Consider the following 53,989-nt stretch of genomic DNA (forward strand, 5'->3'; position numbering starts at 1 on the left):
CAACCCGCTACGACAAACTCGCCGTACGCTACGAAGCCGTCATCGTCATCGCCGCGATCAACCAGTGGCTCAACGCCTTATGAAACAGGACCTAGTCCTTCTGTATCCGGCTCTTCGTAGTTTGTGCATGCCCGCTATCCGGGGATGTCGAAGTACAGTGGCTCATCGAGGAGGGGCCAAATGAAGCTGCGGCTTGCGCGACACGCCCTGGGTGACGCCGTGGTGGTGGCCGTTGAGGGAGAGCTCGATCTGTTCACCGCACCGTTCCTCCGCGACGAGGTCCGCGACGCCATCAAGCAGGACAGCGCCAGGCTCGTGCTCGACCTGCAGCAACTGTCGTTCATGGACTCCAGCGGTCTTTCGGTGCTGATCGAGGCCTGGCGGCTGGCCACGGGAGAAGGGGGCGGGGTGTCCCTCGCCGCGCCCCAGGCGCCCGTGGCGCGCATCCTGCGGACCACGGGGCTCGACCGGCGGATCAAGGTGTACTCCGACGTCGACAGCGCCGTGGGCGGAATTTAACCGGCCCCGAGTAGAACTTCATTCGGTTGGCGCGTTAAGGTCCGGGATATGGACGTCAACGGATCTGCAGCAATCATCTCCGGCGGTGCCAGCGGCCTCGGTGAGGCGACGGCCCGCGAGCTCGCCCGCGCGGGCGCCACCGTGGTCATCGCCGACCTCAACGAGGAGCGCGGCAAGGCCGTCGCCGACGAGCTCGGCGGCGTCTTCGTCAGGACGGACGTGTCGGACGACGATCAGGTGCAGGCGGCCGTCGACGCGGCCGTGGCCACGGGCAAGCCGCTGCGCGTCGTGGTCAACAGCGCGGGCATCGGCTGGGCCGAGCGCACGGTCAACCGCGAGGGCAAGCCGCACAACCCGGCCACGTACCGCAAGGTGATCGAGGTCAACCTGATCGGCACCTTCAACCTCATGCGCATCGCCGCGGCCGCCATCGCCGCCACCGAGCCGGTCGACGCCGACGGCCAGCGCGGCGTGGTCATCAACACGGCCTCCGTCGCCGCCCTGGAGGGCCAGACGGGCCAGCTCGCCTACTCGGCCTCCAAGGGCGGCATCGTGGGCATGACGGTCCCCGCCGCGCGCGACCTGGCGGCCATCGGCGTACGCGTGAACACGATCTGCCCCGGCATCATCGACACCCCCATCTACGGCTTCTCCGGCAACGCCGAGGAGTTCAAGGCCAAGCTCGTGGCCCCCGTGGTCTTCCCCAAGCGCATGGGCCGGGCCGACGAGTTCGCCCACCTGGTGCACTCGCTCGTCCAGAACGACTACATGAACGCCGAGGTCGTGCGCTTCGACGGCGGCATCCGCTTCCAGCCCAAGTGAGGTCCCGTGTCTGACGAAGTGCTCGTCGAGGAGTCCGGCAACGTCGCGGTCATCACCATCAACCGGCCGAAGGCGCGTAACGCGATCAACGGCGCGGTGGCCCGGGGGATCGCCGAGGCGCTGGACGCCTTCGACGCCCGCCCCGAGATCTCGGCGTACGTGCTGACCGGCGCCGGGGGCACGTTCTGCGCGGGCATGGACCTCAAGGGGTTCCTGTCCGGGGACGTCCCGGTGGTCGAGGGGCGCGGCTTCGGCGGCATCGCCGAGGCGCCGCCGAAGAAGCCGCTGGTGGCCGCGGTCGAGGGGTACGCCCTGGCGGGCGGCTTCGAGCTGGCCCTGTCCTGCGACGTCATCGTGGCCTCGTCGGAGTCCACGTTCGGGCTGCCCGAGCCGAAGCGCGGGCTGGTGGCGGGCGCGGGCGGGATCATGCGGCTGCCGCGGCGGATCCCGTACCACGTGGCCATGGAGATCGCCCTGACCGGCGACCACTACCCCGCCTCCCGCCTGTACGAGCTGGGCCTGGTCAACCGGATCACCGAGCCGGGGGCCGCCCTGGAGGGCGCGCTGGAGCTGGCCCGCAAGATCGCCGCCAACGCGCCCCTGGCGCTCGCGGCGACCAAGAAGGTGATCATCGAGTCCCAGGACTGGCCCCTGGAGGAGATGTTCAAGAGGCAGGGCGCGATCATCAACCCGGTGTTCGGCTCCAAGGACGCCATGGAGGGCGCGGCGGCCTTCGCCGAGAAGCGCGCCCCCCAGTGGAAGGGCGAGTAACCCTCACCCGTACGCCGGCCCCTTCCGCACGTCCGGAAGGGGCCGCGTCAACGCGCGTGCGTGACCTTTCCTGCGTACGGTAAAGGGAGGAGACCACCACCAGGAGAGCGCATGAGCGACCATTCGGGTTCCAGGTTCGAGTCGGCCAAGCGCGGCGCCGGCACCTTCCTGTCGAGCGCGATCAAGGCGATCGTCATCCTCGGGTCCATGCTCGCCGTGATGTGGGTCCTGGAAGGCGTCGACTACGTGATGGGCGGCGCGCTCGACTCCTACGGCATCGCTGGCTGGGACGCCGACGGCCTGGTGGGCATCCTGTTCGCGCCGTTCCTGCACGGCGGCTTCGGCCACCTCATGGCCAACTCGCTGCCGCTGCTGGTGCTGGGCTTCCTGGCGGCGGTGCGCGACATCCGCAAGTTCCTCTGGGCCACGCTGCTGATCGTGCTGATCGGCGGCCTCGGCACGTGGGTGTCCAGCCCCGGCGTGATCACCATCGGCGCGAGCGGCCTGGTCTTCGGCTACTTCGGCTTCGTGCTGGCCCGGGGCCTGTTCGACCGCCGCCTGGTGGACGTCCTGATCGGCATCGGCGTGGGCGTGGCCTACTACTCGATCCTGTGGGGCCTGCTCCCCAACCAGCAGGGCATCTCGTGGCAGGGCCACCTGTTCGGGCTCCTGGGCGGCGTGGTGGCCGCCTGGGTGCTGCGCCGCAGGAAAGAGCTGCCGGCCCGCGTCTGAGCCCTACAGGTGCGGCTTGGTGCGCTCGGCCGGTGAGCCGGCGAGCATGCGGTCGATGAGCGCCAGGCCGATCGCCGAGGCCACGAACGCCAGATGGATGATCGTCTGCCACATGATCTTGTCGTTGGGCACGTCACGGGCCCGGATGAACGTCTGCAGCAGGTGCACCGACGAGATGCCCACGATGGCCGTGGCCAGCTTGACCTTCAGCACGTTGGCGTTGACGTGGGAGAGCCATTCGGGCTCGTCGGGATGGTCGTTGAGGTTGATCCGCGAGACGAACGTCTCGTAGCCGCCGATGATCACCATGATCAGCAGGTTGGAGATCATCACGACGTCGATCAGCGCCAGGACCGTCAGCATGACGACGACCTCGGCCGAGGTGCCGTCGCCGGTCGCCGGGTGCAGGAAGACGCTGCTGATCAGGTGCCACAGCTCGGTCATGAACTGCCAGACGTACACCGCCTGCGCCACGATGAGGCCCAGGTAGAGCGGGACCTGCAGCCAGCGGCTGGCGAACATGAGGTAGCCGAGGCTGCGGGGCAGCGCTCGCCCCTGGCCGATCGGGGGCTGTTCGGGCAAGAATGTTTCCTACTGATCGAGCCGGAGGACTGGTTGAGTTGGCGAACCTGGGATCCCTGGAACGCGCGATCATGAACGTGCTGTGGGATGCCGGCAGGGCCATGCGCGTGCGGGAGCTCCTGGGCAGCCTCAACGAGGACCGCGACCTGGCGTACACGACCGTGCAGACCGTCGCCGAGCGGCTGGTGCGCAAGGGCCTGCTGGTGCGCACGCCCGCGCGCAACGCCTTCCGCTACGCGGCCGCCTGCTCAAGGGCCGAGCACGTCAGCCGCCTGATGCTGGAGGCCCTCGCCGTCAGCACCGACAGGCTGCCGGTGCTGACGAGGTTCGCGCAGAGCGTCGAGGAGGCGGACGCCCTGGCGCTCCTGGACGAGCTGACCCGCCGGACGGGCCGGCGGGCGACGGGCTAGAGACGCTCGACCACGTGGTCGACGCAGACCGTCAGCGCCTCGACGTCGGACGGCTCGATGGCCGGGAACATCGCGATGCGGAGCTGGTTGCGGCCCAGCTTGCGGTAGGGCTCGGTGTCGACGATGCCGTTGGCGCGCAGCACCTTGGCCACCTCGGCGGCGTCGACGTCGTCGTTGAAGTCGATCGTGCCGACCACCTGCGAGCGGAACTGCGGGGCGGCGAACGGCGTGGCGTAGGACGACTTCTCGGCCCAGGTGTAGAGGCGCTGGCTGGACTCGGCGGTGCGGGCGGTGGTCCAGGCCAGGCCGCCGTTGCCGTTCATCCAGTCGAGCTGGTCGGCCAGCAGGAACAGCGTGGCCACGGCGGGCGTGTTGTAGGTCTGGTCCTTGCCGGAGTTGTCGATCGCGATCGGCAGGCTGAAGAACTCGGGGACGTACCGGCCGGAGGCGGCGATCTCCTCGACCCGGGCCAGGGCGCGCGGCGACATGATCGCGATCCACAGGCCGCCATCGGAGGCGAAGCTCTTCTGCGGGGCGAAGTAGTAGACGTCGGTCTCGGCGATGTCGACCGGCAGGCCGCCCGCGCCGGAGGTGGCGTCGACCAGCACCAGCGAGTCGTCGCCGCCCACGCGGGAGATCGGCATGGCGACGCCGGTCGAGGTCTCGTTGTGGGTGAGGGCGTAGACGTCGACGCCGTCCTCGGCCACCGCGGTGGGGTGGGTGCCGACGTCGGACTTGATCACGCTCGGGTCGGCCAGCCAGGGCGCCTTCTTGGCGACGGCGGCGAACTTCGAGGAGAACTCGCCGAACGACAGGTGCTGGGACTTCTCCCTGATCAGCCCGAAGGCCGCGATGTCCCAGAACGCGGTGGTGCCGCCGTTGCCCAGCACGACCTGGTAGCCCTCGGGCAGCGAGAACAGGTCGGCGAGGCCGGAGCGCACGCGGCCGACCAGGTTCTTGACCGGCTTCTGGCGGTGGGAGGTGCCCATGAGGCTCGCGCCGGAGGCGGCGAGCGCGGCCAGTTGCTCGGTGCGAACCTTCGAGGGCCCGCAGCCGAAGCGGCCGTCGGCGGGCTTGATGTCAGCGGGAATCACGATGTCAGCCACGTGCCAAGCGTACTGAGGCCGTCCGGGTGACGTCGCACGGGTCCGCCGAATGAGACGCGGAACGGCCCGCCCTTGAGCGGGCGGGCCGTTCATGACACGGGTGAGAACGTGTCAGATCGTGCCGACAACCTCGGAGGCGCCGGGGACGTCGCTCAGCGGGCGCGAGGCCGGGCCGATGTAGTTGGCGCTCGGACGCACCAGGCGGCCGGTGAGCTTCTGCTCCAGGATGTGCGCGGCCCAGCCGGCCGTGCGGGCGCAGGTGAACATCGAGGTGAACATGTGCGAGGGCACCTCGGCGAAGTCCAGCACCACGGCCGCCCAGTACTCGACGTTGGTGGCGAGCACCCGGTCGGGCTTGCGGGCGTGCAGCTCCTCCAGGGCGGCCTGCTCCAGCGCCGCCGCGACCTCGTAGCGGGGCGCGTCGAGCTCCTTGGCGGTGCGGCGCAGCACGCGGGCGCGCGGGTCCTCCGCGCGGTAGACGCGGTGGCCGAAGCCCATGAGCCGGTTGCCCTTGTCGAGCTCGCTCTGGACGTACTTCTTGGCGTCGCCCAGCTGCTCCACGCCTTCGATCATGTGGAGCACGCGGGCGGGGGCGCCGCCGTGCAGCGGTCCCGACATCGCGCCCACGGCGCCGGAGAGCGCCGCGGCCACGTCGGCGCCGGTGGAGGCGATGACGCGGGCGGTGAACGTGGACGCGTTCATGCCGTGCTCGGCGGCCGAGGTCCAGTAGGCGTCGATGGCCTTGACGTGCTTGGGATCAGGCTCACCGCGCCAGCGGATCATGAAGCGTTCGACGATGGTCTTCGCCTCGTCGACCCGGCTCTGCGGCACCATCGGCAGGCCGAGGCCGCGCGCGGACTGCGCGACGAAGGAGAGCGCCATCACGGAGGCGCGCGCGAGCTGGTCGCGGGCCTCCTCGTCACTGATGTCGAGCAGGGGCTTGAAGCCATAGGCCGGAGCCAGCATGGCCAGCGCGCTCTGCACGTCTACGCGGATGTCACCGGAGTGGACAGGGATGGGGTACGGCTCCGCCGGGGGCAGGCCCGGCTGGAACTTGTTGTCGACCAGCAGGCCCCAAACGTGCCCGAACGGGACACGGCCGACCAGCTCCTCGATGTCGACGCCCCGGTATCGAAGGGCGCCCCCTTCTTTGTCCGGTTCCGCGATCTCGGTCTCGAAAGCTACGACGCCTTCGAGGCCGGGTTTGAAGTCGGACATGCTCGGCCGCCTCCCTTTCTTGCCATGTAACGGCAATGCCTTGATGTCGAGATACCGGCGGGTCAATTTAACCCCCTCCCAGGTCATGGTCGGTCTCGGGACCCGCCGAAACGTCAAACCCGCTGGTAGGGAGCCTGCTGTGGGCACGTGTCCCGCGACCTGCGTCAGGCCGCCGAACGCGCCCTAGCGTGGGATCTGCCACATGAGCGCGCAAGAATACCGTCTCGTGGATGCCACCCCGCGCCCGCCCCTGCTGGCGGCGCTACGCCGAACGTACGAGGGCGAGCCGTTGCTCGAGACCGACCTCGCGTCCGACCCCGTCGCGCAGTTCACCGTCTGGTTCCAGGACGCGCTCGACGCCGGCCTGCCCGAACCCAACGCCATGGTCCTCGCCACCGCCTCCGCGGGCGGCCGGCCGAGCGCCAGGACGGTCCTGCTCAAGGGCTACGACGAGAACGGCTTCGTCTTCTACACCAACTACGAGTCCCGCAAAGGCCGCGACCTGGCCGAGAACGGACGCGCCTCGCTGCTGTTCCCCTGGCACGCCATCCGCCGCCAGATCCGCATCGAGGGCACCGTCGCCCGCATCTCCCACCAGGAGTCGGCCGACTACTACAACTCCCGCCCGTACGGCTCCCGCATCGGGGCCTGGGCCTCGCGGCAGTCGGCGGTCGTGCGCTCGCGCGAGGAGCTCGACGAGCGCTACGAGGAGCTGTCCGCCCGCTGGCCGGAGGATCCGCCGGTGCCCGACTTCTGGGGCGGCTTCCGGGTGACGCCGACCGAGGTGGAGTTCTGGCAGGGACAGCTCGACCGGATGCACGACAGGCTGCGCTACCGGCGCACCCGACCCGGTTGGGCTTTGGAGAGACTTGCACCTTAAATTGCCTTAGGTGGCATTCGGGGAACTGGTCAAACGTCATCTTGTGGACACAAGGCCGCTGGCCGTGCCCGCGTACCGGCGGATCTGGTCCGGCCAGGCCGTCTCGAACGTGGGCGTCGCCGTCACCGTCGTGGCGGTCGGCCAGCAGGTCTACGACCTGACCCACTCCTCGCTCTGGGTGGGCCTGCTCGGCATGGCCAACCTCGTCCCGCTGCTGGTCTTCGGGCTGTGGGGCGGGGCCGTCGCCGACGCCTTCGACCGGCGCAGGCTGCTCGTCATCGGCTCGCTCATCACCTGGGCGGCCACCCTGGTCATCCTGGCGCAGGCCCTGCTCGGGCTGGGCAACGTGTATCTGATCTTCGCGGCGACGGCGGTCAACGCCACCGGGTTCGCGATCACCGGCCCGACCAGGGGCTCGGTGATCCCGCGCATCCTCGACCCCGACCTGGTGCCGGCCGCCAACGCGCTCAACTCGCTGGTCTACAGCCTCGGCGCGGTCGTCGGCCCGATGCTCGGCGGCGTGCTGCTGGCCACCGGCGGCGACCACCCGAACTACGCCGCCGCCTACGCGGTGGACGCCCTGCTGTTCAGCGGTGGCCTCTACGCGGCCCTCAGGCTGCCCGCCCTGCCCCCGCTGGGCGAGGTGACACGTCCGGGGGCCCGGGCGGTCTGGGAGGGCCTCAGCTTCATCGCCAGGAGCCCGGTGCTGCTGATGTCGTTCGTCGTGGACATCATCGCGATGGTGTTCGCCATGCCGCGCGCCCTCTACCCCGAGCTGGCCGCCGATCGGTTCGGCGGCTCGATGACCGCGCTCGGCTGGGTGACCTCCGCCATGGCGTTCGGCTCGGTCGCCGGCGCGCTGTTCTCCGGCTGGGTGGGCCGGATCTCGCGGCAGGGCGTCGCGCTCGTGCTGGCCATCGCCATGTGGGGGCTCGCCGTCGCGGCCGCGGGGCTGGTGCGCGAGCTGTGGCTGGTCGTGGCGTTCATGGCGGTCGGCGGCGTGGCCGACGTGATCTCGTCGGTGTGGCGGCAGTCGATCCTGCAGCTCTACGCCCCCGACGAGATGCGCGGGCGGATGCAGGGCGTGTTCATGGTGGTCGTGGCGGGCGGCCCGCGCCTCGGCGACCTGCGCGCCGGCGCGACCGCGACCGCCTTCGGGCTCACCGGCGCCTGGGTGGGCGGGGGACTGGCGTGCACGGTCACCGTGCTCGTCGTCGGCCTGTCGGTGGCCGGGTTCCGCAATTACCGCTCCGACACCCGCGCCGCGGCCCTGAGGTCGGAGACGAAGCCCGCGTAGGCCGCGTCCCGGTCGGGAGCGCGCAGCACCGCCGAGGGGTGGATCGTGGCCACCGCGAGCGCGTCGCCCAGCGGCACCGGCTCGCCTCTGTGCTCGGTCAGCCGGAACGCCCTGCCCAGCAGCGATCTGGCCGCCGTCGCGCCGAGCACCACGACCACGTCGGGACGCACCAGCTCCAGTTCCGCGCCGAGCCACGGCCGGCACGCCTCGATCTCGGCGACCGTCGGCTTGTGATGAATCCTTCTCTTCCCCCTGGGAGTGAAGGAGAAATGTTTGACAGCGTTCGTCAGATAAACCGCGTCCCGTTCGATTCCCGCTTCCTCCAGACCCCGATCCAGCACGCGTCCGGAGGGCCCCACGAACGGATGCCCCTCGCGGTCCTCGCGATCTCCCGGCTGCTCGCCCACCAGCATGAAACGGGCCTGCTCGGGACCCTCGCCGAACACCGTCCGGGTGGCGTTGGCGTACAGGTCGCAGCCCTTGCAGCGGGCGGCCGCCGTCCGCAGGGAGCCGAGGTCGCGCCGGGCGGGAAGGAACTCGGCCGCTCCGTTGTTGCCGTCCTTAACCATCGTCGGTCGTTCTCCCAATAGGGTTCCTGATGACTTCTGTGCCCGTAGCGGACGGGCTCAGTCCCCGCCACGACCGGCGTAGCATTTCAGTTGGGAGGAGCCTTGACCGCACACGGCCTGATCGACACGACGGAGATGTATCTCCGTACGATTTATGAGCTCGAAGAGGAGGGCATCGTCCCCCTTCGCGCCCGCATCGCGGAGCGCCTCCAGCAGAGCGGCCCCACCGTGAGCCAGACCGTCGCCCGCATGGAGCGCGACGGCCTCGTCCGCGTCGAGGGCGACCGGCACCTGTCGATGACCGACCTGGGCCGCACGCTGGCCACCCGCGTGATGCGCAAGCACCGCCTGGCCGAATGCCTGCTCACCCAGGTCATCGGCCTTCCCTGGGAAGAGGTGCACATCGAGGCGTGCCGGTGGGAGCACGTCATGTCCGAGTCGGTCGAGGCGCGGCTGGTGACGCTGCTCGACAACCCCACGGTCTGCCCGCACGGAAACCCCATCCCGGGGCTGGCCGAGCTGGGGGCGCAGGAGGTGCCCGAGGGCGCGGCCAACGTCCTGACCTCGATGTCCGAGGCCGCCGGGCCGCGTGACATCCCGGTCGTGGTGCGCCGGATCAGCGAACAAGTGCAAAGCGATCCTGCTGTGATGCTTAAACTCAAGCAAGTTGGGATACAACCCGGACGCGAGGTGACGCTCGCGGCGAGCGACGACGGTGTGCGGGTGACAGGTGACGGTGACGCGAACGACACTCCCGCGGAGCTTCCGCGTGACGTTGCCGCGCACGTTTTTGTCTCCAAGCGCTGACGCGCGCGCAGCCACTTGGTTGAATCCCTCTTGGGAGGCCCTCCACTCTCCCCTGGCCAAGACAGTTGCAGGAGCACCCGTGGTCCGCTGTGCGCACAAGCCACCCCAAGGAGTGGTCTCCGGATGAAGCGATGGGGGGATCTGTCACAAGAAACGGCTGATCACCTTGGTGCCGGGTCCGTTCTGGACCATGCCGAAATGGCAGTGGTCGTGACAGACCGCTTCAGCAATCTCCTCTACTGGAATCCCTTCGCCGAGCAGCTGTTCGGCCGTCCCGGCAACGCGCCGGGGCGTGACGCGTCCGTCCTGTCCCTCGGGATCATGGAGAAGGACCACCCGCTGGCGATCGAGCTGGCCAAGCACGTGCTCAAGGGCGGCGTGTGGGAGGGCACGTTCGACGTCAGGCGCGGCGACGGCACGATCGTCTACGTCCGCGCCCAGGCCGTGCCGCTGCGCCACCCGTCCGGGTCGGTCACCGGCATCGTCATCCTGGCCCGCGAGGCCCTGCGCAGCAACGAACGCGAGAAAGACCGTTTCGGGCTCCTCGAACGCATCGGCGAGCGGCTGGCCGGCTCCCTCTACGTCGAGGAGACGCTCAAGCGGGTGGCCGAGATGCTCGTGCCGCAGTTCGCCGACCACTGCTTCATCGAGCTCATGGAGGGCGACCGGCTGGTCCGCCGGGTCTCGGAGCACGTCCAGGGCTGGACCCCGCCCGCGGGCACGTGGAAGCCGGTGGGCGCGGAGATCCGCTACCCCTCCGGCCACTACGCCGACACCGCGCTGCGCCGCCAGGAGACCATCCTCGTCGAGGACTTCTCCACCACCAGCTACCCGTCGCCGCACGAGGGCAGCGCGCGCCTGGCCAGTGAGATCGGCATGACCTCGGCCATCGTCGCCCCCCTGCTGGTGCGCGGCGAGACGCTGGGCCTGATGTACCTCGGCCTGTCCAACCTGACCGACCGGCGCAGCCCCCACTACGACGCCTTCGACCGCGACTTCGTGGGCGCCATCGCCACCCGCGTGGCCCTCGCGATCGACAACGCGCTGCTGTTCGAGGAGGAGCGCCACACCGCCGAGTCGTTCCAGAAGCACCTGCTGCCCAGGGCGCTGCCCCAGCTCGACGGCCTCGACATCGCGGTGCGCTACTACCCGGCGGCCCCGCTCGCCTCCCACGGCCAGGGCATCCAGACCCAGGTCGGCGGCGACTGGTACGACGTGATCCCGCTCTCGGCCGGCCGGGTCGGCATCGTGATCGGCGACGTCGAGGGCAGGGGCGCCAAGGCCGCGGCCATCATGGGCCAGCTCAGGGCGGCGCTGCGGGCCTTCGCACAAGACGACAAGTCGCCCGCAGACATCCTGGCCAGACTCGACGAGTGGACCCGCATCATCGCCACCCCCGAGCAGGACGACAACGGCGCCGACGTCAGCATCCCGCCCATCGTCACCTGCCAGTACCTCGTCTACGACGCCTGGTCCCGGCAGCTCTCCTTCGCCAACGCCGGGCACGCGCCGCCGCTGCTGGTGGTCGACGGCCAGTGCCTGGAGATGGACATCGAGGAGGTCGGCCAGCCGCTCGGCGTCCGGGCCAAGGGCCTGCACGCCGACCTGGTCTACAAGGAGGAGACCCGCACCCTCCCGCCGGGCGCGGCGCTGCTGCTCTACACCGACGGCCTGGTCGACCGGCGTCCGGGCCGCGACGGCAGGATGCCGAGCGAGGAGGAGACGCTCGGCGTGCTGTGCGAGAAGCTCGCCAAGATGGCCGACGCCGACGTCGAGCGCATCGCCGACGCCGCCACGATCGCGGTGCCCGGCGAGATCGACGACGACATGGCGATCCTGGTCGTCCGCTCCAGCGACGTCGACCTCGACGTCGAGGAGCGCACCTTCCCGGCCCAGCCGATCATGGTCGGCGAGGCGCGCCGCATGGCCTCCGAGGCGTTCTCCGGCTGGAACGTGCCCGAGGAACGCGCCGAGCTGGCCTGCCTGCTGGTCTCCGAGGTCGTCACCAACGTGGTGCTGCACGCCTCCACCGCCAACTCCCCGCGCCGGGAGCTGGTCGTCGAGGGGCCGCCGCTGCCGTTCGAGGAGTCCTGGGACATGCCGGGCTTCGAGGAGGAGCCGGTCGGCGACAAGGAGTTCACGCTGAGGCTGCGCAGGGGCGAGGAGTCGGTCTGGGTCGAGGTGTTCGACCAGGACCTCCGCCTGCCCCGCATCCGCAGCGCCGGGGAGAACGACGAGGGCGGCCGCGGCCTCTACCTCGTCGACCAGCTGGCCAAGCGCTGGGGATCCCGTCCCACCAGGGAAGGCAAAGCGGTCTGGTTCGAGATTCCCACCCGGAGCAGGTGAGTGGTTCACTGAGCCGCATGGAGCTGGCCTTCGAACGCCGGGGCAGCGGCGAGCCGCTGATCCTCGTCCACGGCATCGGGCACCACTGGCAGGCGTGGTTGCCGGTGATGGACCGGCTGGCCGCCGACCACATGGTGATCGCGATCGACCTGCCCGGTTTCGGGGTGTCGCCGCGGCTGCCCGCGGGCATCCCGTACACCGCGGAGTCGCTGGCGGACGCGGTCGAGTCGTTCTGCGCGCTGCTCGGCATCCGGGAGCCGCACGTGGTGGGCAACTCGCTCGGCGGCTACATCGCGCTCGAACTGGCCTCGCGCGGCGTCGTGCGCGCGGCGACCGCGCTGTCGCCGGCCGGCTTCTGGTCGCGCTCCGAGCTGCTCTACTGCCAGACGACGCTGAAGGCCCTGCGGAACTCGGCGCGCGCGATGTCGCCGGAGCAGGCGGTCAGGGCGGCCGGGAACCCGGTCATGCGGGCGGCGTCCAGCGGGGTGCTGGTGGCCCGTCCGAGCCGGCTCGACCCCGCCGGGCTGGTCGCGGCCACGCAGGCGCTGGCGGGGGCGGCGGGCTTCGACGAGACGCTGGAGTCGTTCGGCGGGCTGATGCCGCCCGCCCCGCCGAAGTCGCCCATCACGATCGCCTGGGGCGAGCGCGACCGGTTGCTGCCGCGCCGCCAGGCCGTGCGCGCGGCGCGCTGGTCGGGGCAGCGGGTCAAGCTGCTCAAGGGCTGCGGACACGTGCCGATGAGCGACGATCCGGAGCTGGTGGCCCGGGTCGTGCTGGAGGCCGACCGGGCGGCCTCCTAGCGTTCGGCGTTGGCCGCCATGCGGCGCAACACCTCGACGGCGGTCCGGTACTCCTGCGCGCTCACGCCCTGTGTGACCTGCTGCCGGAAGCGGGTGACCCGCTCGGAGACGGCCGTGTGCACGGCCCGGCCCTCGTCGGTCAGCCGCCCGTCCGCGAGCCATCCCCTCGACGTCAGGCTCTGTACGGCCTCCTCCACCCCCTCGAACGGCGCCAGCGCGGCGGCGCTCTCCCCTTGGGCGGTGGCGTGGAGAAGCTGCCACTCCCTGCGTGAGGCGCCGTGGGTGGCCAGGGCTTGGCCCAACGCGTTCTCCAGCAGGTTGTCGAGGTGCTTCACCCAATATCCGATAGGTCTGTCCATGCATGTACAATAGCAACTATATGTATGAAGACAAGGAAATCGCCGCGATCGAGCGGGCGATGGTCGCGATCAGGCGCAGGCAGAGCAGGCGGGCGCTGGCCCGGCAGCACGGCGCGGCGGGCCCCGAGTTCGAGGTGCTCGACGTGATCGAGGCCGCCGGTGGACGGCTCACCGTGTCGGCGGTCGCCGAGGCGCTCAACGTCGACCAGCCGCGGGCGAGCCGGCTCGTGACGGCCGCCGTGACGGCGGGGCTGGTGCGGCGGGAGGCCGACCAGGCCGACGGGCGGCGGGCGTGGCTGGTGCTGACCGACGCGGGCGCCGCCGCGCTCACGCAGGCCCGGCAGGCCCGGCAGGCGGCCTTCGCGTCGGCCACCGCCGGCTGGTCGGCGGCCGAGCGGGCCGAGTTCGCCCGGCTGCTGACCCGGTTCGTGCAGGGGATGCCGGGGTGAGCCTTCCCGGCCTCAGCGCATCGTCTGGCCCCAGACGAGCAGCATGGCGATGATGAACACGATCATCACGCCCGCGTAGCCGACGGGGCCGAGCCGGAAGGCCCTGCGCACGCGGTTGAGCCCCCAGGCGAACAGTAACGCCAGGAAAACGAGGAGGATCAGGCCGCCGTCCATGGTGACAGTATGCGGCGCGGCCCGGCCGGGCGCGCGCCCGCCGTCAGAATCCGAAGGACCGGCCGATGATCTCCTTCATGATCTCGGTGGTGCCGCCGTAGATGGTCTGGACGCGGCTGTCCAGCCACGCCTTGGCGACCGGGTACTCCATCATGTAGCCGTAGCCGCCGTGGAGCTGGAGGCAGCGGTCGATGACCTTGTTCTGCAGTTCGGTCGTCCACCACTTGGCCTTGGCGGCGTCCACGACGGTGAGCTGCCGGGCGTTGAGCGCCAGGATGCATTTGTCCACGTAGTGGCGGGCGATCTCCGTCTCGGTCGCCAGCTCGGCCAGGACGAACCGGGTGTTCTGGAACGAGCCGATGTTGCGGCCGAACGCCTGGCGGGTCTTGCAGTACTCGATCGTCTGCTCCAGCACCGTCTCCGCCGCGGCCACCGCCGCCACGGCGATCGACAGGCGCTCCTGGGGCAGGTTGTTCATCAGGTGGAAGAAGCCCTCGCCCTCGTTAGGGCCGAGGCGGTTGGCGACGGGCACGCGCACGTTCTCGAAGAACAGCTCGGCGGTGTCCTGGGCCTTCATGCCCACCTTGTCCAGGTTCCGGCCGCGGTTGAAGCCCTCCATGCCGCGCTCGACCACGATCAGCGTCGTTCCCCTGGCCCCGGCCTCGGGGTCGGTCTTGGCGACCACGACCACGAGGTCGGCGTTGACGCCGTTCGTGATGAACGTCTTCTGGCCGTTGACCACGTAGTGGTCGCCCTCGCGGACGGCGGTGGTCCTGATGCCCTGCAGGTCGCTGCCGGCGCCCGGCTCGGTCATCGCGATCGCGGTGATGAGCTCCCCGGAGGCGAAGCCGGGCAGCCAGCGCTGCTTCTGCTCGTCGTCGGTGAGCTCGACGACGTACGGGGCCATGACGTCGTTGTGCAGGGAGAAGCCCAGGCCGGAGGCGCCGGTCCTGATGATCTCCTCGACGATCACCGCGTTGTAGCGGAAGTCGGTGATGCCGGATCCGCCGTACTCCTCGGGGACGCCGAAGCCGAACATGCCGATCTCGCCGGCCTTCTTCCAGACGTCGCGGGGCACGATGCCGTCCTTCTCCCACTGGCCGTGGTGCGGCACGACCTCGCGGGCCATGAACTCGCGCACGGTTTCCCTGAAGAGCAGGTGCTCCTCGTCGAAGAGGTCTCGCTGCATCGATTCGCCTCCCAGCAGGTGTCGTGCACGACAGAATACGATTCTGTTACCCGGAGGTATACCCGCTTTCGCGGCAGGGGAGGCGGCGGGGGACACGGCAGGGGACACGGCAGGGGACACGGCAGGGGACACGGCTTCATCACAAGTGCTGGAACTTGGGGGAAACCGCCTGCGTTGCGGGTGTTTTCGACTCTAAGATCTACCCTCGGTCTATTTGTGATGATCGGAGTGTCCCGTGAGTCGGTGGCGCAAGTCGTTGCTCGCCGCGTCGATCGCATCGGTGGCGGCCGTCGGGGTCGTCGCGTTGCCCGGCGTCCCGGCCTCGGCCGCACCGGCCGACCTGGACGTGCAGTACGAATGCGTTCCCTCCGGGGCCGACAGCATCGTGCGGCACGCACCGGTACGCCTGAACACCCATCTCACCTTCGCCACCGACCTGGTGGTCGGCGACCCGCTCAACTTCACCTGGAAGCTCGACTACGCCGACCACGGACGGCTCCAGTCGCCCGGCTACTTCGCTCCGGGCGCCAACGTGCACGCCACCGGCAACGTCGAGCTGAGCAGCAGCTGGCAGGGCATCCTGCAGCCGAAGGGCTCGGTCGAGCAGAAGGGCAAGCTGCGCCCCGACGGCGAACTGTCGCTGCCCGAGTCTCTGAACGACCCCGGCCTGATCGACAAGGTCGGGAACATCAGAGTCACGCCGAAGGACATCGAGCTCGACTTCACCCCGCCGGACGGCACGGTCGTCGCCAACGACGGCAACGAGAGCGACAACCCGACCGACATGAAGGTCACCTACGGCCCCGGCTGGACCTCGATCGACGACCGTCCGGGCTCCGAGAACCACGTGCACAACGACCTGCACGAGACCAACGACCTCGGGGCCTGGGCCGAGCTGAGCTTCACCGGCACCGGCGTGGAGTACATCGGGCCGCACGACAAGGACGCCGGCCCCGTGGACATCTACATCGACGGCGGCAAGGTGGCCACGGAGGACCCCTCGCGCTCCGACGACGACCTGCCCGTCAACGACGACCTCGACGGCGGCTTCACGATCTGGAAGTCGCCGGAGCTGAAGTACGGCAAGCACACCATCAGGATCGTGAACGCCTCCAGCAAGCCTGCCTGGCTCGACGCGTTCAAGGTGTCCACCAACACCGCCAAGATCCCGACGGGCTACCACGGCGCGAAGTGCAAGCTCATCGGCGGGCCGGTCTCGGTGACGGTGACCGTACGGGAGAAGTCGGGACCGACGATCACGCAGACCCCCACCAACACGCCGACGAACACTCCCACCAACACGCCCACGAACACGCCGACGAACACTCCCACCAACACGGGCACGTCCACGGCGACCAGCACCCCCACGCGGAACCACTCGCGGCCCACGCCGAGCAGCGGGCTCGGGCACGTGGTCGTGGTGCCGGCGGTCACGGGGACGAGCACGGCCACGCCCACCGCGACCGGCCCGACGGCGACCACGTACGTCAGGGCGCAGGTGGCCAAGGTCCCCAAGGGCGGGGTGGACACCGGTGAGGCGCCCGACGAGCCGGACCGGCCGTACGGGCTGATGGCCAGTGGGGCGATGTTGCTCATGGGCAGCGCGGGCGGCGGGCTCGCCCTGCGCCGCCGCAGGGCCGCGCACGCGGGAGGAACGAAGTGATGGCCGAGCAGAAGACTCCGATGCAGCGGGCGATGCCCGGACTGTTGATCGCCGGTTCGCTGGCCGGCGTCGGCGCGATCATGGTGGGCCTGCTCTCCGTGGCGCCCAAGGTGGACGACGGCTCCGGCACGCTGGCCGCCGCCGACCGGCCGACCGCCGTGCAGATCGAGAACGCGGGCGCGTTCGTGCTGCCCGCGACCGTGGGACCGGGCGGCAAGGGCGCGACGCTGACCCCGGCCCGGCCGGACGCGCCGCCGCCGCTGGCCGCGGCCCCGACCGTGCCGCCGATCCCCAAGGCCAGGACGAAGGCCGCCAAGGCCAAGGCGAAGCCCAGCCGGATCAAGATCCCCAAGATCAAGGTGAACGCCCCCATCGGCGGCGTCACCGTGGACATCAAGGGCAACCTGGGCACTCCGCCGCTGACCCGGCCCAACCAGACCGGCTGGTACCGCTTCTCGCCGGTGCCCGGCGAGCTCGGGCCCGCGATCATCAACGGCCACGTCAGCACCCGCAAGGGCCCCGCCGTCTTCGACCGTCTGCGCGAGCTGGCCAAGGGCGACCAGATCTACGTGTACCGGTCGGACGGGAAGGTCACCCGGTTCACGGTGAGCGGGATCGAGCAGGTCAGCAAGTCGGCGTTCCCGACGTCCCGGGTGTACGGGAACACCAAGGACTCGCAGCTCCGGCTGATCACGTGTGGCGGCGTCTTCAACAAGGAGGCGCACAGCTACACGGACAACATCGTGGTGTACGCGACGTTGTCGAAGAAGAAGGGCTGATGGGGTTTTTGGGGCGAATTTTGGGTTTTACGGGAAGTTGACAGGGACAGTTCGTAGGATCTCAACCGAACCGTGACCATCGGCTGGAATTCTGGCACGACTGTTGACACTGCGCTGAAACGGAGATGGACCCGTGCTTACGTCCCAGGCGTGGCGCCGCCTCGCCCACAAGACCTCCGCCTTGGGATTGATGGGCACACTCGCCGCCTTCTCCGGCTCGCTGGTCGGTCTGTCCTCGCCGGCCCAGGCTTCGGTGGACAAGACGATGGAAGTCACCTACACCTGTCTGGCCGGTGGTGCCTTTTCTGCCACTGACGTGAAGGTGACGATCTCGGCTCCCGAGACCGTGGAGCCAGGCAAGACAGTCGACATCAAGTGGACCCTGCCGACATTCACCGCGACATCCCAGCTGGCGCTGAGCACTCAGGTCGCGATCGAGGGCAACCTCACCGTCGGAGGCGGGGGCACTCCCACGGCACTGCAGAAGGTGCACACCGGCTCGGTGATCACCGCGGGAACCAGCTACACCCCCTCACCGGCGACGATGACGGCCACGGTCACCGCGCCGAGTACCGGCGGCCCTGTGACGATCTCGCCGGGGGCTGTAGGGACCAAGGGCCTGAAGCTGACTGTCACGCCAACCGGTGGGCAGGCGAGTATCACGGAGTGCACCTACAAGTCTGCTACTCCCAGCGCCAGTCTTTCGATCGAGGTCAAGGCAGGCACGGGTGGTGGCACAGGCGGGGTTGTCACCTACAGGTGCGACTTGGTGGACACTTCGCAAAACGATCCCTCCTACCCGGCGGCGGTGGACGTCAAGTTCAAGTTCTCGCCTGTCATGCCTACCAACGCCAAGGCCAACGAAGAAGTCACCATCGCCTGGACCACCACCGTTGACACCACGGGTGACCCGTTGATGGCTCCCACTGGCTTTCCGGCGACGGGTGCCAAATACTTCCTCACGGTGAAGGCGAGCGGAGCGGGGGTCTCGACAGTTCCCACTGCGGAGGCGGTCTTGAACAATGTGGTGGCCGGTCAGGAGATCACGAGCCTTACCGCTCCTTCTGTTAAGGTCAAGCCCACCACCACGGGTACTGTGTCGCTTACGCCTGGCGACCTGGTCCTGGGCACCTCCGCCACTCAGACCACCGGCAGCGCCATCAAGTGCCTTGCCCCTACGGCGGGTCTCACCCCCTTCACCTTCAGCGTCGGGGCCGGCACGGGGACGACCCCGACGCCCACGCCGACCCCCACTCCCACGCCCACGCCGACCCCCACCCCCAAGCCGACCAAGACCAGCACCGCGACCGTGACCGTGACCCCGCCCGACAAGTCCAAGACGCCCAAGGCGGGGGCCGACACCGGGGCCGGGGGTATGGCGGGGCCTGACGGGCGGCTGTTCGTGCTGACCGGAGCCGTTCTGATCGCGGCCGCGGCGGCCGGTGGGCTGGTGCTGCGCCGGCGTACCGCCGGCAGGGGCTGAGCGGCGTGGCCGGGCAGTATCCGTACGGCGGCCCGCCACCGCGGGACCGGGGGAGCACCGCGCTCAGGACCGTGCTGATCGGCGCGGCCATCGCCGGGGTCGTCACGGTCGTGGCGGGCATGCTGATGGTGCTGCAGTCGCCCGAGGAGTACGGCATGGACAGGGACGCCCTGCCCGTGGCCGTGCAGACGCAGGCGTCCGGGCAGCCACAGCAGGCGTTGTTCCAGGCCCCGCCGGACCAGCCGCCGCCGCTGCCGGAGATCACGCCGGCGCCGCCGATGCTGCCCTCGACGCCGATCCGGATCGTGATCAAGCGGCTCGGCGTCAACGCGCCGATCAAGTCGGTGGGGCTGGCCAAGGACGGGACGATCGAGGTGCCGCCGTCCGACAATCCCAACCTGGTCGGGTGGTACCGGAACATGTCCACGCCGGGCCAGGAGGGCCCGGCGGTGCTGCTCGGGCACAAGGACACCCGGACGCGCAGCGCCGTGTTCAGCCGCCTCGGCGAGCTCAAGCACGGCGACACCATCGAGGTCAAGCGCCAGGACAAGACGACCGCCGTGTTCACGGTCGGCGGCGTGGAGCAGGCGAGCAAGAAGACGTTCCCGACCGAGCGCGTCTACGGGAGCCGGGAGAACGCCCAGCTCCACCTCATCACCTGTGGTGGTGCCTACGATCGCACCATCGGTCACTACAACGACAACATCATCGTCTACGCGACGATGACGAGCTCCTATCGAAGCTGATTGGCGGAGGCGGGCATGGGCTGGCTGGCGAAGCGGAAACTGCGTACTGGCCCGACGGCGGCCCTGCCCGCCAGACCGGACCCCGCCGAGTTGCTGCGGATCGTCCAGCTGGCCGACCCGGACGCCCGGCGCGAGGGCGACGACATCGTGGCGGCCGACGTGCGGGTGTGCGCGCCGGTCGAGGCCGACGCCGAGCTGACCGGCGGGGTGCTGGAGAAGGCGTGGGCCTGCCGGGTCACCGCCGAGGGGCCGCTGCCGTTCGACTTCTTCGACCGCTACCTGGCCGAGGGGCTGGCCTTCCGGCTCAAGGGGCTCGCGGTGTGCCGGGGCGAGGTGAGCGATCCGGCCGACGGCGAGGAGGGCGGGCCCGCCGTCATCCTGCCGGTACGCCCGTCCGCCGACGAGCTGGCGCCGCTGCTGGAGCAGGGTGAGGACGAGTTCACCTACACGTCGGGCGACATCCGGGCCGCGCTGGTGCCGCAGAAGGGGCAGCCGCCGGCGGTGCGGGAGCTGCTGCCGTTCGCCACCGAGCTGACCGCGATCGAGCTGCGCGGCGAGGAGCCCGTCAAGCTCGGAAGCCTGGCGCTGGAGCTGGCAGAATCGCTGAACGGCCTGGTGGTGGACCGGTGGCGGTTCAGGATCGACGCCGCGGAGGACCTTCTGGCCCCGGAGTGACGAGCCACAGAACGTCGTTCTGTTGTAGTCTCTCCTCAATAACCGAATAATGCTCGGTTTCCAGGAGGCACTGTGGCAGAGGCGTACATCGTCGGAGCGGTCCGTACCCCGGTCGGCAAGAAGAAGGGCGGGCTTTCCACCGTCCATCCCACCGACCTGGCCGCCCACACGCTGAAGGCGCTCATCGACCGCACCGGCGTCGATCCGGCGGCGGTCGAGGACGTCATCATGGGGTGCGTCATGCAGTTCGGCCCCCAGAGCATGGACATCGCGCGAAACGCCTGGCTGTCGGCGGGTCTGCCCGAGACGACGGCCGGCGTCACGATCGACCGGCAGTGCGGGTCGTCCCAGCAGTCGATCCACTTCGCCGCCCAGGGCGTCCTGTCGGGCACCCAGGACCTGGTGGTGGCCGCGGGCGTGGAGTCGATGAGCATCGTCCCGATGGGCGCGTCGATCACCGCCGCGCTGGAGAAGGGCATGCCGTTCCCGTTCGGCGACAAGTGGGTCGAGCGCTACGGCAAGCAGGAGATCTCGCAGTTCCGCGGCGCCGAGCTGATGTGCGAGAAGTGGGGCCTCCAGCGCGACGTGCTGGAGCAGTTCGCCTACGAGTCCCACCAGCGGGCCGCCAAGGCCGTCGCGAACGGCTACTTCAAGGACCAGATCGCCCCCGTCAACGGCGTCGAGGACGACGAGGGCCCGCGGCCCGACACGACGCTGGAGAAGATGGCCGGGCTCAAGACCCTCAAGGAGGGCGGCCAGATCACCGCGGCCACCTCCTCGCAGATCTCCGACGGCTCCGGCGCCGTGCTGATCGCCTCCGAGCAGGCCGTGCGCGAGCACAACCTGACCCCGCGGGCCCGCATCCACCAGCTCGCGCTCATGGGCGACGACCCGGTCTACATGCTGACCGCGCCGATCCCGGCCACGCAGCGGGCGCTGCGGAAGGCGGGCATGTCGATCGACGAGATCGACGTCGTGGAGATCAACGAGGCGTTCGCCCCGGTGCCGCTGGCCTGGATCAAGGAGCTGGACGCCGACCCGGCCAAGGTCAACCCCAACGGCGGCGCCATCGCGCTCGGCCACCCGCTGGGCGGCACGGGAGCGATCCTGATGACCAAGCTGCTGCACGAGCTGGAGCGCACGGGCGGCCGCTACGGCCTGCAGACGATGTGCGAGGGCGGCGGCCAGGCCAACGTCACCATCATCGAGCGGCTCTAGCAGAACCGGACCGGAAAAGGGTGAGCGCCGCCTCCCGGGCGTAAGAGGGGAGGCGGCGCTCGCTGACTACCATCCCGGTAGTTGTCTAGCGGCCCTTGGGCGGGATGATCCGCCGGGGCGGCACGACCGGGCGCTGCGGCATCTTGGGCAGTTGCCGGGGCGGCACGGGCGTGGCGGTCTTCTTCTTGGCTGAGCGAACTCGCATGCGAAGCTCCTTTACGCGAACTCAGGACGCGGCTCGGTGAGGGCCGGGCGTCGACGAGCACAGCGTGGCCGCGTCTGTCGGACGATGGACTGAGGTGGCTGCTGTCACAGGTAAAGGCGCATGTCCGACAAGCTACGGCCTGTCCGTGACGCCGGGCAACCGAATTAACGCGGCGCCGCGAGCTGCTGCTCGAAGCCCGACACCATGGCCCGCAGGCCCGCGTCGAACCACTGGTCGTAGAAGCGCAGCGCGTCGGGGTCGTGGGTCTCGGCGGTCGAGCCGACCTGGGCCAGGGCGTGGCCGAGCACGTAGACGGCCACCGACTGCACCGCGTTGACGGTGTCGCCGGACGGCACGCCCGCCGCCTCGAAGCGGGCCAGCAGGCCGGAGATCAGCTCGGTGCCGAGCCGTACGTCCACCGGGTGGGTGGCCAGCAGCGGGACGGCGCGCGGGTGGGCGAGCAGGAAGCGGCGGTAGGCCACGGCGAACCCGGTCAGCGCCCGCGGCCAGTCGGGGACCGGCGTGTAACCGGCCATGGCCGCGGTGAACAGCCGGTCGACGACCAGGGACACGAGCGCGTCCCGGTTGGGGACGTGGCGGTAGAGCGACATGGCGGCCACTCCGAGGTCGGCGCCCAGGCGGCGCATGGTCAGCGCGTCGGGGCCCTCGGCGTCGAGGATGCCGACGGCCGCGGCGACGATGCGCTCGACGGTGAGCACGGCCGGACGCCCCGCCCGCCTGGGTGCCTGAGTCATGCGGTCAGCGTAACGACGATCGTGGCCGCCAGCATGAGCAGGGACAGCACGCCCACCACCATGTGCTGGACGTCGATGACCACGTCGTGGCCCGCGGTGGGCAGGACCTTCCAGGTGCGGCTGTACTCGCGCCGGTAGAGCTCGCGCTGCTCGGCCGTGGCCGGGCCGAAGTAGGGCAGCCACCAGCTCCGCACGTGCCCGGCCACGACCAGGACGCACAGGACGGTCGCGGCGATGAGCGACCACGTGCGGTGCAGCGCGATGCCGGCCGCGATGAGCAGCGGGAACGGGTAGTTGATCGCGGCGGCCAGGGCCCGGCCTCTGACGTTCGCGCCGTTGAGGTCGTTGAGCGGGAACATGGGCACCCAGTCGGTGAGGACGAGCCAGGCGAGCCACACGAGCGGGACGGTGACGGCGACCGCGATCATCGGGTACTCCTCGAATTTGCTTACTCGGTAAGCTTACACAGTACACAAATTCGGGCGACGGCGGTCGAGAGCCCGGCCAGAGCCGCGGCGAGCAGGGTGACCGACAACGACGCCGGGAAGTAGGTGAGCTGCTCCCAGGTCACGTACCGCCCGTTGAGCAGCACGGAGACCCAGTTCGGGTAGAACGCGAACAGCAGGACCGGTAGCAGCACCGGCACCAGCCGCAGGGCGATCCGCCACCACGGCCGCCCCGACCGCCGGGACGCCCACCGCCGCGCCCGCAGCACGCCCATGACCCCGAGGCCGGCCGCCACGACGGCGAGCAGCCCCAGCACCAGGTCGTAGAGCTGCCGGTCGCCGCCCAGGGCCGCCGGCGCGCGGCCCTCGCTCATAGCGGCCAGGCCCCGCATGATGTCGTAGGTCGGGTCGTAGAGCGAGGCACCGTTGGTCATGACGGCGAAGCCGTAGCCGGTCTTCGGCGAGACGGCCTCGACGGCGTTGTAGGTGAACAGGTTGCCGGAGTGCACGAGCAGGCCGGACTCCTCCTCCAGGCTCCAGCCCATGCCGTAGCCGTGCACGCCGGGCTTGTGCATGGTCTCCAGGCTCTGCTTCTCGACCAGCGGGCGGCCGGCGTCGTTCTGGGCGATCAGCCACTTGCCCATGTCCGCGGCGGTGGTGATGACCGCGCCCGAGCCGCTGCCGTCGAGGAACCCGGACGCCTCCGGCCGGGGCAGCCACATGCCGTAGACCGAGACGAATCCGTCCGCCGGCCGGACGGCCTGGGCGCTCACGGCGCTGCCGGTCATGCCGAGCGGGCCGAAGACGCGGTCCTTCATGTAGGCGTCGAACGGGCGGCCGCTCGCGGTCTCGACCAGGCGGGCGGCCAGGTCGTAGTTGACGTTGCAGTAGGCGTACCGGCTGCCCGGGTCGGCGGCCAGGCGGCCCTCGGCCAGGCGGGCGGTGTAGTCGGCCAGCGAGCTCGCGGACTCCAGGTCGCCGATGTCCAGCGAGCTGTCGGACAGCCCGGAGGTCTGGTTCAGCAACTGGCGCACGGTGATCCTGGTGTGGCGCGGGTCGGCCATCCGGAAACCGGGCAGCTGCCCGGCCACCGGCTCGTCCAGCGCGATCTTCCCCTGCTCCACCAGGGTCATCACGGCCATCGCGGTGAACGACTTGCTCACCGAGGCCACCCGCATCGGCGTGGCCGCGGTGACCGGACGCCCATCGGAGTCCTCGCCGTAGCCGGCGGCGTGCACGATCTTGTCGCCGCGGGTCACCACGACGGACAGACCCGGCACGCCGGTGGCCTCCAGCGCCTCGCGCAGGTAGGCGTCCACGGCGGCGGGGGTCGGCTCGGCGGGGGCCGAGGCGAGGGCCGGGGCCGCGGCGGGGGTGAGGGTAAGGGCCGCGGCCAGCCCGGCGAGGGCGATCTTCAAGCTCATGCAGGCAAACGTACGGAGAACGCCCCCACCGCCGAATCTGCCGACGGTCTAGTGGCACCCCCGACGAAAGTCAGGTCTCCGAGGCGGACGGCAGCCGTTCCGGCACCGCGTCGTGCACCTGCTGGAAGATCACCGAGGTGCGGAAGCCGACGATCTCCTTGCGCTTGCTGAGCCGGTCGAGCAGGAAGGAGTGGAGGTGGTCGAGGTCCTGGACCGCGACGTGCAGCAGGAAGTCGTCGCCGCCGGCCAGCACGAACACGCTCAGCACCTCGGGCAGCTCGGCGGCCGACTGCTTGAAGGCGTTGATCACGGCCCGGCTCAGCGGGCGGACCTGGACCGAGACCATCGCCTGCGTGCTCCGGTTGAGCGCGGCGGGGTCGATGTCGGCATGGTAGCCGCGGATCACGCCGCGCCGGGTGAGCGCCCTGACTCGTTCCAGGCAGGTCGAGGGGGCGATGCCGAGCCGGCGGGCCAGCTCCCGGTTGGACTGCCGCGCATCCGTTTGGAGCAGGCGGATGATCGCCGAATCAAGTTCGTCCATGACGCGATTCTGCTCCTTTCTCCGATCGAACGTTCGGTGGATCCGGGTTGGGGCCGAACGATCGGGCTACTTTCGCGGGCATGACTGAACAGGGCCGGATGGGTGCGGGGCAGGGCGCGGCGTTGCTGGTGGGCGCGGTGCTGGGGCCGGGGATGCTGGTGCTGCCGCAGCTCGCCGCCGCGGCGGCGGGGCCGGCCTCCGTGCTGGCCTGGGCGGGGCTGCTCGCGCTGAGCGTGCCGGTGGCGCTGACGTTCGCGGCGCTCGGCGTCCGGCATCCCGGCGGGTGCGGGGTGGCGAGCTTCGCGGGCCTGGCCTTCGGGCCGCGGGCCGCCGCCGTCGTCGGCTGGTGGTTCTACGGGGCCGTGCCGGTCGGGACCGTGGCGGGCGCGCTGGTGGGCGGCCGGTACGTCGAGGCGTGCCTGGGCGTGGACCCCCTTCGCCCCGTACGGGCTCGCCGGGGTGGCCGGCGCGGCCGGGGTGCTCATGTTCGCCTTCGTGGGCTGGGAGGCGGCCAGCCACCTGTCGGCCGAGTTCGCCGTAGGGAGGCGCGGGAGGCGCGGCCTGACCAGGGCCACCGTGGTCACTCTCGTCGTGGTCGGCGTGCTGTACCTGGGCGTCAGCGTCACCTCGGTCGGTGTGCTCGGCGCGGACATGCCGGGCGTGCCGCTGAGCGCGCTGCTGGAGGTCGGCCTCGGGGGGGAGTGGCGCGGCCGGTGACCGGCGTGCTGGCGGTGCTGCTGACGTTCGGGGCGGTCAACGCGTACCTGGCGGGGGCGGTGCGGCTGGGGGTGGCGCTGGCCAGGGACGGGGCCATGCCCGCCTGGCTCGCCGGGGGACGGGCGCCGTACCGGAGCCTCGGGGCGCTGGCCGTGCTGACGGTGCCGGTCGTGGTGTGGGCGGTGGACCTGGACCTGCTGATGCGGGCCACCTCGGCGTGCCTGGCGGCCGTCACGGCGGCGGGCGTGGCGGCGGCGGTGCGGGTGCTGCCCGCCGGACGGCTGCGGGTCACCGCCGTCGTGGCGACCGGCATGTCGGCGGTCGCGCTGGCGTGCTGCGGAGCCTTCCTGGCGGTGCCGGCCGTGCTGGCCGTCGTCGCGCTGGGAGTGCTTAAAGCCCTCAGGCGGGCAGTACTCCCAGCACATGACGGCGCACCGTCGGGAGGGTGCCATGACTGAGCAGACCACGTACGCGGAGAGCAGGCAGGTCGGCGAGCAGGCCAGGGAGCGGGAATGGAGGCTCCCCAGCTTCGCCAAGCAGCTGTTCCTCGGCGATCTCCGGCTGGACCTGGTGCATCCGGCGCCCGGGCTGCCGGCCGAGGCCGCCGAGCGGGGCGAGGAGTTCGTCCGGGCGGTGCGGCGCTTCCTGGAGACCCAGGTCGACCCGGCCCTCATCGAGCGCACCGCGCAGGTGCCGGACGAGGTGGTCAAGGGCCTGGCCGCCCTCGGGGCGTTCGGCATCACGATCGGCACCGAGTACGGCGGCCTCGGCCTGCCCTACCTGTACTACTGCCGCACCCTCACGCTGGTCGGCTCCTACTGCCCCGCCCTGGCCACGCTGCTGTCGGCGCACCAGTCGATCGGCGTGCCGCAGCCGCTCAAGCAGTTCGGCACCGAGGAGCAGAAGCGGGAGTACCTGCCCCGGTGCGCGGCCGGCGAGATCTCCGCCTTCCTGCTCACCGAGCCGGACGTGGGCTCCGACCCCGCCCGCCTGTCCACGACCGCCGTGCGCGACGGCGACGACTACGTGCTGAACGGCGTCAAGCTCTGGACGACCAACGGCGTCGTCGCCGACCTGCTGGTGGTCATGGCCAGGACCGGCGAGAAGATCAGCGCGTTCGTGGTCGAGGGGAACAGTCCGGGCATCACGGTCAGGCGTCGCAACAGCTTCATGGGCCTGCGCGGCATCGAGAACGGCGTCACCGAGTTCTCCCAGGTCAGGGTGCCGGCCAAGAACCTGATCGGGAAGGAGGGCCAAGGGCTGCGGATCGCGCTCACCACCCTCAACACCGGCCGCCTGTCCCTCCCGGCGACCTGCGCGGGCAGCGTCAAGTGGGCCGTGAAGATCGCCCGTGAGTGGGGCAACGCCCGCGAGCAGTGGGGGCGCAAGGTGGGCCGGCACGAGGCCGTGGCGACCAAGATCGCCTTCATCGCGGCCACCGCGTACGCGCTGGAGGCCGTCAGCGAGCTCACCGCCCGCCTGGCCGACGACCGGCGCAACGACATCAGGATCGAGGCCGCCCTCGCCAAGCTGTACGCCACCGAGCTGTCGTACCGGGCGCTGGACGAACTGGTCCAGATCAGGGGCGGCCGCGGCTACGAGACCGCCGAGTCGCTGGCCGCCCGCGGCGAGCGCGGCGTGCCCGCCGAGCAGATGCTGCGCGACTCCCGCATCAACCGCATCTTCGAGGGCTCCTCCGAGATCATGCGCCTGATGATCACACGCGAGGCCGTGGACGCGCACCTGACCGCGGCCGGCGAGCTGATCAACCCCGAGGCGTCCCCTCAGGAACGTGCCCGCGCGCTCGGCCGGGCGAGCCGCTTCTACGCCGGGTGGCTGCCGACCCTGGTGGCCGGCTCGGGCAGCCTGCCCACGGGCTACACCGCCTTCGGCCCGCTGGCCCAGCACCTGCGGTTCGTGGAGCGGACCAGCAGGAAGCTGGCCCGGTCCACCTTCTACGGCATGTCCCGGTGGCAGGGGAGGCTGGAGCACAAGCAGTCCTTCCTCGGGCGGATCGTCGACATCGGGGCCGAGCTGTTCGCCATGACGGCCGTCTGCGTGAAGGCCGAGGAGGACGCCGACGACCTCGGGCGCAGGCCGTACGAGGTGGCCGACACCTTCTGCCGCCAGGCCCGGCGCCGCGTCCGCACGCTGTTCGACGAGCTCTGGGACAACAGCGACGAGCAGGACGCGCGCCTGGCCCGGTACGTGCTCGACGGCCGCTACGAGTTCCTGGAGGAGGGCATCCTCGACCCGTCCATCGAGGGCCCGTGGATCGGGACGCCGGACGGCGGCGAGAACGTGCGGAGAAAGATCCTGTGACGCCCGGTCTAGACCGGTTGTGAGCTTTTTCTGCCCTGAGTGTTTTCAAACCGATACCAGCCGGTATAGACCGGCTGCTGAACACGGGCTTACTCTGGCGCAAACGCGTTGAGCTGTGGCTCTCGCACCCCTCATCCCTTTGGACGGGGTCAGGTGGCTGGTACGGACCAGCGACCCGTCCGACGAGAAGGCGGTATCACCAGTGAACATGAAGCTTGTGGGCGGCGCCGCTCTCGGCCTTGCCACGATGCTGGTCCTGTCCAGCTGCGGCTCCGACGGCGGTTCGGGTGGCGGCGGGAACGACACCCAGGCCTCGGGCGGCGGCCAGGTCACCCTCAAGATGGTCGCCGCCGACTACGGCGACGGCCCGGGCAAGCCGAACTCGGGCGAGACGTTCTGGAAGGGCGTCGTGGACGAGTTCCAGGCGGCCAACCCCAACATCAAGGTCGACGTCCAGGTCATCAACTGGAACGACATCGACAAGCAGGTCGCCACCATGGTCCAGAACGGCCAGGTGCCCGACATCCTGCAGACCGGCGACTACTCCGGCTTCGTCAAGGACGGCCTGCTCTACAAGGTCGACGAGGTCCTGTCCCCGAACGTCTCCGGCGACATGCTGCAGAAGTTCGCCGACTTCGGCAAGGTGGACGGCACCGGCTACGGCATCCCGTTCGTCTCCTCCGCCCGCGCGCTGTTCTACAACAAGGACCTGTTCACCAAGGCCGGCATCGCCGAGCCGCCCAAGACCTGGGACGAGCTCAAGGCCGCCGCCGAGAAGCTGAAGAAGGCCGGCGTGAGCCAGCCGTTCGGCCTCCCGCTGGGCCAGGAAGAGGCTCAGGGCGAGTCGTTCCTGTGGATGCTGGGCAACGGCGGCGGCTACAAGGACGCCTCCGGCAAGTGGGCCATCAACTCCCCGCAGAACGTCGAGACCTTCACCTACATGAAGGGCCTGGTCGACGCCGGCCTCACCACCCCGAACCCGGGCACCAAGGACCGCAAGACGGTCTGGGAGGACTTCGGCGCCGGCAAGGTCGGCATGGTCAACGGCGGGCCCATGTCCATCCCGATCTTCGACGCGGCCGGCCTGAAGAACTACGGCGTCACGGCGATCCCCGGCAAGTCCGGCCCGCTCGACACCACCCTCGGCGTCATGGACTGGATCATGGCGTTCAACAAGAACGGCCACGCCGCCGAGATCAAGAAGTTCTTCGACTTCTTCTACACCGGCAACGCGGCGCAGAAGATCTCCGACACCTACAAGCTGCTGCCCGTCACCAACGGCGGCATCCAGAAGCTGTCGGGTGACGAGAAGCTCAAGCCGTTCCTCGACGCGCTGCCCAACGCCAGCTTCTACCCGTTCCAGGACCCGAAGTGGGCCGAGGTGAACCCGGCGATCAAGCAGACCATCGGCGGCGCCGTCAAGGACGACCCGGCCAAGGTCCTCGGCGAGCTGCAGAAGACCGCCGAAGCCAGCTGATCCAGCGGGTGTCTGTGGAGCCGGCGCGCGGGTCGCGTCCCCGCGCCGGCTCCACCGTCATGGAAGGTTCCTCATGAGAAGGTTGCGCGCCCTCGAACCCCTGGCCTGGATCGGGCCGGCCGTGGTGCTGATCGCGCTGGTCGTCCTCTGGCCCGTGATCGAGATGATCCGGTCGTCGTTCCTCAAGATCAGCCGGTTCGGAGTGGTCCAGGGCAACAACTTCCCGGACAACTACACGAAGCTGTTCGGCGAGAAGGACTTCGCCGACATCATGATCCGCAGCGTGATCTGGGTGGTCGCGGTCGTCGCGCTCACCGTGCTGATCTCGCTCGCCCTGGCCCAGCTGTTCAACCAGCGCTTCCCCGGCCGCAAGATCGCCCGCTGGGCGCTCATCGCGCCCTGGGCGGCCTCGGTGCTGATGACGGCGATCATCTTCAAATGGATGCTCGACCCCGAGGTCGGCGTGATCAACCAGATCAGGGTCAAGCTGGGGCTCATCGACGCGATGGGCGGCGCCTCCGCCGACCAGCTCGGCGACGCCTCCAGCGCGATGCCGTGGCTGGTGTTCGTGGCGGTCTTCGTCTCGGTGCCGTTCACGACGTACGCGCTGCTGGCCGGGCTCGCGACCATCCCCGCCGACGTCTACGAGGCGGCCAAGATGGACGGCGCCACCAAGCTCAGGACGTACTGGTCGATCACGCTGCCGCTGCTGCGCCCCGCGCTCACCGTCGCCGCCCTGATCAACGTGATGAACGTCTTCAACAGCTTCCCGATCATCTGGGCGATGACCCACGGCCAGCCGGGCTACTCGACGGCCACCTCGACCATCCTCATGTTCATCCTCAAGGGCTCGAACATCGGCGAGTCGGCCGCGATGTCTGTGGTGAACTTCGGCATGGTCATCGTGCTGACCATGATCTTCCTCAAGGTGTCGCGCTGGAACAAGGAGGTGGCGTGATGGCCGTGCAGACCATGTCCAAGGCCGGCACACGCCACCAGCCCGGCCACCGCGGACGGGCGCAGCGCCGCATGCCCAGACTCAAGACCGTGATCGTGGCGGCCGCGGCCTACCTCGTCGCGTTCGTCTTCCTGTTCCCGTACCTCGTCATGCTGCTGACCTCGCTGCGGTCGCAGGACTCGCTGCGCGAGGTGACGTTCTGGCCCGACGAGTGGGTGTGGTCGAACCTCGCCAACTTCTGGACCAGCGGCCTGGCCGGGAACCTGTGGGTGACGCTCAAGGTCGCCGGCGGCTCGACGATCCTGGTGCTGCTCGTGGCGCTGCCGGCCGCGTACTACTCGGCCCGGCACAAGTTCCGGGGGCGCACGGCGTTCCTGATCCTGGTGCTGATCACCCAGATGTTCCAGCCCACGGCCATGCTCGTCGGCATCTACCGCGAGTTCTACCAGTTCGGCCTGGTGGACTCGATCTGGTCGCTGATCCTGGTCAACGGCGGGTTCAACCTGGCGTTCGCGGTGTGGATCCTGAACGCCTACTTCGCCTCGATCCCGCGTGAGCTGGAGGAGGCCGCCTTCATCGACGGCAACGGCCGCTTCGGCGCGCTGTTCCGGATCACGCTGCCGCTGGCCATGCCGGGCGTGATCACCGCGCTGATCTTCACGTTCATCGCGGCGTGGAACGAGTTCGTGGTCGCCCTGACCCTGACCACGACCCCGGCCAACCAGCCGCTCACGGTCGCGCTGAACTCGTTCATCGGCCAGTACCAGGTGGACTGGCAGAACCTCTTCGCGGGCTCGGTGATCGCCACCATCCCGGTGATCATCCTGTTCGCGCTGATCGAGCGGAAGGTCGTCGGCGGACTGACCGCCGGCTCGATCAAGTAGAAGACGTCCGGCCGCCACCAACCCACCGGGTGGCGGCCGGGCCCACTTCCGCGGGCTACTTCTGCGGGACGCGGGCCACGCAGAACACCGTCTGGCCGAACGGCGGGGTGATGAACCGCTCGATCAGCCGCGTGGCCGGGACCACCGTGCGGTCGTAGATCTTGACCAGCCGCGGGTCGGGGTAGCCCACGCCGCCCCGCCGGACCGCCGCCCACCAGGCGATGCCGCCCAGGAAGTTGATCGGCTTGAGCACGTCGATGTCGAGCCCCGCCTTGGCCACCGTGGCGCGCAGGGTCTTCGGCGTGTAGCGCTGGACGTGCCCGACCTTGCGGTCGAAGTCTCCGTAAAGCTGCATGTAGCCGGGCACCCAGATGATGATCCGGCCGCCGGGCAGCGTGACGCGGGCCAGCGAGCGCAGCGCCTCGGCGTCGTCCTCGATGTGCTCCAGCACGTTCATCATGACGACGGTGTCGACCTTGTCCTTCAGCGGGATCTCGGTCGGCAGGCCGAACTGCAGGACGTCGATGTCGTCGCGGCCCTCGAAGCGCTTCTCCAGCTGCTCGACGCAGTAGGGGTCGAAGTCGCTGACGACCAGGCGGTCGAGCCGCGGCAGGAACTGCTCGGCGAAGTGGCCCAGCCCGGAGCCGATCTCCAGCATCGAACGGCCGACGTGCGGGGCGACCATGTCGAACTCGTACTGCCGATAGTTCTTGGCCTCGTCCCCACCCAGGTGGTTCTCCAGGGCCTCGTCACCGGCCGCCGGTTGCACTACACGGTCATACCCAGAAGACATAGTCCCGTTCCTTTGAGGGGCAGACGGATTGCACGAGTCTAATGCCCCTGAGGATGACCTGATGCGTGAAACACCCTTCCCCGGGCGCGGGCGGATGCGATGGAATCTGACACGCCATGGACGACGACGAGGCGATCGCCCGCTCGCTCGACGGTGACCTGGGGGCCTACGAGGTCCTGGTCGCCAGGTACAGCGCGCTCGCCCATCGCACCGCCGCCATGCTCGGCGCGGGCGACGAGGCCGAGGACGTCGTGCAGGAGGCGTTCGTCAAGGCTTTCCGCCATCTGCCCAAGTTCCGGCGGGACGCGCCCTTCCGTCCCTGGTTGCTGCGGATCGTGGCCAACGAGACGCACAACCTGACCCGGGCCCGCGGGCGCCGCTCCGACCTCGCCGTACGGCTCACCGCCGCCGACCCGGCAGGTCCGGTGGCCCCCGACGACCCGGCGGGCGCGGCCGTCGCCACCGACCGGCGGGCCCGGCTGCTGGCGGCCGTGCGCGGCCTGCCCGAGCGGGAACGCCAGGCGGTCGTGTGCCGGTACTTCCTGCAACTGTCGGAGGCCGAGACGGCCCAGGTGCTCGGCTGGCCGGTCGGTACCGTCAAGTCCAGCACCCATCGGGGGCTGGCCCGGCTGAGGGAGGAGGTGGGCGGTGAACTCGCATGACCCCTTCGACGACCTGGAAGCCGAACTGACCGCCCTCGGCCCCCTCCTCGACACCCCGTCCCCGCCGCCGGACGACGTCGCCGCCGCCGTCCGGGCCCGCCTGGAGCTCCAGCCTGAGAAGCGCGGGCGGCGGACTCGGCGGGCGCGGTGGCGGATCGTGGCGGCCGTCGTGCTGGCCGTCGTCGCCGTCACGGCCGCCACCCCCCAGGGCCGCGCCGCCGTGGCCCTGGTCCTCCGCCTGGCCGGCGTCGAACTGCAGCTCGGCGACACCCCACCCACCCCGGTACGGACCACCGCGAACCTCCCCGGCGAGCACCCGGTGGCCCCGGACGACCTGCCCGGCCTGGTGAGGTTCCAGGTCAGAACCCCGGCCGAGCTCGGGCCCCCCGCCCGCGCCACCGTCGCCGACCAGGGCCGGCTGGTGTCGATGTTCTGGCCGGACGGCGTCCGGCTCGACCAGTTCCAGGGCGGCGTGGACCCGTTCTTCTTCAAGAAGCTCGGCCCGCCCTGGCCCGACTACGTCGAGATGGCCGGGACCACGGCCTGGTGGATCCCCGGCGCGCACCCGCTCGGCTACATCCGCCGCCAGGACGGCACCGAGATCCCCCTGCGCCAGGCCGCCCCCACCCTCGTCTGGCAGCGGGACGCGCTCACCTACCGCCTGGAGGGCGCGGGCACCAGGGAACGGGCGGTGCGCATCGCCGGGTCACTCCGGTGAGCCGGTCAGCCAGTCGTCCACGCCCTTGAGCAGCTCCTTGCGCACCGCCTCCGGCGCGGTCGAGGACCGGATCGACTGCCGGGCCAGCTCGGCGATCTCGGCGTCGGAGAACTCGTAGACCTCCCTGGCCAGCTCGTACTGGCGCAGCAGCCGGGTGCCGAACAGCAGCGGGTCGTCGGCGCTCAGCGCGATCGGCACCCCGGCGTCGAACAGCCGCCGCAGCGGCACGTCCGCCGCCCGCTCGGCCACCCCCAGCCCCACATTGGACGTCGGGCACACCTCGCAGCAGATCTGCCGGTCGGCCAGCCGCTGCATCAGCCACGGGTCCTCGGCCGCCCGCACGCCGTGCCCGACCCGGTCGGCGCCCAGGTCGTCGATGCACTGGCTCACGCTGCGCGGCCCGAGCAGCTCGCCGCCGTGCGGCACGGCCAGCAGCCCGCCGCGCTTGGCGATGCGGAAGGCCCGCTCGAAGTCGCGCGCCGCGCCGCGCCGCTCGTCGTTGGACAGGCCGAAGCCCACCACGCCCCGGTCGGCGTACTGGGTGGCGAGCCTGGCCAGGGTGTTCGCGTCGAGCGGATGCCTGGTCCTGTTGGCCGCCACGATCACCGGCATGTGCACCCCGGCGTGCTCGGCGGCCTGCCGCGCCGCGTCGAGCATCAGCTCCAGCGTGGCCGTGAGCCCGCCGAACCGCGCGGCGAACCCGGACGGGTCCACCTGGATCTCCAGCCACCGGGAACCGGCCGCCGCCTCGTCCTCGGCCGTCTCGCGCAGCAGCCGGTAGACGTGCTCGGGACGGCTCAGCACGGACCTGGCGATGTCGTACAGCCGCTGGAACCTGAACCAGCCGCGCTCGTCGGTGGCCCGCAGCCGCGGCGGCCAGTCCTGCTCCAGCGCGTCGGGCAGGTGCAGCCCCTGCTCCCTGGCCAGCTCGATCAGCGTCGAGTGCCGCATGGAGCCGGTGAAGTGCAGGTGGAGATGGGCTTTGGGCAGCGTGTGCAGGGGCCGGTGCATTTCCATATTTTGCCACTGGCCCCAGGTGCGGATTCGCATGTCGCCCAAGGCTGCGGGTCCGGCATCGGCACGGTAGAGATCGGCCGGATCGGGGGATCAACCGTCCATGATCCCTGAGGGTGCGGGCGTCGCGGGGCAGGGCCGGCGCGCGCTGCTCGCCGGCCTGGCGTTCGCGGTGACCGCTCTCGCCATCTACGCCCTGTTCCATTCGGGTTTCGGCCGTCCGCACCCGCCTTCTGCGGGCTCGTCGTACGTGCCCCCGCCGCCCCTGAAGGCGCCGTCCGGCGCCGGCGCCGCGGCGGCGGCGCGGGCCGGGGCCCCGCTGGCGGTCGTCTCCGACGACCTCTGGCTCACCTACCTGCCTCGCGGCCTGCGCCGCAGCGGCGGCGGCCCGGTCGCCCCCGACGGCGTCCGGGCCAGGTACGGCACCGCGAAGCGCTACGTGGAGGCCCAGGTCGAGCACGGCACGGTGGCCGCCGACTGGGACACCTACCGCGCGCACGCCGGCGTGCTGGACCCCCGCGAGACCACGATCAGGGGCCGGCCCGCGGTGGTCGGCGCGCATCCGCGCGGCGGCAGGGTGATCGCCTGGCTGGAACGCCCCGGCACGGGCGCCTGGATCCGGGTGAGCGACTCACTCGGCGGCGAGCTGCTGCCTATTGCCGCCTCGGCCCGCGCTCCTGTAGGAGACTAGGAGCCTTTTCCCTGGTTGATCCCACGAGTCATGGGGGGACGATGCGGCGCCCGGCAGCGGTGTTCATCACGTTCGCGCTGGCCGCGGGCACGGGCGGGTGCGGCGGCGACACGCCGCGACCGCCCAGCACCACCCCGCCGCCGCCGTCGGCGAGCGAGCCGGCGACCGGGAAACCCGTCACGCTGGCCTGCGGATCGACCAGGCTGGAGATCCCCGGCGCGCCCCCGCCCCTGGCCCGCGCCGGCACCTTCGGCCGACTGGGCGCGCTCGCCAGGCGGCTCACGGTCAGGGGCGTGATGTGGCGCGACGACGAGGACGAGCAACTACGGGTGGGCGTGGTGTGCGGCGTGCGGACGGCCGAGCAGTTCGCCACGCTGGTGGCCCGCTCGACCCTGACCGCCTACCGCGGCAAACCCGCGCTGCGCTGGACGAGCCGCGACGGCCTGCGCAACTTCATGTGGCTGGAGAGCCCCGGCACGGCCGTCTACCTCGCCGCCACGCCCGGCATGACCGCCCAGCTCCGCCAGACCGCCGCCGCCGTCAGACCCGCCGCCTCCTGAGCCGCTGCCTGAGTCGCTCAGTGAGCCTCGGACAGCAGCTTGGCCATCCGGCTGACGCCCTCGACCAGATCGTCGTCACCGAGGGCGTAGGACAGCCGGAAGTAGCCGGGAGTGCCGAACGCCTCGCCCGGCACGACCGCCACCTCGGCCTCCTCCAGGATCAGCTCGGCCAGCTCCGCCGACGACCCGGGCCGCCGGCCGCGCAGCTCCTTGCCCAGCAGCCCCTTGACCGACGGGTACGCGTAGAACGCCCCCTTCGGCTCCGGGCAGAACACGCCCGGGATCTCGTTGAGCATCCGCACCATGGTCTGGCGCCGCCGGTCGAAGGCCGACCGCATCTCCGCCACGGCCGACAGGTCGCCGGAGACCGCGGCCAGCGCGGCCCTCTGCGACACGTTGGCCACGTTGGAGGTGGCGTGCGACTGCAGGTTGGCGGCGGCCTTGACCACGTCGGCCGGGCCGATCAGCCAGCCCACCCGCCAGCCGGTCATCGCGTACGTCTTGGCCACGCCGTTGAGGATCACGACCCGGTCGCCCAGCTCGGGCACGGCCGTGGCGATGCTGGTGAACTCGGCGCCGCCGTAGACCAGGTGCTCGTAGATCTCGTCGGTGACCACCCACAGCCCGTGCTCGGCCGCCCACCGGCCGATCGCCACGGTCTCCTCGCGCGAGTAGACCGCGCCCGTCGGGTTGGACGGCGAGACGAACAGCAGCACCTTCGTACGCTCGGTACGGGCCGCTTCGAGCTGCTCGACGCCGGCCAGGTAGCCCGTGGACTCGTCGGTCACCACGTCGACCTGCACGCCCCCGGCCAGCTTGATCGCCTCGGGGTAGGTCGTCCAGTAGGGGGCGACCACGATGACCTCGTCGCCCGGGTCGAGCAGCGTGGCGAACGCCTCGTAGACGGCCTGCTTGCCGCCGTTGGTGACGAGCACCTGGGACGGCTCGACGGAGTAGCCGGAGTCGCGCCGCGTCTTGTCGGCGATGGCCTGCTTCAGCTCGGGAAGGCCGCCCGCCGGCGTGTACTTGTGGTTGCGCGGGTCGCGGGCCGCCTCGACCGCCGCCTCGACGATGTAGCCGGGCGTCGGGAAGTCGGGCTCGCCGGCGCCGAAGCCGATGACCGGGCGGCCGGCGGCCTTCATCGCCTTCGCCTTGGCGTCCACCGCGAGCGTGGCGGACTCGGAAATCGCGGAGATTCTTGCGGAGATACGGGGTCGCGTGGACATGCCTCCCATGCTCCCACGCGGGCGTGACCTGGGCGATCAGGTTTGGGTTCGACGTACCGGGCAATCCCCCGTATGCTTTCGCCTGGTCCTTCCGCCGCATGTCGGCGAGCGGTTCGGTCCAGGCAGTGAGTCAATCAGGGTAGTGTGGTTGACGACATAGGGCACTGGCGCAATTGGTAGCGCACCGGTCTCCAAAACCGGCGGTTGGGGGTTCGAGTCCCTCGTGCCCTGCGAGTGCGGTCCGCGCAATAATGGCGTGTAAGCGCGCCGCAAAACTGCGTTGGATACGACAGATTCAGGTGAGGACTGTGGCGATCGACACGCGCGGCGAGACCGCAGGCAAGCCCAGTGGCGAGAAGAAGACACGCACTTCACCTGCCCTTTTCTACCGGCAGGTCGTCAACGAGCTCCGCAAGGTCATCTGGCCGACACGCAAGGATCTCATCACCTACACCACGGTCGTTCTGGTATTCGTTCTGATCATGGTGGCGATCGTTTATGGGCTCGACGCCGCTCTGGGCTGGGCCGTCCTCCGCGTCTTCGGCGGGGAGTGATCCCGCCTAGCTCGACACCGTGTGGTGTCGGCTGACGGCGACACCATTCGATTCGAGGAAATGAGGAAAGGTCACGTGTCCGAGTCTTCTGTTCCGGCCGAGGAACCCCGCGACGAGCGGGGCGACGACGAGCTGGGAGAGGCCACCGACGAATGGGGCGACGAGCTGGGTGAGGCTCGCGACGAAGGCGTCGAGGCGGCTCTCCAGGAGGCCGACGAGACCGACGAGGTCGAAGAGGCGGAGGAGGCCCCCGCCGACGCGGAGGCCGAGATCCTGCCCGACGTCGACCCGGTCGAGGAGTTCAAGAGCTCCCTGCGCGGGCTCCCTGGCGAGTGGTACGTGATCCACTCCTACGCCGGCTACGAGAACCGCGTGAAGTCCAACATCGAGAGCCGCAACGTGTCGCTCAACATGGAGGACTACATCTACCAGGTCGAGGTGCCCACGCACACCGTCCAGGAGTTCAAGAGCGGCAAGAAGGTCCCGGTCAAGGAGCGTGTGCTGCCCGGCTACGTCCTGGTGCGCATGGAGCTGACCGACGAGTCCTGGGCCGCCGTGCGCAACACGCCCGGCGTGACCGGTTTCGTCGGCCTGTCCAACAAGCCGAGCCCGCTCAGCCTCGACGAGGTCGCCAAGCTGCTGGCGCCCGAGCCGACCGAGGAGGCCAAGAAGGCCACCACCAAGGCGGCCAGCGGCCCCACGGTCGAGTTCGAGATCGGCGAGTCCGTCACGGTCATGGACGGCCCCTTCGCCACCCTGCCCGCCTCGGTCAGCGAGATCAGCCCCGAGTCGCAGAAGCTCAAGGTGCTCGTCTCGATCTTCGGTCGTGAGACCCCGGTCGAGCTCTCGTTCAACCAGGTCTCGAAGATCTAAGACGATCACCTACACTTAGACGTTCGGTCGGCCGCCTTTCGCGAAGGGTGGCCTTCCGACATGTCCGGGCGCATCCGCGTCCGGACGGCATCACGATCAGGACCCGGAGAAGGACTCATGCCTCCGAAGAAGAAGATCGCGGCGCTCGTCAAGGTCCAGCTCCCCGCTGGCCAGGCCACGCCCGCTCCGCCGGTCGGTACCGCCCTCGGTCCCCACGGCGTCAACATCATGGACTTCGTCAAGCAGTACAACGCTGCTACGGAGTCCCAGCGGGGCAACATCATCCCCGTTGAGATCACCATTTTCGAAGACCGCAGCTTCACCTTCATCACGAAGACGCCCCCGGCGCCTGAGCTGATCAAGAAGGCCCTGGGTCTCGACAAGGGCAGCGCCGTCCCCCACAAGGACAAGGTCGGCCGGCTGACGCGCGAGCAGCTGCGCAGCATCGCCGAGACCAAGATGCCCGACCTCAACGCCAACGACGTCGAGGCTGCAGAGAAGATCATCGCCGGCACCGCCCGGTCGATGGGCATCACGATCGCCGACTAAGACCTTTCCCAGATCCGTGGGAGGGCCGGGTCCCGGCCCGCGTACCACAAGGAGACAGACATGAAGCGCAGCAAGGCGCACAAGGACGCGGCGGCCAAGGTCGACCGCGACAAGCTCTACACGCCCGCCGACGCCGCGAAGCTGGCCAAGGAGACGTCGACCACCAAGTTCGACGCCACCGTGGAAGTGGCGCTGCGGCTGGGTGTCGACCCTCGCAAGGCCGACCAGATCGTGCGCGGCACGGTCAACCTCCCGCACGGCACCGGTAAGACCGCCCGGGTCCTGGTCTTCGCGACCGGTGACCGTGCCGAGGCAGCCCGCGAGGCGGGCGCCGACATCGTCGGCGCCGACGAGCTGATCGACGAGATCGCCAAGGGCAACCGGCTCAACGAGTTCGACGCCGTGGTCGCCACCCCCGACCTCATGGGCAAGGTCGGCCGTCTGGGCCGCGTGCTCGGCCCGCGCGGTCTCATGCCCAACCCCAAGACCGGTACCGTGACGCCCGACGTCGCCAAGGCCGTGACGGAGATCAAGGGCGGCAAGATCGAGTTCCGCACCGACCGGCAGGCCAACCTGCACTTCATCATCGGCAAGACGTCGTTCCCCGAGCGTCAGCTCATCGAGAACTACGCCGCCGCCCTTGACGAGGTGCTGCGTCTCAAGCCGTCGGCGGCCAAGGGGCGTTACCTGAAGAAGGTCACCTTCTCCACCACCATGGGCCCCGGCGTCCCCGTCGACCCCAACCTCACCCGTGGCCTGACCGCCGAGCTCGACGCGTAACGGTCGCACGTTCTTCGAAAGGCCCCCGCCTGTCTCAGGCGGGGGCCTTTCGCTTTGTCCGGGTGCCGCCGGGCACCGGGCCTCCCTTTGTCCGGGGGCCGCCGGGCACCGGGTCGGAGCCGTCTCGTCCGGGTTTTCGGCCCGGATGATCTCTCCAGGTGAGCGGGGTTGTGCAGAAATCGTGCACAGCCTGTGGGGGAGAACCCTGGGTTTTCCCCGATTTATGCGGGGAAGTCGCCACGATGGGACAAGCCAACCGTAGGGTCAAAACATGCTGAAGCGCAGGATAAGTCTCGCCACCGCCGTGGCCGGAGCTGCTCTCATCGCGGCCTCGGTCGCCGGGTGCGGTACGAACGTGCAGCCCATCCAGGTCAACCTGGCCGCCTCAGAGGTGCTCGCGCAGGCCGCGCAGAAGACCGCAGAGGTCACCAGCTACACGGTGGACGCCGTCGCGAACGTGACGCACCCCCAAGAAGGCAACGGCAAGGTGCAGGGACGCATGCTCTACCAGAGCAAGCCCCAGCTCGCCGTCGACCTGACCCTCGACACCGTCGACATGGGCGGCCGGAACCTGCCGGGCGGCGTGCGCGCCGTCCTCCAGGGCGACACCGTCTATGTGAAGGTCGAGGCACTCAAGCAGCTCGTCGGCGCCACCAAGCCGTGGATCAAGGTCGCGCTCAACGAAGTGGGCGACCAGAACCAGGTCAACCAGTACCTCAGCCAGATCCAGCAGTTCGACCTCGCCAACGTGACCAAGCTGGTCACCGTGTCCAAGGACGTGAAGCAGGTCGGCACCGAGAGCGTCAACGGCGCGGACACCACCCACTACACCGGCACGTTCCCCGTGGACGCCGCCGTCGGTCAGCTGCCCGCCGACAAGCAGCAGCAGGCCAGGACGAACCTCGCCGAGCTCAAGGACGTCAAGTTCGACATCTGGGTGGCCGGCGACGGCCTGCCCCGCAAGCTCACCCTGAACGGCTCCAAGGAGGGCGCGACGCTGGACGCCACCCTGCTGTTCAAGGGCTTCAACGAGCCCGTCAAGGTCGAGGCCCCGCCCGCGGACCAGGTCGGTGAGCTGCCGAAGACGACCGTCAACTGAGGACCGATTTGGAAACTCGGCGACCAGCACGTACTCTGGTCGTTGCCGAAGACCGCCGGTCGTCGTCAGGTGCATCAGTCCTGGCGACCGAAGGATCCACGTTCTGTGGACGGCCCGCGCAGGTGTGATGCGAGTTTCCCATATGGTGCAGTTCCATATGTGAGCCCCGTGCGCCCCTGCGCCCGGGGCTGTTCTCATTTCCAGGAGCCTTCGCCGGCGGCACACCTGGAAGGAGGCCCATGGCGAGGGCGGATAAGGCGACAGCCGTTGCCGAGCTCAAGAGCGAGTTCGAAGGCAGCAGCGCCGCCGTTCTGACCGAGTACCGCGGTCTCACCGTCGCTCAGCTCAAGCAGCTGCGCGTTGCTCTTGGTGAGAATGCGAAGTTCGCCGTGGCGAAGAACACCCTGACCAAGATCGCGGCCAACGAAGCCGGTCTGTCGTTCCCCGACGACCTGCTCACGGGCCCGACCGCGATCGCCTTCGTCAACGGCGACGTTGTCGAGGCGGCCAAGGGTCTGCGTGACTTCGCCAAGGCCAATCCCCTTCTGGTGATCAAGGGTGGTGTGCTCGACGGTAAGACGCTCGACGCCACCGAGATCACCAAGCTCGCCGACCTCGAGTCCCGCGAGGTCCTCCTCGCTAAGCTCGCCGGTGCTCTCAAGGCGAAGCAGAGCGCTGCCGCCGCGGTTTTCGCCGCGCTGCCCACGCAGATGGCTCAGCTGGCCGACGCCCTTCGTGCCAAGCGCGAAGAAGCGGGCGAGTAACACGGGGGTTGCCGCAACTTCCGCGGTCCCGTTCCTAGTTTTCTGCAAGTCCTAAACGTAAGGAAAAGCATCATGGCGAAGCTCAGCAACGACGAGCTGCTCGACGCGTTCAAGGAGATGACCCTCCTCGAGCTGTCCGAGTTCGTGAAGAACTTCGAAGAGGTCTTCGACGTCAAGGCCGCCGCCCCCGTCGCGGTCGCCGCCGCCCCCGCCGCCGGTGGCGGTGGCGAGGCCGCCGCCGTTGAGGAGCAGGACGAGTTCGACGTCATCCTCGAGGCCGCCGGCGACAAGAAGATCCAGGTCATCAAGGAGATCCGCGCCCTCACGTCCCTGGGCCTCAAGGAGGCCAAGGACCTGGTGGACGGCGCTCCCAAGCCGGTCTTCGACGGCAAGGTCAACAAGGAGCAGGCGGAGAAGGCCAAGGCTGCCCTTGAGGGCGCCGGCGCCACCGTGACCGTGAAGTAACTTCCCACTTCACACAGCTCTTCGGAAGAGGCGGACACACCCTGGTGCCGGGTGTGACCGCCTCTTTTCGCATGTAACGGGGACATTCTCCTCCGCGTCTCATCGCCCGGCCAACCGGCGGCGGCATCGCGGTCTTCGACCTCAGCCGAAAGTGATCCCGGTTTCGTGGGCGGCCTCGCGGACCTTGGCGATGGCGCTCGCGTCCATGAAGTCCTTGCAGTGGACGATCCGGCCGTCCCTGATCCGCAGCATCAGCAGCCCCGGGACGACGATCGCCCGCTCGCCCACCTTGACGTGCGCGTTCTGCTCGACGACCACCACCTCGGGATCGTCCGTACGGTGCAACGCGACCCGTTCCACCTCCTGCGGCACGGCGGGGGAGAGGCCCCAGGACGCCCGGTACCCCGCCCGCACCGCCTCCCGCCCCTCGTACGGCGGCAGCCCGCCGAACGGGAACTCGTGCCTGCCGTCCTCCGCGTACAGGTCGGCCAGTTCGTCGGCCGACTTGCGCAGCATCGCGCCGTGGAAGGCGCCGACGATCTCCTCGACGGTCATGACCACAACCCCTCACATCTTGCTCAACACTCGTTGACTCAACGAGCGTAGAGCGAATCCGGTCGAACGGTCAACACGGGTAGAGTCGGACCGTGAGCGAGCGAGTGCTTCCCCGTGCCGAACGGCGGCGCAGAACCGAGGGAAGGATCCTCGACGCGGCCAGGGCGCTGTTCGCCGAAGTCGGCTACGAGCGCGCCACCATCAGGGCGGTCGCGAAGTCCGCCGAGGTCGACCCGGCCCTGGTCATGCAGTACTTCGGCAACAAGCAGGAGCTCTTCAGGGCCGCCGTGCGCGCCACGCCCGCCCCCGAGGCCGCCGCCACCCCCGAGGAACTGGTCGAGCACCTGCTCGGCACCCTCGACGTGAAGATGGGCGAGCTGCCCCAGGGTTCGCTGGCGATGATGCGTTCGATGCTCACCCATCCCGAGGCGGGCACGGCGGCCCGCGAGGCGCTCGCCCGGCAGGTCGACAGGCTCGCCGCCTCGATCCCGGGCGAGGACGCCCGCCTGCGCGCGGCCCTGATGACCACGATCCTGCTCGGCGTGACCGTCGGCCACCAGCTGCTCGAACTGCCCGAGCTGCGCGACGCCCCGCCGGAGCGCATCGCCCGGCTGCTGCGCCCGAGCCTGCGCGCTCTTACCGGACCCGACAGCACCGGGTAACAAGTTATTGGAACCGGTTCCAATTCCTCGGAACGCCGCCACCGCGAGTCCATCCTGGAAGTAAAGTGTGCGGCACGTTATCCCCTGAGTGCTCCCTGTGATCGGGAAGGTGGCCAGTGGGCGTCGAGGTCGTGGTCGAGGGGTTGACCAAGTCGTTCGGTCGGCAGGTCATCTGGGAGGATGTCTCGCTCACGCTGCCCGCGGGTGAGATCTCGGTGCTGCTCGGCCCGTCGGGCACCGGCAAGTCCGTCTTCCTCAAGACGCTGGTCGGCCTGCTGCGTCCCGACCGCGGCCACATCTGGATCGACGGCCACGACCTGGCGAGCTGCCCCGAACGCAAGCTCTACGAGCTGCGCCGGCTGTTCGGCGTGCTGTTCCAGGACGGCGCCCTGTTCGGCTCGCTCAACCTCTACGACAACATCGCCTTCCCGCTGCGCGAGCACACCAGGAAGACCGAGGCCGAGATCCGCCGGATCGTGATGGACAAGATCGACCTGGTCGGGCTGGTCGGCGCCGAGGGCAAGCTGCCCGGCGAGATCTCCGGCGGCATGCGCAAACGCGCCGGCCTGGCCAGGGCGCTGGTGCTCGACCCCGAGATCATCCTGTTCGACGAGCCCGACTCCGGCCTCGACCCGGTCCGCACCGCCTTCCTCAACCAGACGATCGTCGACATCAACGCCGACATCGAGGCCACGTTCCTGATCGTCACCCACGACATCAACACCGCCCGCACGGTCCCCGACAACATCGGGCTGCTGTTCCGCCGCGAGCTGGTCATGTTCGGGCCGCGCGAGATGCTGCTGTCCAGCGACGAGCCGGTGGTGCGGCAGTTCCTCAACGCCCGCAGGCACGGCCCGATCGGCATGTCGGAGGAGAAGGACGTCTCCGAGCTGGAGGCCGAGGCCAGGATGGGCCACGACCCCGGCGGGCTGCCGCCGATCCCGCCGCAGCTCATGCCGAGCGGCAACGTGCTGCGCCGGTCGCAGCAGCCGCCCGGCCGATGGCTGGCGGCCCACGGCGTGACCCCGCCGCAGGGCTCGTTCGTGGACGAACGCGGCCGCGACTGGCTGGAGGAGTACCCCAGGCTGGTCGCCGCCCACGCGGACGGCGTCGCCTAGATCATGAATCCGACCGAGAAGCACTTCCGCGCGGCCCATGACGGTGACTGCATGCGTTCGATCGGCCGCACATGGTGACGGCGGAGGTCGGGCGGTTCGTCGCCATGTCGCTCGACACCGCCAGGGCCGCCGCGCGACGGCCGTTCCAGGTGCGCGAGCTCGTCCGGCAGGCGTGGTTCATCGTCAGCGTGAGCGCCCTGCCCACCGCCCTGGTCGCCATCCCCTTCGGGGCCGTGCTCGCGATGCAGACCGGCAACCTGATCCGCCAGTTCGGCGCCCAGTCCTTCACCGGGGCCACCGCCGTGCTCGGCATCGTCCGCGAGGCTGGCCCGGTGGTGACCGCGCTGATGATCGCGGGCGCGGCCGGCAGCGCGATCTGCGCCGACCTCGGCGCCCGCCGGATCAGGGACGAGATCGACGCCATGGAGGTGCTCGCTGTGGACCCCCTCCACCGGCTCGTCGTGCCCAGGGTCGCCGCCTGCGCGCTGGTCGCGCCGCTGCTCAACGGCCTGGTCGTCACGGTCGGGCTGATCGCCGGCTACCTGTTCAACGTGGTCGTCCAGGGCGGCTCGCCCGGCGCGTACCTGCAGTCGTTCAACGCCCTGGCCGAGGTCTCCGACCTGTGGGTGTCGGAGGGCAAGGCGCTGGTCTTCGGGGTCACGACGGGGCTCGTCGCCGCGTACAAGGGGCTGGGCGCGGCGGGCGGCCCCAAGGGCGTCGGGGAGGCGGTCAACCAGGCCGTGGTGTTCGCCGCCCTGCTGCTGTTCGCCGAGAACTTCCTGATCAGCGCGGTCCACAACGAGCTGGTGCGGTCATGAGGGCGCTCGACCGGCAGGGCGAGTTCTACGCCAGGGCGATCAGGGCCCTCCCGGCCGGCGCGCGCTACCGGCGCGAGGTGCTCAGGCTGCTGGCCGAGGTCGGGCTGGGCAGCGGCGGCCTGGCGGTGATCGGCGGCACGATGACGATCGTCGCCTTCATGACCTTCTTCACCGGCACCGAGGTCGGCCTGCAGGGCTACACCGGCCTCGACCGCATCGGCGGCTCGGCCTTCACCGGCTTCCTGTCCAGCTACGTCAACACCCGCGAGATCGCCCCGCTGGTGTCCGCCATCGGCCTGTCGGCCACCGTGGGCTGCGGGTTCACCGCCCAGCTCGGCGCGATGCGGGTCGGCGAGGAGGTCGACGCGCTGGAGGTCATGGCGGTCCCGCCGGTGCCGTTCCTGGTCACCACGCGGCTGATCGCCGGCTTCGCCGCCGTCATGCCCCTGTACGTGCTCGGCCTGCTCGCCTCCTACGTCGCCACCCGCCTGATCGTGACCGTGCTGCACGACCAGTCCACGGGCACCTACGACCACTACTTCGAGCTGTTCCTGTCGCCCTACGACGTGTTGTGGTCCTTCGGCAAGGCGATGGTCTTCGCCGTCCTGGTGATCCTCATCCACTGCTACCACGGCTTCCACGCCACCGGCGGGCCGGCCGGGGTCGGGGTGGCGGTCGGGCGGGCCGTGCGCGCGGTGCTGGTGACGGTCAACGTCGCCAACCTCCTGCTCGGTCTGGCCATCTGGGGCACGACCACGACGGTGAGGCTGGCCGGATGAGACACGGCGCCGCGCTCCTGGCGATCATCGCCGCCTTCACCGCCCTGACGCTGGCCGTCTACACGAAGGCGTTCTCCACCGCCCGGCACGTCACGCTGCTGCTGCCGGCCGCCGGGCTGCAGCTCGACCGCCGGGCCGACGTCAAGGTCAACGGGGTCGTGGTCGGCGAGGTGGCCGACCTGGCGCCCGCCGACCACGGCGCCCGCCTCACCCTGGCCCTCGACCACGACGTCGACCGCGCCTCCACCGCCGAGCTGCGCGCCAAGACCCTGTTCGGCGAGAAGTACGTCGCCCTGATCCCGCCCAGCTCGCCGCACGGCCCGCTGCGCGACGGCGACGTGATCAGGTCATCGGCCGCCGCCGTCGAGATCACCGAGATCCTCGACCGCCTGCTGGCCCACCTGCGCGCCGTCCACCCCGAACGCCTGAACGCCGTCCTGAACGCCCTGGCCACCGCCCTGGACGGCCGCGGCGCCCGGCTCGGCACGACCCTGGACAGAACCGACGCCTACCTGCGTCGCCTCCAGCCCCACCTGCCGGCGCTGAAGCGGGACATCGCCAAGCTCGCCGACGTCACCGCCCGGTACGGCCAGGCCGCCCCCGACCTGCTGCGCACCCTCGCCAACAGCGCCGCGATCAGCCGCACCCTCACCGCCGCCCCCATCGGCCCGGCCGGCGCGGCCGTCACCCGGGCCGCCACCGCCACCGACCGCCTGCTGACCACGGACGAGCCGGGCATCGTCGGTCTGTCGCACGTCGTCCGCCCGGCCCTCGACGTGGCCGCCCATCACGCGCCCGTCATCCCGTGCGTGCTGCGCGGCCTGGACCGCCTCCGGCCGCTGCTGGACGACGCCTTCGGCCACGGCAGCGCGAAGGCGGTGCTGGAGATCGTCCGGCCGGCGCACCCGTACGAACCCGGCAGGGACACCCCGCGTTACGCCGACCGCAGGGGCCCGGCCTGCTACGGCCTGCCCGACCACGCGCCCGTGCCCTTCCCGGGGGTGCGCTTCGACGACGGCACGGCCGACCTGGCGAGGCTGATGCTGCGATGACCACGCTCGGGCCGGCGCTCAAGCTGGCCGTCTTCGCCCTCGTCACCACCCTGTGCGTGGCCACCCTCGCGATCACGATCTCGGGCGCCCGCTTCACCGCCGCGGTCGTCTACCACGCCCTGTTCACCGACGCCTCGGGGCTGCGCGAGGGCGACGAGGTGCGCATCGCCGGCGTGCGGGTCGGCCGGGTCGAGAGCGTCACGCTGGCGGGCGTCCAGGCCGATGTCGCCTTCTCCGTACGGCGCACCACCGCGCTGCCCCGCTCGGTCGTGGCCGCCGTCCGGTGGCGCAACCTCGTCGGCGACCGCTACCTGACGCTGTCCACCGGCGCCGGCGGCCCCGGCCTGCTGCCGCCGGGCGCCCGCGTGGCCGGCACCCGCCCGGCCCTCGACGTCACGGCCCTGTTCAACGGCTTCAGGCCGCTGCTCAACGCCATCCGCCCCCAGGACGTCAACAAGCTGAGCTGGCAGATCGTCCAGGTGCTCCAGGGCGAGGGCGGCACGGTCGAGGCCCTGCTCGGCCACATCGCCTCCCTCACCGGCACGCTCGCCGACCGCGACGCCGTGATCGGCCGCGTGATCACCAACCTCGGCGCGGTGCTCGGCGAGATCGCCGGCCGGGAGCACGACTACGACCGCCTGCTGATCGACCTGCGCGCCCTGATCGGCGGCCTGGCCGGCGACCGCGAGGCCATCGGCGACTCGCTGGCCACCCTCGACCGTCTCACCGCCGTCACCGGCGACCTCGTCCGCAGGGCCCGGCCCGACCTGCGGGCGAGCGTCCGGCACGCGGACGGGCTGCTCAAGGCGCTCAACGCCAGGAGCGCCCTGGTCGAGGACACCCTCGCCCGCGCCCCCGACCGTCTCGGCCGGCTCGTCCGGGCCTCCTCCTACGGATCCTGGTTCAACTTCTACCTCTGCTCGCTCACGGTCAGGAGCGGCGGCGTGCGCACTCCGAAGATCGTCAACGGGAGCCCGCGATGCCACTGACCCCCTTCAGGAGACGCGATCCCGTGCCGCTGGGCGTCGGCGGCATCGTCGTGGCCCTCGCGCTGGTCGTGGCGGCCCTGGCGGTCGGCGGCCTGCCGCGCGGCAGCACGTACTCGGCCGCGTTCGCCGACTCGGCGGGCCTGCGCGAGCACGACGACGTGGTGATCGCCGGAATCAAGGTCGGGGAGGTCACCGGCGTCGATCTCGAAGGCGACCACGTCCGCGTCGATCTGCGGGTGGCCGACGACGTCCGGCTCGGCTCGCTGACCAGGGCGGACATCCGGATCAAGACCCTGCTCGGCGCCCACTTCGTCATGCTCGTCCCCGAGGGCGGCGGCCGGCTCCAGGGGCAGATCCCGCTGTCGCGCACCAGCGTCCCCTACGAGGTCGCGCCCGCCGTCGCCGACCTGGGCGCGGCCGCGGGACGCGTCGACGAGCGGGCCCTGGCCGCGGCCATGACCGTGTTGTCGCAGACCATGGAAGGCTCCTCGACGGAGATCCGGGCCTCCCTCCGCGGGCTCGGCAGGCTCTCGCGTACCGTCGCCGCCCGCGACGCCCGCCTCCACGACCTGGTCGGCCACGCCCGTACCGTCACCGGCCTGCTGGCCCGCCGCAACGCCGACCTGCACGACCTGGTCACCGACGGCGACCTGCTGCTGCGCGAGGTCTCCGCGCGGCGGGCCGTCGTCCACGGGCTGCTGGTCAACACGATCGTGCTGGCCGGGCAGATCGACGGGCTGGTCGCCGACAACAGGACCACGTTGCGACCCGCGCTCGAACGGCTGCGCTCGTTCGTCGCGGTGCTGCGCCGCCAGGAGGAGAGCCTCGACCGGTCGCTGGCCCTGCTCGGGCCGTTCACCCGGCAGCTCGCCGACGCGACCGGCAACGGGCGCTGGTTCGACACGATCATCCAGAACCTGGTCCCGCTGCCCGCCTCGATCCGGCCGCCCGACCCCCTGCCGGAAGGACCCGTGCGATGAGAGGCCCGCTCGTCCTGGCGCTGCTGCTCGCGACCCTGGCCGGCTGCGGCTTCGAGGGGGTGGCCTCGCTGCCGCTGCCCGGCGGCGCCGACCTGGGCGCGCGGCCGTACGCGGTGACCATCCGGTTCGCCGACGCGCTCGACCTGGTGCCGCGCTCGCCGTGCAAGGTCGACGACGTCACCGTGGGCGAGGTCACCGGCGTGGAGCTGGGCGACGACTGGCGGGCCGACGTGGTCTGCCAGGTGCGCGGCGACGTCGCCCTGCCCGACCGCACCTCGGCGGCGATCTCGCAGACGAGCCTGCTGGGGGAGAAGTTCGTCGAACTGCTGCCCGCCGGGCGCGGGCGGTTGAGCGGCCCGATCCCGGTGGCCCGGACGAGCACGACGGCCGAGGTCGAGGAGGTGTTGTCGGCCGCCTCGCTGCTGGTCGACGGCGGCGGCCTCGACCAGTTCGCGACCGTCAACCGTGAGCTGGCCGACGTGCTCGACGGCCGCTCGGCCCGGCTGAAGGACCTGCTGCGCAGGCTCGGCGCGTTCGCCGCGGGGCTCGACGGCTCCAGGAAGCAGATCGTCCGGCTGATCGACGCCCTCGACGGCCTCACCGGCACCCTGGCCGCCCAGCGTGCCACGATCAGGGCCACCGCCACCGAGATCGGCCCGGCCGTCGCCCTGCTCAAGGGCCAGCGCGCGGGCCTGACCGCCATGCTCGCCGCCCTCGACCGGCTCGGCCGCACCGCCACCCGCGTCGTGGAGCGTTCCCAGGCCGACGCCCTCGCCGACCTCCGCCACCTGCGCGAGCTCCTGCTCAACCTCGACCGGGCGCGCGACAGCGTCGCGTCGGGGCTGGCGACCGCGATCACGTTCCCGTTCCCGGGGTCGGCCTCGTCCATGCTGCGCGGCGACTACGCCAACACCGACCTGACCGTCGACGCCTCGCCCGGCGCCACGCTGCGCAACCTGCTCGGCGGTGCGCGATGACCGTCAGGCTGGTGGCGTTCGCGCTGATCGGGGTGGTGGCGGTGGCGTACACGCTGGTCAGGTACGCCCGGGTCGGCGCCGACCTGTTCGACCCCGCCTACCGGGTCACGGTCGAACTCGCCGACGCGGGCGGGCTGTTCGACGGCTCGGAGGTGACCTACCGAGGGGTGCCGATCGGCCGGGTGGAGTCGCTGGCGGTGGCGGGCGACGGCGCGCGGGCCGTGGTCAGGCTCGGGTCCGGCGACCCGGTCCCGGCCCGCGGCCTGCTGGCGGTGGTGGCCAACCGGTCGGGGGTGGGGGAGCAGTACCTGGACCTGCGGCCCGCCGGGGGCGCGGGGCCGTACCTGCGGGAGGGGGACGTGATCGACCGCGCGCACACGCGGCTGCCGGTTCCCACGTCCAAGCTGCTCGGCGACACCGACCGCCTGCTGGCCTCGATCGACCCGCGCGACCTGGAGACGGTTGTGACCGAGCTGGACAAGGGGCTCGGCGGCAACGGGCCGGCCCTGCGACGGCTGGCCGACGCGGGCGAGAAGCTGCTCGGACAGGCCGAGAGCGTCCTTCCCGAGACGGTCGCGGTGCTGCACGACGGGGAGACCGCGCTCGACGCTCAGCGGGCCTCTGGGAGCCATCTGAAGGCATTCGCCGGGAATCTGGCGAGCTTGACCGATTCGCTCCGCGACGGTCGCGGCGACCTCGCACACGTGATCGGCCGCACCCCGCGCGCGGCCGAGTCGCTCGAACGCCTGACCGACGGCGTCGCGCCTCACCTGCGCCCGCTGCTGACCCACCTGGTGATCGGCGGCCGGACGGTCTCCGCCCGCGTCACCGCCCTCCGGCAGCTCCTGATCGGCTACCCGGCCGCCGTCGCGGGCGCCTTCTCCGTGGTCGACCGGGACGGCCTGCACTTCGGCCTCGACCTCGACCTCAACGTCCCCAGGCCGTGCACCCGCGGCTACGAGGGCGTACGCAGGCGGCAGCCCCACGACGTCCGCACCCGGCCGCCCGACCCGGAGGCGTTCTGCAGGGAGCCGCGCGGCAGCGCGACCGGCGTGCGCGGCGCCCGCAACGCCCCCGCTCCCCAACCGCCTCCGTCGATTCCAGGGCTTCAGGACTGGCTCGCGGGTTATGATCCGGCGACCGGCCGGAAGGGGTGAGCACAGGTGGGAGCACTTCCCGCGCGCCCGGCACGCATCCTCGTGGCCGCCCTCAGCGTGACGCTGGCGGCGCTCGTCGCCGCCGGCGTGTGGATCTCCCTCCAGGCGCGTGACGCGCAGGCCCTGGCCGACGACCGGCAGGCCGCGCTGCTCGCGGCCGGCACCCACGCCAAGAACCTGGTCTCGCTCGACTACAGGACCGTCGACGCCGACGTGCAGCGCATCCTCGACACCTGCACGGGCGGGGCCAGAACCGGCTACCAGGCCATCGCGGGCAAGCTCAAGAGCACCACGGTCGCCAACAAGGTCGTCCAGCACGGCGTCCTGCGCGCGACCGGCCTGGTGTCGATGTCCGGCGGCACTGCGAAGGTGCTGGTGGTGGCCGACGCCGAGATCCGCTGGGACGGCTCCAAGAGCCCGCCCCAGGAGCGCTTCTACCGCTGGACGATGGACGTGACCAAGGCCGGCGGCGTGTGGCTGGTGTCGAAGGTGGTGCAGGTGGTGTGAGAACCGTCACTGTGGTGCTGCTCGGCGTCCTGGTGGTCGTCGCGGGCGTGCTGGTGCCCAGGATGTGGTTCGACCTGCGTGACCTGCGGGGGGCCGAAGGGGCCGGGGCCGAGGCGATGGCGACGGCCCGCCAGGTCGCCCCCGACATGTTCTCCTACGACTACCGCTCGGTGGAGGCCGACCTGGCCAGGGCCGGGGCGTACACGACGGGCGAGCTGACCAGGCACTACAAGGAGCTCACCACGTCGCTGGTGTCCAAGGCCAAGGCCGAGAAGACCGTGCGCACGGCGGCCGTGGTGGACGCCGGCGTCGAGCGCGCCACGCCCGACAGGGTCGAGGTCCTGTTGTTCGTGAACATGGTTACGGTAAAAGTAGTGCCGAACCAGGACAGGCCTCAGCAACAGGTGACCCAGAACCGAGCCCGGTTCGTCATGGTCAGGCAAGACGGGCGATGGCTGGTCGAGGGGCTGTCCACGCTGCTGGGAACGGCTTGAGCCGCCGGGCGTGCCGCTACCTTCAATTGTTACCAAAAATCAGGTTTGGTGAAGCCCTTGATAGGGGTACTCCAGTCACAGCTACACCGGCGGTCGGCATGGGTTCGACCCCCGGGGTGACGGAGCGTTAACCGCCCACGATCGCGGGTATCGTCTTGGGCCTGGCGGTAGGCGCCCGATCACACTGGGGAGAAAACTCCAGCGTCCGGGCCTCTAGGCGGCTAAAAGTCGGGCTCGCGGGCTTGACGTTTGCGGCTGAACGGGCGATGCTGCGACCAACGTGGAGCATGCAGCGAGAGCGAAGTGGACAGGCGTGTGCCGTTCGGCTACACTGCCCCTTTGCGCTGCCCTTTGACGACCCGTGATGCTTGCTCACGTTGCGAGGTTGTCTGGCGTGCGTGTAGTCAGTCCGCCGCGAGCCCTCGGAAGGACATCTGTTGGCAGCCTCGCGCAACGCCTCCGCCGTACCCGCTGGTCCCCGTCGCGTCTCTTTCGCGCGCATCCAGGAGCCCCTCGAAGTTCCTGATCTTCTCGCTCTGCAGACCGAGTCGTTCGACTGGTTGCTGGGCAACGAGAAGTGGAAGGGCCGGGTAGAGGCGGCTCGTCAGGCCGGGCGCAGGGACGTCCCGACCCAGTCGGGCCTCGAAGAGATCTTCGAAGAGATCAGTCCCATCGAGGACTTCTCGGGGACCATGTCCTTGTCGTTCCGCGACCACCGGTTCGAGCCGCCCAAGTACTCAGTCGATGAGTGCAAAGACAAGGACATGACCTTCTCCGCCCCGATGTTCGTGACGGCGGAGTTCATCAATAACACCACCGGTGAGATCAAGAGCCAGACGGTGTTCATGGGTGATTTCCCGCTCATGACGCCGAAGGGCACGTTCATCATCAACGGCACCGAGCGTGTCGTGGTCTCGCAGCTGGTCCGTTCGCCGGGTGTCTATTTCGAACGTAACGTCGACAAGACCTCGGACAAGGATCTGTACGGCTGCAAGGTCATCCCGTCGCGGGGTGCCTGGCTGGAGTTCGAGATCGACAAGCGCGACAGCGTCGGTGTGCGCATCGACCGTAAGCGCAAGCAGGCCGTCACCGTGCTTCTCAAGGCATTGGGATGGACCAACGACCAGATCCTCGAGCGGTTCGGCCAGTACGAGTCGATGCGGGCGACGCTGGAGAAGGACCACACGGCCGGCCAGGACGACGCCCTGCTGGACATCTACCGCAAGCTGCGGCCGGGTGAGCCGCCGACCAAGGAGTCGGCGCAGACCCTGCTGGAGAACCTGTACTTCAACCCCAAGCGGTACGACCTGGCCAAGGTGGGCCGCTACAAGATCAACAAGAAGCTCGGGGTCGACTCCGAGATCACGCAGGGCACGCTGACCGAAGAGGACATCGTCGCCACCATCGAGTACATCGTCCGCCTGCACGCGGGCGAGGAGTCGATGCCGGGCGCCAACGGTGAGGTGATCGTCGAGGTCGACGACATCGACCACTTCGGCAACCGCCGCCTGCGCAGCGTCGGCGAGCTCATCCAGAACCAGGTCCGCCTGGGCCTGGCCCGCATGGAGCGCGTCGTCCGCGAGCGGATGACCACCCAGGACGTCGAGGCGATCACGCCGCAGACCCTGATCAACATCCGTCCCGTCGTGGCCTCCATCAAGGAGTTCTTCGGCACCTCGCAGCTGTCGCAGTTCATGGACCAGACCAACCCGCTGGCCGGCCTGACGCACAAGCGGCGTCTGTCCGCGCTCGGCCCCGGTGGTCTGTCCCGTGAGCGGGCCGGCTTCGAGGTCCGTGACGTGCACCCGTCCCACTACGGCCGGATGTGCC

Annotated in this window: 61 protein-coding genes and 1 tRNA gene (1 of these 62 cut by a window edge); 47 read left to right on the forward strand and 15 right to left on the reverse strand. The window is 70.2% G+C overall.

Translation table 11 applies throughout. The features are described from left to right. The first annotated feature begins 180 nt into the window (after positions 1-180). The 4 genes from ACIBQ6_RS49495 to ACIBQ6_RS49510 all read left to right on the forward strand — a co-directional run bounded on the left by ACIBQ6_RS49495 (position 181) and on the right by ACIBQ6_RS49510 (position 2,844). Positions 181-519, forward strand: a complete 339-nt coding sequence (locus ACIBQ6_RS49495) for an STAS domain-containing protein (RefSeq protein WP_138689510.1) — start codon at positions 181-183, stop codon at positions 517-519. Positions 520-567: 48 nt separating this feature from the next. Then, positions 568-1,341: an SDR family NAD(P)-dependent oxidoreductase gene (locus ACIBQ6_RS49500; RefSeq protein ID WP_352322296.1), complete on the forward strand. Its 774-nt coding sequence runs from the start codon at positions 568-570 to the stop codon at positions 1,339-1,341. Positions 1,342-1,347: 6 nt separating this feature from the next. Then, on the forward strand, positions 1,348-2,112 hold the full coding sequence (locus ACIBQ6_RS49505; RefSeq protein ID WP_397219478.1) for a crotonase/enoyl-CoA hydratase family protein: 765 nt from the start codon (positions 1,348-1,350) through the stop codon (positions 2,110-2,112). Between the two features lie 111 nt (positions 2,113-2,223). Continuing rightward, positions 2,224-2,844, forward strand: a complete 621-nt coding sequence (locus tag ACIBQ6_RS49510; RefSeq protein ID WP_358289223.1) for a rhomboid family intramembrane serine protease — start codon at positions 2,224-2,226, stop codon at positions 2,842-2,844. Positions 2,845-2,847: 3 nt separating this feature from the next. Here ACIBQ6_RS49510 and ACIBQ6_RS49515 read toward each other — a convergent pair whose 3' ends face one another. Next, on the reverse strand, positions 2,848-3,426 hold the full coding sequence (locus ACIBQ6_RS49515) for a TIGR00645 family protein (protein WP_397219479.1): 579 nt from the start codon (positions 3,424-3,426) through the stop codon (positions 2,848-2,850). A 38-nt stretch (positions 3,427-3,464) separates the two neighbouring features. Between ACIBQ6_RS49515 and ACIBQ6_RS49520 the strand changes: the two genes are divergently transcribed. Beyond that, a complete protein-coding gene (locus tag ACIBQ6_RS49520; protein WP_352355380.1) occupies positions 3,465-3,836 on the forward strand; it encodes a BlaI/MecI/CopY family transcriptional regulator in 372 nt (123 codons plus the stop codon). Here the strand turns inward: ACIBQ6_RS49520 and serC are convergent. Further along, a complete protein-coding gene (serC, locus tag ACIBQ6_RS49525; protein ID WP_352322287.1) occupies positions 3,833-4,942 on the reverse strand; it encodes a phosphoserine transaminase in 1,110 nt (369 codons plus the stop codon). The genes ACIBQ6_RS49520 and serC overlap by 4 nt on opposite strands. Positions 4,943-5,053: 111 nt before the next feature. After that, positions 5,054-6,160: a citrate synthase 2 gene (locus tag ACIBQ6_RS49530; protein WP_352322285.1), complete on the reverse strand. Its 1,107-nt coding sequence runs from the start codon at positions 6,158-6,160 to the stop codon at positions 5,054-5,056. Positions 6,161-6,362: 202 nt separating this feature from the next. Here ACIBQ6_RS49530 and pdxH point away from each other — a divergent pair, with 202 nt between their 5' ends. Beyond that, a complete protein-coding gene (gene pdxH, locus ACIBQ6_RS49535; RefSeq protein ID WP_358289213.1) occupies positions 6,363-7,040 on the forward strand; it encodes a pyridoxamine 5'-phosphate oxidase in 678 nt (225 codons plus the stop codon). Positions 7,041-7,050: 10 nt separating this feature from the next. Next, entirely contained in the window at positions 7,051-8,337 is a 1,287-nt protein-coding gene (locus tag ACIBQ6_RS49540) for an MFS transporter (RefSeq protein WP_397219480.1), read from the forward strand. On the opposite strand, the gene ACIBQ6_RS49545 is transcribed toward ACIBQ6_RS49540, so the two are convergent. Beyond that, positions 8,283-8,906 (reverse strand): UdgX family uracil-DNA binding protein, encoded by a 624-nt coding sequence (locus ACIBQ6_RS49545; protein ID WP_397219482.1) that lies wholly within the window; start codon positions 8,904-8,906, stop codon positions 8,283-8,285. The two genes, ACIBQ6_RS49540 and ACIBQ6_RS49545, sit on opposite strands and share 55 nt — an antisense overlap. 102 nt (positions 8,907-9,008) lie before the next feature. Here ACIBQ6_RS49545 and ACIBQ6_RS49550 point away from each other — a divergent pair, with 102 nt between their 5' ends. The 3 genes from ACIBQ6_RS49550 to ACIBQ6_RS49560 all read left to right on the forward strand — a co-directional run bounded on the left by ACIBQ6_RS49550 (position 9,009) and on the right by ACIBQ6_RS49560 (position 12,859). Beyond that, positions 9,009-9,713: a metal-dependent transcriptional regulator gene (locus ACIBQ6_RS49550; RefSeq protein ID WP_397219483.1), complete on the forward strand. Its 705-nt coding sequence runs from the start codon at positions 9,009-9,011 to the stop codon at positions 9,711-9,713. A 123-nt stretch (positions 9,714-9,836) separates the two neighbouring features. Then, positions 9,837-12,059, forward strand: a complete 2,223-nt coding sequence (locus ACIBQ6_RS49555) for a SpoIIE family protein phosphatase (RefSeq protein WP_358289204.1) — start codon at positions 9,837-9,839, stop codon at positions 12,057-12,059. Next, on the forward strand, positions 12,056-12,859 hold the full coding sequence (locus ACIBQ6_RS49560; protein ID WP_397219485.1) for an alpha/beta fold hydrolase: 804 nt from the start codon (positions 12,056-12,058) through the stop codon (positions 12,857-12,859). Before ACIBQ6_RS49555 ends, ACIBQ6_RS49560 begins: the two co-directional genes overlap by 4 nt. On the opposite strand, the gene ACIBQ6_RS49565 is transcribed toward ACIBQ6_RS49560, so the two are convergent. After that, on the reverse strand, positions 12,856-13,218 hold the full coding sequence (locus ACIBQ6_RS49565; RefSeq protein ID WP_397219486.1) for a MarR family winged helix-turn-helix transcriptional regulator: 363 nt from the start codon (positions 13,216-13,218) through the stop codon (positions 12,856-12,858). The genes ACIBQ6_RS49560 and ACIBQ6_RS49565 overlap by 4 nt on opposite strands. Positions 13,219-13,238: 20 nt before the next feature. Here ACIBQ6_RS49565 and ACIBQ6_RS49570 point away from each other — a divergent pair, with 20 nt between their 5' ends. Beyond that, positions 13,239-13,667 (forward strand): MarR family winged helix-turn-helix transcriptional regulator, encoded by a 429-nt coding sequence (locus tag ACIBQ6_RS49570; protein WP_358289195.1) that lies wholly within the window; start codon positions 13,239-13,241, stop codon positions 13,665-13,667. A gap of 12 nt (positions 13,668-13,679) precedes the next feature. Here the strand turns inward: ACIBQ6_RS49570 and ACIBQ6_RS49575 are convergent, their stop codons facing one another. Together ACIBQ6_RS49575 and ACIBQ6_RS49580 are read right to left on the reverse strand one after the other, a co-directional pair. Continuing rightward, on the reverse strand, positions 13,680-13,841 hold the full coding sequence (locus ACIBQ6_RS49575) for a hypothetical protein (protein WP_352322270.1): 162 nt from the start codon (positions 13,839-13,841) through the stop codon (positions 13,680-13,682). A 43-nt stretch (positions 13,842-13,884) separates the two neighbouring features. Further along, positions 13,885-15,030, reverse strand: a complete 1,146-nt coding sequence (locus tag ACIBQ6_RS49580) for an acyl-CoA dehydrogenase family protein (protein ID WP_358289192.1) — start codon at positions 15,028-15,030, stop codon at positions 13,885-13,887. A 235-nt stretch (positions 15,031-15,265) separates the two neighbouring features. On the opposite strand from ACIBQ6_RS49580, the gene ACIBQ6_RS49585 reads away from it, so the two are divergent. The 6 genes from ACIBQ6_RS49585 (at position 15,266) to ACIBQ6_RS49610 (ending at position 21,594) form a co-directional block, all read left to right on the forward strand. Beyond that, positions 15,266-16,693, forward strand: a complete 1,428-nt coding sequence (locus ACIBQ6_RS49585; protein ID WP_397219487.1) for a hypothetical protein — start codon at positions 15,266-15,268, stop codon at positions 16,691-16,693. After that, positions 16,693-17,472, forward strand: coding sequence for a class F sortase (locus ACIBQ6_RS49590; protein WP_352322264.1), 780 nt, complete (start codon positions 16,693-16,695; stop codon positions 17,470-17,472). Before ACIBQ6_RS49585 ends, ACIBQ6_RS49590 begins: the two co-directional genes overlap by 1 nt. A 133-nt stretch (positions 17,473-17,605) precedes the next feature. Continuing rightward, the gene (locus ACIBQ6_RS49595) at positions 17,606-18,955 is read left to right on the forward strand and encodes a hypothetical protein (RefSeq protein WP_397219488.1); all 1,350 of its coding nucleotides are present in this window, start codon (positions 17,606-17,608) and stop codon (positions 18,953-18,955) included. Between the two features lie 5 nt (positions 18,956-18,960). Beyond that, positions 18,961-19,701, forward strand: a complete 741-nt coding sequence (locus ACIBQ6_RS49600; RefSeq protein WP_358289183.1) for a class F sortase — start codon at positions 18,961-18,963, stop codon at positions 19,699-19,701. A gap of 15 nt (positions 19,702-19,716) precedes the next feature. Further along, positions 19,717-20,376, forward strand: a complete 660-nt coding sequence (locus tag ACIBQ6_RS49605; RefSeq protein WP_397219489.1) for a hypothetical protein — start codon at positions 19,717-19,719, stop codon at positions 20,374-20,376. Between the two features lie 72 nt (positions 20,377-20,448). Further along, a complete protein-coding gene (locus ACIBQ6_RS49610) occupies positions 20,449-21,594 on the forward strand; it encodes an acetyl-CoA C-acetyltransferase (protein ID WP_352355351.1) in 1,146 nt (381 codons plus the stop codon). 369 nt (positions 21,595-21,963) lie between these two features. Here the strand turns inward: ACIBQ6_RS49610 and ACIBQ6_RS49615 are convergent, their stop codons facing one another. From ACIBQ6_RS49615 to ACIBQ6_RS49630, 4 genes are all read right to left on the reverse strand, one after another. Continuing rightward, on the reverse strand, positions 21,964-22,554 hold the full coding sequence (locus ACIBQ6_RS49615) for a TetR/AcrR family transcriptional regulator (RefSeq protein WP_397219490.1): 591 nt from the start codon (positions 22,552-22,554) through the stop codon (positions 21,964-21,966). After that, positions 22,551-22,982, reverse strand: a complete 432-nt coding sequence (locus tag ACIBQ6_RS49620) for a hypothetical protein (RefSeq protein ID WP_387679223.1) — start codon at positions 22,980-22,982, stop codon at positions 22,551-22,553. Before ACIBQ6_RS49620 ends, ACIBQ6_RS49615 begins: the two co-directional genes overlap by 4 nt. A gap of 20 nt (positions 22,983-23,002) precedes the next feature. Further along, positions 23,003-24,424: a serine hydrolase domain-containing protein gene (locus tag ACIBQ6_RS49625; protein ID WP_397219491.1), complete on the reverse strand. Its 1,422-nt coding sequence runs from the start codon at positions 24,422-24,424 to the stop codon at positions 23,003-23,005. Between the two features lie 70 nt (positions 24,425-24,494). After that, positions 24,495-24,965 (reverse strand): Lrp/AsnC family transcriptional regulator, encoded by a 471-nt coding sequence (locus ACIBQ6_RS49630; protein ID WP_358289167.1) that lies wholly within the window; start codon positions 24,963-24,965, stop codon positions 24,495-24,497. 273 nt (positions 24,966-25,238) lie between these two features. Here ACIBQ6_RS49630 and ACIBQ6_RS49635 point away from each other — a divergent pair, with 273 nt between their 5' ends. The 6 genes from ACIBQ6_RS49635 to ACIBQ6_RS49660 all read left to right on the forward strand — a co-directional run bounded on the left by ACIBQ6_RS49635 (position 25,239) and on the right by ACIBQ6_RS49660 (position 31,323). Beyond that, complete coding sequence (locus ACIBQ6_RS49635; RefSeq protein ID WP_397219510.1) at positions 25,239-25,682, forward strand: amino acid permease; 444 nt, start codon at positions 25,239-25,241, stop codon at positions 25,680-25,682. Next, positions 25,679-26,140: a hypothetical protein gene (locus tag ACIBQ6_RS49640; RefSeq protein WP_397219492.1), complete on the forward strand. Its 462-nt coding sequence runs from the start codon at positions 25,679-25,681 to the stop codon at positions 26,138-26,140. The genes ACIBQ6_RS49635 and ACIBQ6_RS49640 overlap by 4 nt, the downstream gene beginning before the upstream one ends. Further along, positions 26,133-28,004 (forward strand): acyl-CoA dehydrogenase family protein, encoded by a 1,872-nt coding sequence (locus tag ACIBQ6_RS49645; protein WP_397219493.1) that lies wholly within the window; start codon positions 26,133-26,135, stop codon positions 28,002-28,004. The genes ACIBQ6_RS49640 and ACIBQ6_RS49645 overlap by 8 nt, the downstream gene beginning before the upstream one ends. A gap of 208 nt (positions 28,005-28,212) precedes the next feature. Then, positions 28,213-29,481: an extracellular solute-binding protein gene (locus ACIBQ6_RS49650; protein ID WP_358289159.1), complete on the forward strand. Its 1,269-nt coding sequence runs from the start codon at positions 28,213-28,215 to the stop codon at positions 29,479-29,481. 73 nt (positions 29,482-29,554) lie between these two features. Beyond that, positions 29,555-30,439, forward strand: coding sequence for a carbohydrate ABC transporter permease (locus ACIBQ6_RS49655; RefSeq protein WP_397219494.1), 885 nt, complete (start codon positions 29,555-29,557; stop codon positions 30,437-30,439). After that, a complete protein-coding gene (locus ACIBQ6_RS49660) occupies positions 30,439-31,323 on the forward strand; it encodes a carbohydrate ABC transporter permease (RefSeq protein WP_358289153.1) in 885 nt (294 codons plus the stop codon). Before ACIBQ6_RS49655 ends, ACIBQ6_RS49660 begins: the two co-directional genes overlap by 1 nt. Before the next feature lie 55 nt (positions 31,324-31,378). Here ACIBQ6_RS49660 and ACIBQ6_RS49665 read toward each other — a convergent pair whose 3' ends face one another. Next, entirely contained in the window at positions 31,379-32,116 is a 738-nt protein-coding gene (locus ACIBQ6_RS49665) for a methyltransferase domain-containing protein (protein WP_352355331.1), read from the reverse strand. Positions 32,117-32,232: 116 nt separating this feature from the next. On the opposite strand from ACIBQ6_RS49665, the gene ACIBQ6_RS49670 reads away from it, so the two are divergent. After that, positions 32,233-32,778 carry an RNA polymerase sigma factor gene (locus ACIBQ6_RS49670; protein ID WP_358289149.1) on the forward strand — a complete coding sequence of 182 codons (546 nt, stop codon included), beginning with the start codon at positions 32,233-32,235 and terminating at the stop codon, positions 32,776-32,778. Next, complete coding sequence (locus ACIBQ6_RS49675; protein WP_397219495.1) at positions 32,765-33,496, forward strand: hypothetical protein; 732 nt, start codon at positions 32,765-32,767, stop codon at positions 33,494-33,496. The genes ACIBQ6_RS49670 and ACIBQ6_RS49675 overlap by 14 nt, the downstream gene beginning before the upstream one ends. On the opposite strand, the gene ACIBQ6_RS49680 is transcribed toward ACIBQ6_RS49675, so the two are convergent. Then, positions 33,485-34,507: an adenosine deaminase gene (locus ACIBQ6_RS49680; RefSeq protein ID WP_397219496.1), complete on the reverse strand. Its 1,023-nt coding sequence runs from the start codon at positions 34,505-34,507 to the stop codon at positions 33,485-33,487. The two genes, ACIBQ6_RS49675 and ACIBQ6_RS49680, sit on opposite strands and share 12 nt — an antisense overlap. Before the next feature lie 106 nt (positions 34,508-34,613). On the opposite strand from ACIBQ6_RS49680, the gene ACIBQ6_RS49685 reads away from it, so the two are divergent. Then, positions 34,614-35,201 (forward strand): hypothetical protein, encoded by a 588-nt coding sequence (locus tag ACIBQ6_RS49685; protein ID WP_397219497.1) that lies wholly within the window; start codon positions 34,614-34,616, stop codon positions 35,199-35,201. 41 nt (positions 35,202-35,242) lie between these two features. Continuing rightward, a complete protein-coding gene (locus tag ACIBQ6_RS49690; RefSeq protein WP_358289138.1) occupies positions 35,243-35,761 on the forward strand; it encodes a hypothetical protein in 519 nt (172 codons plus the stop codon). Between the two features lie 17 nt (positions 35,762-35,778). Here ACIBQ6_RS49690 and ACIBQ6_RS49695 read toward each other — a convergent pair whose 3' ends face one another. Beyond that, a complete protein-coding gene (locus ACIBQ6_RS49695; protein ID WP_397219498.1) occupies positions 35,779-36,987 on the reverse strand; it encodes a pyridoxal phosphate-dependent aminotransferase in 1,209 nt (402 codons plus the stop codon). Between the two features lie 158 nt (positions 36,988-37,145). On the opposite strand from ACIBQ6_RS49695, the gene ACIBQ6_RS49700 reads away from it, so the two are divergent. The 8 genes from ACIBQ6_RS49700 (at position 37,146) to rplL (ending at position 42,071) form a co-directional block, all read left to right on the forward strand. Beyond that, positions 37,146-37,218: transfer RNA gene (locus ACIBQ6_RS49700), tRNA-Trp, on the forward strand. Positions 37,219-37,295: 77 nt separating this feature from the next. Further along, complete coding sequence (secE, locus tag ACIBQ6_RS49705; protein WP_125642950.1) at positions 37,296-37,541, forward strand: preprotein translocase subunit SecE; 246 nt, start codon at positions 37,296-37,298, stop codon at positions 37,539-37,541. A 60-nt stretch (positions 37,542-37,601) separates the two neighbouring features. Beyond that, positions 37,602-38,414 (forward strand): transcription termination/antitermination protein NusG, encoded by an 813-nt coding sequence (nusG, locus tag ACIBQ6_RS49710; protein ID WP_397219499.1) that lies wholly within the window; start codon positions 37,602-37,604, stop codon positions 38,412-38,414. A gap of 117 nt (positions 38,415-38,531) precedes the next feature. Next, complete coding sequence (gene rplK, locus ACIBQ6_RS49715; protein ID WP_125642947.1) at positions 38,532-38,963, forward strand: 50S ribosomal protein L11; 432 nt, start codon at positions 38,532-38,534, stop codon at positions 38,961-38,963. 60 nt (positions 38,964-39,023) lie between these two features. Continuing rightward, on the forward strand, positions 39,024-39,743 hold the full coding sequence (gene rplA, locus ACIBQ6_RS49720) for a 50S ribosomal protein L1 (RefSeq protein ID WP_352325431.1): 720 nt from the start codon (positions 39,024-39,026) through the stop codon (positions 39,741-39,743). A gap of 271 nt (positions 39,744-40,014) precedes the next feature. Then, on the forward strand, positions 40,015-40,842 hold the full coding sequence (locus ACIBQ6_RS49725; RefSeq protein WP_358289127.1) for a DUF1396 domain-containing protein: 828 nt from the start codon (positions 40,015-40,017) through the stop codon (positions 40,840-40,842). Positions 40,843-41,081: 239 nt separating this feature from the next. Continuing rightward, positions 41,082-41,606 carry a 50S ribosomal protein L10 gene (gene rplJ, locus ACIBQ6_RS49730; protein ID WP_125642941.1) on the forward strand — a complete coding sequence of 175 codons (525 nt, stop codon included), beginning with the start codon at positions 41,082-41,084 and terminating at the stop codon, positions 41,604-41,606. A 72-nt stretch (positions 41,607-41,678) separates the two neighbouring features. Then, positions 41,679-42,071, forward strand: coding sequence for a 50S ribosomal protein L7/L12 (gene rplL, locus ACIBQ6_RS49735; protein WP_357967396.1), 393 nt, complete (start codon positions 41,679-41,681; stop codon positions 42,069-42,071). Positions 42,072-42,212: 141 nt separating this feature from the next. On the opposite strand, the gene ACIBQ6_RS49740 is transcribed toward rplL, so the two are convergent. Beyond that, entirely contained in the window at positions 42,213-42,626 is a 414-nt protein-coding gene (locus ACIBQ6_RS49740) for a nuclear transport factor 2 family protein (RefSeq protein ID WP_397219500.1), read from the reverse strand. Between the two features lie 92 nt (positions 42,627-42,718). Here ACIBQ6_RS49740 and ACIBQ6_RS49745 point away from each other — a divergent pair, with 92 nt between their 5' ends. The 12 genes from ACIBQ6_RS49745 to rpoB all read left to right on the forward strand — a co-directional run. Beyond that, the gene (locus ACIBQ6_RS49745) at positions 42,719-43,288 is read left to right on the forward strand and encodes a TetR family transcriptional regulator (RefSeq protein WP_397153947.1); all 570 of its coding nucleotides are present in this window, start codon (positions 42,719-42,721) and stop codon (positions 43,286-43,288) included. A 116-nt stretch (positions 43,289-43,404) separates the two neighbouring features. Beyond that, positions 43,405-44,406, forward strand: coding sequence for an ABC transporter ATP-binding protein (locus ACIBQ6_RS49750; RefSeq protein ID WP_397219501.1), 1,002 nt, complete (start codon positions 43,405-43,407; stop codon positions 44,404-44,406). Between the two features lie 71 nt (positions 44,407-44,477). Next, positions 44,478-45,224 carry an MlaE family ABC transporter permease gene (locus tag ACIBQ6_RS49755; RefSeq protein ID WP_397219502.1) on the forward strand — a complete coding sequence of 249 codons (747 nt, stop codon included), beginning with the start codon at positions 44,478-44,480 and terminating at the stop codon, positions 45,222-45,224. Further along, a complete protein-coding gene (locus ACIBQ6_RS49760) occupies positions 45,221-46,003 on the forward strand; it encodes an ABC transporter permease (RefSeq protein WP_358289115.1) in 783 nt (260 codons plus the stop codon). The genes ACIBQ6_RS49755 and ACIBQ6_RS49760 overlap by 4 nt, the downstream gene beginning before the upstream one ends. After that, complete coding sequence (locus ACIBQ6_RS49765; RefSeq protein WP_397219503.1) at positions 46,000-47,055, forward strand: MCE family protein; 1,056 nt, start codon at positions 46,000-46,002, stop codon at positions 47,053-47,055. The genes ACIBQ6_RS49760 and ACIBQ6_RS49765 overlap by 4 nt, the downstream gene beginning before the upstream one ends. Further along, the gene (locus ACIBQ6_RS49770; RefSeq protein ID WP_397219504.1) at positions 47,052-48,044 is read left to right on the forward strand and encodes an MCE family protein; all 993 of its coding nucleotides are present in this window, start codon (positions 47,052-47,054) and stop codon (positions 48,042-48,044) included. The genes ACIBQ6_RS49765 and ACIBQ6_RS49770 overlap by 4 nt, the downstream gene beginning before the upstream one ends. Beyond that, positions 48,035-49,024: an MCE family protein gene (locus tag ACIBQ6_RS49775; protein ID WP_397219505.1), complete on the forward strand. Its 990-nt coding sequence runs from the start codon at positions 48,035-48,037 to the stop codon at positions 49,022-49,024. Before ACIBQ6_RS49770 ends, ACIBQ6_RS49775 begins: the two co-directional genes overlap by 10 nt. Next, positions 49,021-50,001 (forward strand): MCE family protein, encoded by a 981-nt coding sequence (locus ACIBQ6_RS49780; RefSeq protein WP_397219506.1) that lies wholly within the window; start codon positions 49,021-49,023, stop codon positions 49,999-50,001. The genes ACIBQ6_RS49775 and ACIBQ6_RS49780 overlap by 4 nt, the downstream gene beginning before the upstream one ends. Beyond that, the gene (locus ACIBQ6_RS49785; RefSeq protein ID WP_397219507.1) at positions 49,998-51,158 is read left to right on the forward strand and encodes an MlaD family protein; all 1,161 of its coding nucleotides are present in this window, start codon (positions 49,998-50,000) and stop codon (positions 51,156-51,158) included. The genes ACIBQ6_RS49780 and ACIBQ6_RS49785 overlap by 4 nt, the downstream gene beginning before the upstream one ends. Positions 51,159-51,164: 6 nt before the next feature. Continuing rightward, positions 51,165-51,665, forward strand: a complete 501-nt coding sequence (locus ACIBQ6_RS49790) for a hypothetical protein (protein WP_358289098.1) — start codon at positions 51,165-51,167, stop codon at positions 51,663-51,665. Then, positions 51,662-52,159 (forward strand): hypothetical protein, encoded by a 498-nt coding sequence (locus ACIBQ6_RS49795; RefSeq protein WP_397219508.1) that lies wholly within the window; start codon positions 51,662-51,664, stop codon positions 52,157-52,159. Before ACIBQ6_RS49790 ends, ACIBQ6_RS49795 begins: the two co-directional genes overlap by 4 nt. Positions 52,160-52,596: 437 nt before the next feature. Then, positions 52,597-53,989: part of a DNA-directed RNA polymerase subunit beta coding region (rpoB, locus tag ACIBQ6_RS49800; protein ID WP_397219509.1), annotated on the forward strand (this coding region is incomplete at its 3' end). Its footprint extends 980 nt past the window's final position; the window shows 1,393 of its 2,373 annotated nt.

The sequence above is a fragment of the Nonomuraea sp. NPDC049655 genome (assembly GCF_044465465.1).
Classification (GTDB): Bacteria; Actinomycetota; Actinomycetes; order Streptosporangiales; family Streptosporangiaceae; genus Nonomuraea.

Excerpts from the sequence above, each read along its gene's own strand:
- ACIBQ6_RS49495 (WP_138689510.1), top strand. The coding sequence starts at position 181 with ATGAAGCTGCGGCTTGCGCGACACGCCCTGGGTGACGCCGTGGTGGTG.
- ACIBQ6_RS49500 (WP_352322296.1), top strand. The coding sequence starts at position 568 with ATGGACGTCAACGGATCTGCAGCAATCATCTCCGGCGGTGCCAGCGGC.
- ACIBQ6_RS49510 (WP_358289223.1), top strand. The coding sequence starts at position 2,224 with ATGAGCGACCATTCGGGTTCCAGGTTCGAGTCGGCCAAGCGCGGCGCC.
- ACIBQ6_RS49530 (WP_352322285.1), bottom strand. The coding sequence starts at position 6,160 with ATGTCCGACTTCAAACCCGGCCTCGAAGGCGTCGTAGCTTTCGAGACC.
- pdxH (WP_358289213.1), top strand. The coding sequence starts at position 6,363 with ATGAGCGCGCAAGAATACCGTCTCGTGGATGCCACCCCGCGCCCGCCC.
- ACIBQ6_RS49545 (WP_397219482.1), bottom strand. The coding sequence starts at position 8,906 with ATGGTTAAGGACGGCAACAACGGAGCGGCCGAGTTCCTTCCCGCCCGG.
- ACIBQ6_RS49555 (WP_358289204.1), top strand. The coding sequence starts at position 9,837 with ATGAAGCGATGGGGGGATCTGTCACAAGAAACGGCTGATCACCTTGGT.
- ACIBQ6_RS49565 (WP_397219486.1), bottom strand. The coding sequence starts at position 13,218 with ATGGACAGACCTATCGGATATTGGGTGAAGCACCTCGACAACCTGCTG.
- ACIBQ6_RS49570 (WP_358289195.1), top strand. The coding sequence starts at position 13,239 with ATGTATGAAGACAAGGAAATCGCCGCGATCGAGCGGGCGATGGTCGCG.
- ACIBQ6_RS49575 (WP_352322270.1), bottom strand. The coding sequence starts at position 13,841 with ATGGACGGCGGCCTGATCCTCCTCGTTTTCCTGGCGTTACTGTTCGCC.
- ACIBQ6_RS49580 (WP_358289192.1), bottom strand. The coding sequence starts at position 15,030 with ATGCAGCGAGACCTCTTCGACGAGGAGCACCTGCTCTTCAGGGAAACC.
- ACIBQ6_RS49590 (WP_352322264.1), top strand. The coding sequence starts at position 16,693 with ATGGCCGAGCAGAAGACTCCGATGCAGCGGGCGATGCCCGGACTGTTG.
- ACIBQ6_RS49605 (WP_397219489.1), top strand. The coding sequence starts at position 19,717 with ATGGGCTGGCTGGCGAAGCGGAAACTGCGTACTGGCCCGACGGCGGCC.
- ACIBQ6_RS49615 (WP_397219490.1), bottom strand. The coding sequence starts at position 22,554 with ATGACTCAGGCACCCAGGCGGGCGGGGCGTCCGGCCGTGCTCACCGTC.
- ACIBQ6_RS49620 (WP_387679223.1), bottom strand. The coding sequence starts at position 22,982 with ATGATCGCGGTCGCCGTCACCGTCCCGCTCGTGTGGCTCGCCTGGCTC.
- ACIBQ6_RS49625 (WP_397219491.1), bottom strand. The coding sequence starts at position 24,424 with ATGAGCTTGAAGATCGCCCTCGCCGGGCTGGCCGCGGCCCTTACCCTC.
- ACIBQ6_RS49630 (WP_358289167.1), bottom strand. The coding sequence starts at position 24,965 with ATGGACGAACTTGATTCGGCGATCATCCGCCTGCTCCAAACGGATGCG.
- ACIBQ6_RS49645 (WP_397219493.1), top strand. The coding sequence starts at position 26,133 with ATGACTGAGCAGACCACGTACGCGGAGAGCAGGCAGGTCGGCGAGCAG.
- ACIBQ6_RS49650 (WP_358289159.1), top strand. The coding sequence starts at position 28,213 with ATGAAGCTTGTGGGCGGCGCCGCTCTCGGCCTTGCCACGATGCTGGTC.
- ACIBQ6_RS49655 (WP_397219494.1), top strand. The coding sequence starts at position 29,555 with ATGAGAAGGTTGCGCGCCCTCGAACCCCTGGCCTGGATCGGGCCGGCC.
- ACIBQ6_RS49660 (WP_358289153.1), top strand. The coding sequence starts at position 30,439 with ATGGCCGTGCAGACCATGTCCAAGGCCGGCACACGCCACCAGCCCGGC.
- ACIBQ6_RS49665 (WP_352355331.1), bottom strand. The coding sequence starts at position 32,116 with ATGTCTTCTGGGTATGACCGTGTAGTGCAACCGGCGGCCGGTGACGAG.
- ACIBQ6_RS49670 (WP_358289149.1), top strand. The coding sequence starts at position 32,233 with ATGGACGACGACGAGGCGATCGCCCGCTCGCTCGACGGTGACCTGGGG.
- ACIBQ6_RS49680 (WP_397219496.1), bottom strand. The coding sequence starts at position 34,507 with ATGCACCGGCCCCTGCACACGCTGCCCAAAGCCCATCTCCACCTGCAC.
- ACIBQ6_RS49685 (WP_397219497.1), top strand. The coding sequence starts at position 34,614 with ATGATCCCTGAGGGTGCGGGCGTCGCGGGGCAGGGCCGGCGCGCGCTG.
- ACIBQ6_RS49690 (WP_358289138.1), top strand. The coding sequence starts at position 35,243 with ATGCGGCGCCCGGCAGCGGTGTTCATCACGTTCGCGCTGGCCGCGGGC.
- ACIBQ6_RS49695 (WP_397219498.1), bottom strand. The coding sequence starts at position 36,987 with ATGTCCACGCGACCCCGTATCTCCGCAAGAATCTCCGCGATTTCCGAG.
- nusG (WP_397219499.1), top strand. The coding sequence starts at position 37,602 with ATGAGGAAAGGTCACGTGTCCGAGTCTTCTGTTCCGGCCGAGGAACCC.
- rplK (WP_125642947.1), top strand. The coding sequence starts at position 38,532 with ATGCCTCCGAAGAAGAAGATCGCGGCGCTCGTCAAGGTCCAGCTCCCC.
- rplA (WP_352325431.1), top strand. The coding sequence starts at position 39,024 with ATGAAGCGCAGCAAGGCGCACAAGGACGCGGCGGCCAAGGTCGACCGC.
- ACIBQ6_RS49725 (WP_358289127.1), top strand. The coding sequence starts at position 40,015 with ATGCTGAAGCGCAGGATAAGTCTCGCCACCGCCGTGGCCGGAGCTGCT.
- rplJ (WP_125642941.1), top strand. The coding sequence starts at position 41,082 with ATGGCGAGGGCGGATAAGGCGACAGCCGTTGCCGAGCTCAAGAGCGAG.
- rplL (WP_357967396.1), top strand. The coding sequence starts at position 41,679 with ATGGCGAAGCTCAGCAACGACGAGCTGCTCGACGCGTTCAAGGAGATG.
- ACIBQ6_RS49740 (WP_397219500.1), bottom strand. The coding sequence starts at position 42,626 with ATGACCGTCGAGGAGATCGTCGGCGCCTTCCACGGCGCGATGCTGCGC.
- ACIBQ6_RS49755 (WP_397219502.1), top strand. The coding sequence starts at position 44,478 with ATGGTGACGGCGGAGGTCGGGCGGTTCGTCGCCATGTCGCTCGACACC.
- ACIBQ6_RS49760 (WP_358289115.1), top strand. The coding sequence starts at position 45,221 with ATGAGGGCGCTCGACCGGCAGGGCGAGTTCTACGCCAGGGCGATCAGG.
- ACIBQ6_RS49765 (WP_397219503.1), top strand. The coding sequence starts at position 46,000 with ATGAGACACGGCGCCGCGCTCCTGGCGATCATCGCCGCCTTCACCGCC.
- ACIBQ6_RS49770 (WP_397219504.1), top strand. The coding sequence starts at position 47,052 with ATGACCACGCTCGGGCCGGCGCTCAAGCTGGCCGTCTTCGCCCTCGTC.
- ACIBQ6_RS49775 (WP_397219505.1), top strand. The coding sequence starts at position 48,035 with ATGCCACTGACCCCCTTCAGGAGACGCGATCCCGTGCCGCTGGGCGTC.
- ACIBQ6_RS49780 (WP_397219506.1), top strand. The coding sequence starts at position 49,021 with ATGAGAGGCCCGCTCGTCCTGGCGCTGCTGCTCGCGACCCTGGCCGGC.
- ACIBQ6_RS49785 (WP_397219507.1), top strand. The coding sequence starts at position 49,998 with ATGACCGTCAGGCTGGTGGCGTTCGCGCTGATCGGGGTGGTGGCGGTG.